Origin of the sequence: Streptomyces sp. NPDC006197 (genome assembly GCF_040613865.1) — a bacterium.
Lineage (GTDB): Bacteria > Actinomycetota > Actinomycetes > Streptomycetales > Streptomycetaceae > Streptomyces.
In genome coordinates, this window is the sequence record NZ_JBEXSZ010000037.1 from 1 (window position 1) to 55,058 (window position 55,058).

55 protein-coding genes (1 of these 55 running past the window's edge) are annotated in these 55,058 nt (G+C 73.4%); 24 read left to right on the forward strand and 31 right to left on the reverse strand.

The window, feature by feature from the left end; genetic code table 11:
* Window positions 1-254 precede the first annotated feature (254 nt).
* Both ABZ318_RS14465 and ABZ318_RS14470 read right to left on the reverse strand, forming a co-directional pair.
* On the reverse strand, window positions 255-713 hold the full coding sequence (locus tag ABZ318_RS14465; RefSeq protein WP_356902782.1) for a sigma factor-like helix-turn-helix DNA-binding protein: 459 nt from the start codon (window positions 711-713) through the stop codon (window positions 255-257).
* 31 nt (window positions 714-744) lie between these two features.
* Window positions 745-1,266, reverse strand: a complete 522-nt coding sequence (locus ABZ318_RS14470) for a MarR family transcriptional regulator (RefSeq protein ID WP_356902784.1) — start codon at window positions 1,264-1,266, stop codon at window positions 745-747.
* 149 nt (window positions 1,267-1,415) lie between these two features.
* Between ABZ318_RS14470 and ilvA the strand changes: the two genes are divergently transcribed.
* The 3 genes from ilvA (at window position 1,416) to ABZ318_RS14485 (ending at window position 4,683) form a co-directional block, all read left to right on the forward strand.
* The gene (ilvA, locus tag ABZ318_RS14475) at window positions 1,416-2,645 is read left to right on the forward strand and encodes a threonine ammonia-lyase (protein ID WP_356902786.1); all 1,230 of its coding nucleotides are present in this window, start codon (window positions 1,416-1,418) and stop codon (window positions 2,643-2,645) included.
* A gap of 158 nt (window positions 2,646-2,803) precedes the next feature.
* On the forward strand, window positions 2,804-3,832 hold the full coding sequence (locus ABZ318_RS14480; RefSeq protein ID WP_356902787.1) for an ATP-binding cassette domain-containing protein: 1,029 nt from the start codon (window positions 2,804-2,806) through the stop codon (window positions 3,830-3,832).
* On the forward strand, window positions 3,829-4,683 hold the full coding sequence (locus ABZ318_RS14485) for an ABC transporter permease (RefSeq protein WP_356902788.1): 855 nt from the start codon (window positions 3,829-3,831) through the stop codon (window positions 4,681-4,683). The genes ABZ318_RS14480 and ABZ318_RS14485 overlap by 4 nt, the downstream gene beginning before the upstream one ends.
* Window positions 4,684-4,761: 78 nt before the next feature.
* On the opposite strand, the gene greA is transcribed toward ABZ318_RS14485, so the two are convergent.
* Both greA and ABZ318_RS14495 read right to left on the reverse strand, forming a co-directional pair.
* Entirely contained in the window at window positions 4,762-5,259 is a 498-nt protein-coding gene (gene greA, locus ABZ318_RS14490) for a transcription elongation factor GreA (protein ID WP_356902789.1), read from the reverse strand.
* Window positions 5,260-5,449: 190 nt separating this feature from the next.
* A complete protein-coding gene (locus ABZ318_RS14495) occupies window positions 5,450-5,851 on the reverse strand; it encodes a DUF4307 domain-containing protein (protein WP_356902790.1) in 402 nt (133 codons plus the stop codon).
* A gap of 99 nt (window positions 5,852-5,950) precedes the next feature.
* On the opposite strand from ABZ318_RS14495, the gene mca reads away from it, so the two are divergent.
* A complete protein-coding gene (mca, locus tag ABZ318_RS14500) occupies window positions 5,951-6,832 on the forward strand; it encodes a mycothiol conjugate amidase Mca (RefSeq protein ID WP_041130962.1) in 882 nt (293 codons plus the stop codon).
* Window positions 6,825-7,058 (forward strand): hypothetical protein, encoded by a 234-nt coding sequence (locus ABZ318_RS14505; RefSeq protein WP_356902791.1) that lies wholly within the window; start codon window positions 6,825-6,827, stop codon window positions 7,056-7,058. Before mca ends, ABZ318_RS14505 begins: the two co-directional genes overlap by 8 nt.
* Before the next feature lie 137 nt (window positions 7,059-7,195).
* Here ABZ318_RS14505 and ABZ318_RS14510 read toward each other — a convergent pair whose 3' ends face one another.
* Entirely contained in the window at window positions 7,196-10,618 is a 3,423-nt protein-coding gene (locus tag ABZ318_RS14510) for a tetratricopeptide repeat protein (protein ID WP_356902792.1), read from the reverse strand.
* Between the two features lie 110 nt (window positions 10,619-10,728).
* Here ABZ318_RS14510 and ABZ318_RS14515 point away from each other — a divergent pair, with 110 nt between their 5' ends.
* Window positions 10,729-12,750 (forward strand): thioredoxin domain-containing protein, encoded by a 2,022-nt coding sequence (locus ABZ318_RS14515; RefSeq protein ID WP_356902793.1) that lies wholly within the window; start codon window positions 10,729-10,731, stop codon window positions 12,748-12,750.
* A 111-nt stretch (window positions 12,751-12,861) separates the two neighbouring features.
* On the opposite strand, the gene ABZ318_RS14520 is transcribed toward ABZ318_RS14515, so the two are convergent.
* Together ABZ318_RS14520 and ABZ318_RS14525 are read right to left on the reverse strand one after the other, a co-directional pair.
* Window positions 12,862-13,269 (reverse strand): rodlin, encoded by a 408-nt coding sequence (locus tag ABZ318_RS14520; RefSeq protein WP_356902794.1) that lies wholly within the window; start codon window positions 13,267-13,269, stop codon window positions 12,862-12,864.
* Window positions 13,270-13,364: 95 nt separating this feature from the next.
* Window positions 13,365-14,405 (reverse strand): LCP family protein, encoded by a 1,041-nt coding sequence (locus tag ABZ318_RS14525; protein ID WP_356902795.1) that lies wholly within the window; start codon window positions 14,403-14,405, stop codon window positions 13,365-13,367.
* 117 nt (window positions 14,406-14,522) lie between these two features.
* On the opposite strand from ABZ318_RS14525, the gene ABZ318_RS14530 reads away from it, so the two are divergent.
* Window positions 14,523-14,729, forward strand: coding sequence for a hypothetical protein (locus tag ABZ318_RS14530; protein ID WP_356902796.1), 207 nt, complete (start codon window positions 14,523-14,525; stop codon window positions 14,727-14,729).
* Between the two features lie 72 nt (window positions 14,730-14,801).
* Here ABZ318_RS14530 and ABZ318_RS14535 read toward each other — a convergent pair whose 3' ends face one another.
* Entirely contained in the window at window positions 14,802-15,212 is a 411-nt protein-coding gene (locus ABZ318_RS14535) for a rodlin (protein ID WP_356902797.1), read from the reverse strand.
* Between the two features lie 219 nt (window positions 15,213-15,431).
* Between ABZ318_RS14535 and ABZ318_RS14540 the strand changes: the two genes are divergently transcribed.
* Together ABZ318_RS14540 and ABZ318_RS14545 are read left to right on the forward strand one after the other, a co-directional pair.
* Window positions 15,432-15,845 carry a rodlin gene (locus ABZ318_RS14540; RefSeq protein WP_356902798.1) on the forward strand — a complete coding sequence of 138 codons (414 nt, stop codon included), beginning with the start codon at window positions 15,432-15,434 and terminating at the stop codon, window positions 15,843-15,845.
* A gap of 175 nt (window positions 15,846-16,020) precedes the next feature.
* Entirely contained in the window at window positions 16,021-16,254 is a 234-nt protein-coding gene (locus tag ABZ318_RS14545) for a chaplin (RefSeq protein ID WP_356902799.1), read from the forward strand.
* 66 nt (window positions 16,255-16,320) lie between these two features.
* On the opposite strand, the gene ABZ318_RS14550 is transcribed toward ABZ318_RS14545, so the two are convergent.
* Both ABZ318_RS14550 and ABZ318_RS14555 read right to left on the reverse strand, forming a co-directional pair.
* On the reverse strand, window positions 16,321-17,571 hold the full coding sequence (locus tag ABZ318_RS14550; RefSeq protein WP_356902835.1) for an FAD-dependent oxidoreductase: 1,251 nt from the start codon (window positions 17,569-17,571) through the stop codon (window positions 16,321-16,323).
* Between the two features lie 26 nt (window positions 17,572-17,597).
* Window positions 17,598-18,908, reverse strand: a complete 1,311-nt coding sequence (locus tag ABZ318_RS14555; protein WP_356902800.1) for an ATP-grasp domain-containing protein — start codon at window positions 18,906-18,908, stop codon at window positions 17,598-17,600.
* A 156-nt stretch (window positions 18,909-19,064) separates the two neighbouring features.
* Here ABZ318_RS14555 and ABZ318_RS14560 point away from each other — a divergent pair, with 156 nt between their 5' ends.
* Entirely contained in the window at window positions 19,065-20,561 is a 1,497-nt protein-coding gene (locus ABZ318_RS14560; protein WP_356902801.1) for a glycosyl hydrolase, read from the forward strand.
* A 27-nt stretch (window positions 20,562-20,588) separates the two neighbouring features.
* Here ABZ318_RS14560 and ABZ318_RS14565 read toward each other — a convergent pair whose 3' ends face one another.
* From ABZ318_RS14565 to ABZ318_RS14605, 9 genes are all read right to left on the reverse strand, one after another.
* Complete coding sequence (locus tag ABZ318_RS14565) at window positions 20,589-21,734, reverse strand: GNAT family N-acetyltransferase (protein WP_356902802.1); 1,146 nt, start codon at window positions 21,732-21,734, stop codon at window positions 20,589-20,591.
* Window positions 21,731-22,408: a lipopolysaccharide biosynthesis protein gene (locus tag ABZ318_RS14570; protein ID WP_356902803.1), complete on the reverse strand. Its 678-nt coding sequence runs from the start codon at window positions 22,406-22,408 to the stop codon at window positions 21,731-21,733. The genes ABZ318_RS14565 and ABZ318_RS14570 overlap by 4 nt, the downstream gene beginning before the upstream one ends.
* Window positions 22,409-22,421: 13 nt before the next feature.
* Window positions 22,422-23,555 carry a glycosyltransferase gene (locus ABZ318_RS14575; protein WP_356902804.1) on the reverse strand — a complete coding sequence of 378 codons (1,134 nt, stop codon included), beginning with the start codon at window positions 23,553-23,555 and terminating at the stop codon, window positions 22,422-22,424.
* Window positions 23,552-24,352 carry a polysaccharide deacetylase family protein gene (locus tag ABZ318_RS14580; protein ID WP_356902805.1) on the reverse strand — a complete coding sequence of 267 codons (801 nt, stop codon included), beginning with the start codon at window positions 24,350-24,352 and terminating at the stop codon, window positions 23,552-23,554. Before ABZ318_RS14580 ends, ABZ318_RS14575 begins: the two co-directional genes overlap by 4 nt.
* Entirely contained in the window at window positions 24,252-26,144 is a 1,893-nt protein-coding gene (locus tag ABZ318_RS14585; RefSeq protein ID WP_356902836.1) for a lipid II flippase MurJ, read from the reverse strand. Before ABZ318_RS14585 ends, ABZ318_RS14580 begins: the two co-directional genes overlap by 101 nt.
* Window positions 26,145-26,355: 211 nt before the next feature.
* Entirely contained in the window at window positions 26,356-27,666 is a 1,311-nt protein-coding gene (locus ABZ318_RS14590) for an O-antigen ligase family protein (protein ID WP_356902806.1), read from the reverse strand.
* Window positions 27,667-27,668: 2 nt separating this feature from the next.
* A complete protein-coding gene (locus ABZ318_RS14595; protein ID WP_356902807.1) occupies window positions 27,669-29,120 on the reverse strand; it encodes a sugar transferase in 1,452 nt (483 codons plus the stop codon).
* Window positions 29,117-30,253: a glycosyltransferase family 4 protein gene (locus tag ABZ318_RS14600; RefSeq protein ID WP_356902808.1), complete on the reverse strand. Its 1,137-nt coding sequence runs from the start codon at window positions 30,251-30,253 to the stop codon at window positions 29,117-29,119. Before ABZ318_RS14600 ends, ABZ318_RS14595 begins: the two co-directional genes overlap by 4 nt.
* Window position 30,254: 1 nt before the next feature.
* Window positions 30,255-31,313 (reverse strand): DUF3344 domain-containing protein, encoded by a 1,059-nt coding sequence (locus ABZ318_RS14605; RefSeq protein ID WP_356902809.1) that lies wholly within the window; start codon window positions 31,311-31,313, stop codon window positions 30,255-30,257.
* Between the two features lie 382 nt (window positions 31,314-31,695).
* Between ABZ318_RS14605 and ABZ318_RS14610 the strand changes: the two genes are divergently transcribed.
* The 6 genes from ABZ318_RS14610 to ABZ318_RS14635 all read left to right on the forward strand — a co-directional run bounded on the left by ABZ318_RS14610 (window position 31,696) and on the right by ABZ318_RS14635 (window position 35,676).
* Window positions 31,696-31,935 (forward strand): chaplin, encoded by a 240-nt coding sequence (locus ABZ318_RS14610; RefSeq protein ID WP_356902810.1) that lies wholly within the window; start codon window positions 31,696-31,698, stop codon window positions 31,933-31,935.
* Window positions 31,936-32,211: 276 nt separating this feature from the next.
* Window positions 32,212-32,673, forward strand: a complete 462-nt coding sequence (locus tag ABZ318_RS14615) for a hypothetical protein (protein WP_356902811.1) — start codon at window positions 32,212-32,214, stop codon at window positions 32,671-32,673.
* A 223-nt stretch (window positions 32,674-32,896) separates the two neighbouring features.
* The gene (locus tag ABZ318_RS14620) at window positions 32,897-33,160 is read left to right on the forward strand and encodes a hypothetical protein (RefSeq protein WP_356902812.1); all 264 of its coding nucleotides are present in this window, start codon (window positions 32,897-32,899) and stop codon (window positions 33,158-33,160) included.
* A gap of 234 nt (window positions 33,161-33,394) precedes the next feature.
* A complete protein-coding gene (locus ABZ318_RS14625; RefSeq protein ID WP_356902813.1) occupies window positions 33,395-34,456 on the forward strand; it encodes a hypothetical protein in 1,062 nt (353 codons plus the stop codon).
* A gap of 123 nt (window positions 34,457-34,579) precedes the next feature.
* Window positions 34,580-35,092 (forward strand): hypothetical protein, encoded by a 513-nt coding sequence (locus ABZ318_RS14630; RefSeq protein WP_356902814.1) that lies wholly within the window; start codon window positions 34,580-34,582, stop codon window positions 35,090-35,092.
* A gap of 299 nt (window positions 35,093-35,391) precedes the next feature.
* Entirely contained in the window at window positions 35,392-35,676 is a 285-nt protein-coding gene (locus ABZ318_RS14635; protein WP_356902815.1) for a chaplin, read from the forward strand.
* A 64-nt stretch (window positions 35,677-35,740) separates the two neighbouring features.
* Here ABZ318_RS14635 and ABZ318_RS14640 read toward each other — a convergent pair whose 3' ends face one another.
* Both ABZ318_RS14640 and ABZ318_RS14645 read right to left on the reverse strand, forming a co-directional pair.
* Entirely contained in the window at window positions 35,741-36,607 is an 867-nt protein-coding gene (locus ABZ318_RS14640; protein ID WP_356902816.1) for a tyrosinase family protein, read from the reverse strand.
* The gene (locus ABZ318_RS14645) at window positions 36,591-36,992 is read right to left on the reverse strand and encodes a tyrosinase family oxidase copper chaperone (RefSeq protein ID WP_356902817.1); all 402 of its coding nucleotides are present in this window, start codon (window positions 36,990-36,992) and stop codon (window positions 36,591-36,593) included. Before ABZ318_RS14645 ends, ABZ318_RS14640 begins: the two co-directional genes overlap by 17 nt.
* A 150-nt stretch (window positions 36,993-37,142) precedes the next feature.
* Here ABZ318_RS14645 and ABZ318_RS14650 point away from each other — a divergent pair, with 150 nt between their 5' ends.
* Genes ABZ318_RS14650 through ABZ318_RS14660 form a run of 3 tightly spaced genes read left to right on the forward strand, consistent with a single transcriptional unit; the run spans window position 37,143 to window position 39,342 of the window.
* The gene (locus ABZ318_RS14650; protein WP_356902818.1) at window positions 37,143-37,646 is read left to right on the forward strand and encodes a DUF5949 family protein; all 504 of its coding nucleotides are present in this window, start codon (window positions 37,143-37,145) and stop codon (window positions 37,644-37,646) included.
* A 17-nt stretch (window positions 37,647-37,663) separates the two neighbouring features.
* On the forward strand, window positions 37,664-38,311 hold the full coding sequence (locus ABZ318_RS14655; protein ID WP_356902819.1) for a vitamin K epoxide reductase family protein: 648 nt from the start codon (window positions 37,664-37,666) through the stop codon (window positions 38,309-38,311).
* A gap of 11 nt (window positions 38,312-38,322) precedes the next feature.
* On the forward strand, window positions 38,323-39,342 hold the full coding sequence (locus tag ABZ318_RS14660) for a hypothetical protein (protein WP_356902820.1): 1,020 nt from the start codon (window positions 38,323-38,325) through the stop codon (window positions 39,340-39,342).
* On the opposite strand, the gene ABZ318_RS14665 is transcribed toward ABZ318_RS14660, so the two are convergent.
* Window positions 39,325-39,918, reverse strand: coding sequence for a TetR family transcriptional regulator (locus ABZ318_RS14665; RefSeq protein WP_356902821.1), 594 nt, complete (start codon window positions 39,916-39,918; stop codon window positions 39,325-39,327). The two genes, ABZ318_RS14660 and ABZ318_RS14665, sit on opposite strands and share 18 nt — an antisense overlap.
* 44 nt (window positions 39,919-39,962) lie before the next feature.
* Entirely contained in the window at window positions 39,963-40,649 is a 687-nt protein-coding gene (locus ABZ318_RS14670) for a hemolysin III family protein (RefSeq protein ID WP_356902822.1), read from the reverse strand.
* Between the two features lie 197 nt (window positions 40,650-40,846).
* Between ABZ318_RS14670 and ABZ318_RS14675 the strand changes: the two genes are divergently transcribed.
* A complete protein-coding gene (locus tag ABZ318_RS14675) occupies window positions 40,847-42,670 on the forward strand; it encodes a phosphoenolpyruvate carboxykinase (GTP) (RefSeq protein ID WP_356902823.1) in 1,824 nt (607 codons plus the stop codon).
* A 285-nt stretch (window positions 42,671-42,955) separates the two neighbouring features.
* Here the strand turns inward: ABZ318_RS14675 and ABZ318_RS14680 are convergent, their stop codons facing one another.
* From ABZ318_RS14680 to ABZ318_RS14695, 4 genes are read right to left on the reverse strand one after another with little or no spacing between them, the layout of a single operon-like run.
* Entirely contained in the window at window positions 42,956-43,546 is a 591-nt protein-coding gene (locus ABZ318_RS14680; protein ID WP_356902824.1) for a hypothetical protein, read from the reverse strand.
* Window positions 43,533-45,290, reverse strand: a complete 1,758-nt coding sequence (locus tag ABZ318_RS14685; protein WP_356902825.1) for a VWA domain-containing protein — start codon at window positions 45,288-45,290, stop codon at window positions 43,533-43,535. The genes ABZ318_RS14680 and ABZ318_RS14685 overlap by 14 nt, the downstream gene beginning before the upstream one ends.
* Window positions 45,287-46,504 (reverse strand): toxic anion resistance protein, encoded by a 1,218-nt coding sequence (locus ABZ318_RS14690; RefSeq protein ID WP_356902826.1) that lies wholly within the window; start codon window positions 46,502-46,504, stop codon window positions 45,287-45,289. Before ABZ318_RS14690 ends, ABZ318_RS14685 begins: the two co-directional genes overlap by 4 nt.
* Window positions 46,501-47,637, reverse strand: a complete 1,137-nt coding sequence (locus tag ABZ318_RS14695; protein WP_356902827.1) for a hypothetical protein — start codon at window positions 47,635-47,637, stop codon at window positions 46,501-46,503. Before ABZ318_RS14695 ends, ABZ318_RS14690 begins: the two co-directional genes overlap by 4 nt.
* Before the next feature lie 116 nt (window positions 47,638-47,753).
* Here ABZ318_RS14695 and ABZ318_RS14700 point away from each other — a divergent pair, with 116 nt between their 5' ends.
* A complete protein-coding gene (locus tag ABZ318_RS14700; RefSeq protein ID WP_356902828.1) occupies window positions 47,754-47,882 on the forward strand; it encodes a hypothetical protein in 129 nt (42 codons plus the stop codon).
* A 79-nt stretch (window positions 47,883-47,961) separates the two neighbouring features.
* Here ABZ318_RS14700 and ABZ318_RS14705 read toward each other — a convergent pair whose 3' ends face one another.
* Both ABZ318_RS14705 and ABZ318_RS14710 read right to left on the reverse strand, forming a co-directional pair.
* Complete coding sequence (locus ABZ318_RS14705; protein WP_093874319.1) at window positions 47,962-48,354, reverse strand: hypothetical protein; 393 nt, start codon at window positions 48,352-48,354, stop codon at window positions 47,962-47,964.
* 80 nt (window positions 48,355-48,434) lie between these two features.
* The gene (locus ABZ318_RS14710; RefSeq protein WP_356902829.1) at window positions 48,435-49,646 is read right to left on the reverse strand and encodes a pyridoxal phosphate-dependent aminotransferase; all 1,212 of its coding nucleotides are present in this window, start codon (window positions 49,644-49,646) and stop codon (window positions 48,435-48,437) included.
* A gap of 127 nt (window positions 49,647-49,773) precedes the next feature.
* Here ABZ318_RS14710 and ABZ318_RS14715 point away from each other — a divergent pair, with 127 nt between their 5' ends.
* A complete protein-coding gene (locus ABZ318_RS14715; protein WP_356902830.1) occupies window positions 49,774-50,304 on the forward strand; it encodes a hypothetical protein in 531 nt (176 codons plus the stop codon).
* A 182-nt stretch (window positions 50,305-50,486) separates the two neighbouring features.
* Window positions 50,487-51,902 carry a polyprenol phosphomannose-dependent alpha 1,6 mannosyltransferase MptB gene (gene mptB / locus ABZ318_RS14720; protein WP_356902831.1) on the forward strand — a complete coding sequence of 472 codons (1,416 nt, stop codon included), beginning with the start codon at window positions 50,487-50,489 and terminating at the stop codon, window positions 51,900-51,902.
* Between the two features lie 101 nt (window positions 51,903-52,003).
* On the opposite strand, the gene ABZ318_RS14725 is transcribed toward mptB, so the two are convergent.
* Both ABZ318_RS14725 and ABZ318_RS14730 read right to left on the reverse strand, forming a co-directional pair.
* On the reverse strand, window positions 52,004-53,581 hold the full coding sequence (locus ABZ318_RS14725) for a D-aminoacylase (protein ID WP_356902832.1): 1,578 nt from the start codon (window positions 53,579-53,581) through the stop codon (window positions 52,004-52,006).
* A gap of 18 nt (window positions 53,582-53,599) precedes the next feature.
* Window positions 53,600-54,865: an alanine racemase gene (locus tag ABZ318_RS14730; RefSeq protein WP_356902833.1), complete on the reverse strand. Its 1,266-nt coding sequence runs from the start codon at window positions 54,863-54,865 to the stop codon at window positions 53,600-53,602.
* Between the two features lie 127 nt (window positions 54,866-54,992).
* Between ABZ318_RS14730 and ABZ318_RS14735 the strand changes: the two genes are divergently transcribed.
* Window positions 54,993-55,058, forward strand: part of the annotated coding region (locus tag ABZ318_RS14735) for a sugar kinase (RefSeq protein WP_356902834.1) (this coding region is incomplete at its 3' end). Its footprint extends 1,138 nt past the window's final position; 66 of its 1,204 annotated nt are in view.

Below are 55,058 nucleotides of genomic sequence, written 5' to 3' on the forward strand. Positions count from 1 at the left end.
AGCACGGCCGAGACCCCGAGGACCGTCCCCGTCCGCCCGGCCGACGTGTTCTCGGTGAGCACCGTGCGCTCACCGAGGAACGCCGACGTCGTCCGACCCCGAGGTGCCGACCGCCGCCGAGGAGGCCGCGGGTGCCGAGCAGCCGCCGCACCGCCGCCTCCCTGTCCTCGTACCGGCTCATGCGCAGCCCCCCGACCGGCTCCCGGCGGCATCCTCCCGCCGGCTCCCCGCACCGGCCCCGTACCGGTTCCGGCTCATGCCGCTGCCCGGGCCGCGGCTCCGAGCGCGGCGACCGAGCGGGCGCACACCGCGCGGACGCGGGCCTCGGAGAGGCCGAGCAGGGCCGCGACCTGCTCCTCCGCGACCCCCTCGTACAGCCGCAGGACGACGACGAGCCGCTCCTGCGGGGAGAGCGCGGCGAGCACCCCGCCCTGCCCGCCGTGACGGCGCCAGGCGGTGCGGGCGAAGCGGGCGGCGAGCTCGCGGCGCGCGAGGTCGTACGGGTCCTCGTCGCGCAGCCGGTCCCACATCGCGTACGTGTGCGCGAGGGCGGCGGTCAGCAGGGCCTGGGCGTACGGGTTGTGGGCGCGGGTCTCGGCGGTGAGCAGCGTCGCGGCGTGCAGCAGCCGCCCCGCGGCCCCGGCCACGAACGCCTCGAACTCCCTTGTGCGGTGGGCGTGTTCGGCGCCCCGTCCGCGCTGCTGCTCTCGCACCTCCTCATCTGAGGACAGTGCGGGTGCGGGGTCAAGAGGTCTGCGTGGACCCGGTCCCGGCCGGTGCGTGGCCCGTGTGCGCCGACTGCCGTTCGGACAGGGCGGTGTTGAAGCGGGTGAGCAGGGTGCAGAAAGACTCCCGCTCGTCCGGGGTCCAGCCCTCCGTGACCTCGACCATCAGCTGCCGGCGCGAGGAGCGGACCTCCTCCAGGCGCGCGAGGCCGCGCGGCGAGAGCTGGAGGACGACCGCCCGCCCGTCCTCCGGGTGCGAGGTCCGCTTCACCAGGCCGGTGTCGACGAGCGGGGCGACCTGGCGGGTCACGGTGGACGAGTCGATCCCCATGCCCGCGGCGAGCGCCTTCACGCCCATCGGGCCTTCCTGGTCGAGGCGGTTGAGGAGGAGGTAGGCGGCGCGGTCCATGGAGTTGCGGAGCTGGCCGGTGCCGCCGAGGCGGGTCTGCTCGGCGCGGCGGGCGAAGACGGCCACCTGGTGCTGGAGGGCATCGAGGAGACCGGGGTCGAGCGCAGTCGTCATGTCCTGGGAATGGGGCATGGCTGTGGGTCTCTCTCGTGCGGGGGTGGTCGGTCGGTGGGGGACAGAGTACGCGGCCCCGCCGGGGTCCGTACCGGCGCTGCGCAAACCCGTTCGGCGGCCCGTCCGCCGGGCGGCCACGGGGGTCGTGAGCTGCGAGACTTGCTGTCATGAGCTTCCGTACGCCAGACCCCTTGCACCGGCTGATGCTCGACGACGTGCGGGGGGCGCAGAAGATGCTGGCCGGGGTGGCCAGGATGACGGCGATGGAGGGCAGCCGTCATCTGTCCTCGCTGGTGGGAGCCCCGGTCCACCTCAAGTGCGAGAACCTGCAGCGGACCGGTTCCTTCAAACTGCGCGGGGCGTACGTACGGATCGCCGGGCTGCGGCCCGAGGAGCGGGCGGCCGGAGTGGTCGCGGCCTCCGCCGGCAACCACGCGCAGGGCGTCGCGCTCGCCTCGAAACTGCTCGGGGTGCACGCCACCGTCTTCATGCCGGTCGGCGCCCCGCTGCCGAAGGTCGCGGCGACCCGGGAGTACGGCGCCGAGGTCCGGATGCACGGCCACGTCGTCGACGAGACGCTCGCGGCGGCGGAGGAGTACGCCCGCGAGACCGGCGCGGTCTTCATCCACCCCTTCGACCACCCCGACGTCATCGTCGGGCAGGGCACGGTCGGCCTGGAGATCCTGGAGCAGTGCCCCGAGGTGAGGACGGTCCTCGTCGGCATCGGCGGCGGCGGGCTCGCGGCCGGCATCGGCCTCGCGGTGAAGTCGGTGCGCCCGGACGTGAAGGTGATCGGCGTCCAGGCGGAGGGCGCGGCCGCCTACCCGCCCTCGCTGGCCGCCGGGCACCCGGTGGTGATCGAGACGCCGGTGACGATGGCCGACGGGATCAAGGTCGGACGCCCGGGCGACGTGCCGTTCGCCCTGATCCAGGAGTACGTCGACGAGGTCCGCACGGTCTCCGAGGACGCGCTCTCCTCGGCGCTGCTGCTCTGCCTGGAGCGGGCGAAGCTGGTGGTCGAACCGGCCGGCGCGAGCCCGGTGGCGGCCCTCCTCGCCGACCCGACGTCCTTCCGGGGGCCGGTCGTCGCGGTCCTCTCCGGCGGGAACGTCGACCCCCTGCTGCTCCAGCGGATCCTGCGGCACGGCATGGCCGCCGGCGGGCGCTATCTGAGCCTGCGGCTGCGCGTCACCGACCGGCCGGGGGCGCTCGCGACCCTCCTCGCGGTCCTGACGGTGGTCGACGCGAACGTCCTGGACGTGAGTCACGTACGGACCGATCCGCGCCTCGGACTGACGGAGGCGGAGGTCGAGCTGCACCTGGAGACGAAGGGCCCGGAGCACTGCCGGGAGGTGGCGGAGGCGCTGCGGGAGGCCGGCTACACGGTGCTCGGCTGACGCCCGCGCGCACGCCTCCCGGGTGCGCCCGGGACGGACGCGGAACGGACGCGAGGCGCGTCCGACCGTGTGCCCGAGGTCGGGGATTCACCGGGCGAGGCCCTTCCCGAAATCCTAGGATCGGTAGGAAACGCCCGAATCTCCCTGGGAGAATCCACATGCCAGGCGCGATATACGCCGAGGGTCTGGTGAAGACCTTCGGGGACGTACGAGCTCTGGACGGGGTGGACCTCGACGTGCCGGAGGGCACGGTCCTCGGTCTGCTCGGCCCGAACGGGGCGGGGAAGACGACCGCCGTGCGGGTCCTGACGACCCTGATCAAACCGGACAGCGGAAGAGCCGTCGTCGCCGGGATCGACGTCCTCGAGCACCCCGACGCGGTCCGCCGCTCGATCGGTCTCTCCGGCCAGTTCGCGGCCGTCGACGAGTACCTCACCGGCCGCGAGAACCTCCGGATGGTCGGACGGCTCTACCAGATGAAGGCGAAGACGGCGAAGGCGCGGGCCGACGAGCTGCTCGACCGGTTCCACCTCTCCGACGCCGCGGACCGGCAGGCCAGGACGTACTCCGGCGGCATGCGCCGCCGCCTCGACCTCGCGGCGGCCCTCGTCGTCTCCCCGCCGGTCATGTTCATGGACGAGCCGACCACCGGCCTCGACCCGCGCAACCGGCAGGAGCTCTGGGAGGTCATCAAGGAGCTCGTCGCCGGCGGTACGACCCTGCTCCTCACCACCCAGTACCTGGAGGAGGCCGACCACCTCGCCCACGACATCTGCGTCGTCGACCACGGCCGGGTCATCGCCCGCGGCACCTCCGACCAGCTCAAGGCCCGGACGGGCGGCGAGCGCGTCGAGGTCGTCGTGCACGAGCCGGAGATGATCGCCGACGCCCGGGACGTCCTCGCCCGCTACGGCGTCGCGGGGATCGGCCACGGCGAGGTGTCCGTCGAGGAGCACACCCGCAAGCTCACCGTCCCCGTCACCGGCGGCGCCAAGCTGCTCGCCGAGGTCATCCGCGACCTGGACGGCGTCGGCGCCGAGATCGACGACATCGGGCTGCGCCGCCCGACCCTCGACGACGTCTTCATCTCCCTCACCGGCCACGCCGCCGACCGGGGAGAGGAGGAGGGCGAGCGGCGCGAGCCGGCGGCCGGCGGCCGGAAGAGCCGGAAGGAGACCGTGAAGTGACCACCGTCCTGGGATCGGCCGACGGGCTGACCGCCCCGCGCCCGCGCGGGGGGATCGCCCAGTCCGTCAACGACTCGCTCGTGATCGCGCGCCGCAACCTGATCAGGATGTCCCGGATCCCCGAGATGATCATCTTCGGGCTCATCCAGCCGATCATGTTCGTGGTGCTCTTCAGCTACGTCTTCGGCGGCTCGATGCAGATCGGCGCCTCGACCTCCCCGACCGTCTACCGCGAGTTCCTGATGGCCGGCATCTTCGCCCAGACCGTCACCTTCGCCACGGCCGGAGCGGGCGCGGGCATCGCCGACGACATGCACAAGGGCCTGATCGACCGCTTCCGCTCCCTGCCGATGGCCCGCGGCGCGGTCCTCACCGGCCGCACGCTCGCCGACCTGGTCCAGACGACGCTCACCCTCGTCGTCCTCGCGATCGTCGCCCTGCTGGTCGGCTGGCGCATCCACGAGGGCGTCCCCAAGGCGCTGGGCGCCTTCGCCCTCCTGCTCCTCCTCGGCTACGCCTTCTCCTGGATCGGTGCGCTGATCGGCCTCTCCGTCCGCACCCCGGAAGCGGCGACCTCGGGCGGCCTGATCTGGCTCTTCCCGGTCACCTTCATCTCGAACGCGTTCGTGGACTCCGGCAAGCTGCCCTCCTGGCTGCAGCCCGTCGCCGAGTGGAACCCGTTCAGCGCGACCGTCCAGGCCTGCCGCGAACTCTTCGGCAACCCCGGCGTCTCGCCCTCCGACGCGTGGCCGATGCAGCACCCGGTGTGGGCGTCGCTGCTCTGGTCGATCCTGATCATCGCGGTCTTCCGGACCCTGTCGGTCCGCAAGTACCGCTCGGCGACGGCCTGACCCCTCGGGGCCTCCGGCCCCGGGCACGACGAAGGGCCGGCCCCCACGGGGGCCGGCCCTTCGCTCAAGGAGTGCGGATCAGCCGGTGTACGGCTTCGCGCTGAGGATCCTCACCGTGGCCTTCTTGCCGTTCGGCAGCTCGTACTCCGCGTCCTCGCCGACCTTCTTGCCGTTGACGCCGACGCCGAGCGGCGACTGCGGCGAGTACGTCTCGATGTCGTCGCTCGCGTACTCGCGGGAGGCGAGCAGGAAGTCCAGCGTGTCGTCCTCGTCGCCGTCGAAGGCGATCGTGACGACCATGCCGGGCGCGACGACGCCCTCTTCGGCCGGAGCCTCGCCGACCTTGGCGTGCTCCAGGAGCTGGGTGAGCTGGCGGACCCGGAGCTCCTGCTTGCCCTGCTCCTCCTTGGCCGCGTGGTACCCGCCGTTCTCGCGCAGGTCGCCCTCTTCGCGCGCCGCTGCGATCTTGGCGGCGATCTCGGTACGCGCGGGACCAGTCAGGTACTCAAGCTCGTCCTTGAGCTTGGTGTACGCCTCCTGGGTGAGCCAGGTGACGTTGTCGCTGGTCTGGGTCACGGGTGCTCCTCGTAGGTACTGGGAATACAAAGCATCGCCCTACACGGAAAAGCGGTGCTGTCCCGGGTGGGCGAAACCACGAGCCTAACAATGAGTGGCGAAAAGCGGGAGGACATAAACCACCAAGATGGCGTCTCCCCAGGTCACCGAGGTGACTCGCCGGGACTCGACACCCCGTCCCTACCCACCGCTACCGGGCCGTACACCCGAGGAGCTCGGCGCTCGTCGCGCGGGCGGTCGTGCGGAGCGAGAAGACGCGGTCGACCCGGCCGGCGGCGTCGTCGATCCGGACGTCCTTGCGGGCCACCTCGGTCCCGTCCTCGGAGCGCGAGCGCAGCGTGCAGACGCCCTTGACGCCCTCGTCCTTGCGGATCTCCAGGTGCACCTGGACCTCGTCGGCGCTCACCACGTCGAACTTGATCATCTCGGCGCTGATCTTGTTGTCGACGACGTAGTGCCAGCCGAACCAGCCCATCATGCCGAGGAAGAGGACCCCGAGCACCGCACCGGTGATCCTGAGCTTGCGGTCGGCCCGCTCGTCCGCGGAGCGCCCGTAGCGCCCCTCGGGCAGCTGCTCTCGCACCGCGCTCATGGGTGATCCTCTCGAAGCCGGGGGTGGCGGAATTTTCACTCCCCCGATTCCGTCACTATAAGAGACCACCCTCCGCGTCGAATCACTGAGGATCGAGTCTTGACTGAGCAGCTGCGACTGATGGCCGTTCACGCCCACCCCGACGACGAGTCGAGCAAGGGTGCGGCCACGATGGCCAAGTACGTGTCCGAGGGGGTGGACGTCCTGGTGGTGACGTGCACGGGCGGCGAGCGCGGCTCGGTCCTGAACCCCAAGCTCCAGGGCGACCCCTACATCGAGGCGAACATCCACGAGGTGCGCCGCAAGGAGATGGACGAGGCCCGCGAGATCCTCGGCGTCTCCCAGGAATGGCTCGGATTCGTCGACTCGGGCCTCCCCGAGGGCGACCCGCTGCCCCCGCTGCCCGAGGGCTGCTTCGCCCTGGAGGACGTCGACACGGCGGCCGGGGCGCTGGTCCGCAAGATCCGCTCCTTCCGTCCCCAGGTCGTCACGACCTACGACGAGAACGGCGGGTACCCGCACCCCGACCACATCATGACCCACAAGATCACGATGGTGGCCTTCGACGGCGCGGCCGACGCCGAGAAGTACCCGGAGGCCGAGTTCGGCCCGGTCTGGCAGCCCCTGAAGCTCTACTACAACCAGGGCTTCAACCGCCCCCGCACCGAGGCCCTGCACGAGGCCCTCCTGGCGCGCGGCCTGGAGTCGCCGTACGGGGACTGGCTGAAGCGCTGGGACGAGTTCGGGGGCAAGGCGCGCAACCTCACCACGCACGTCCCCTGCGCGGACTTCTTCGAGACCCGCGACAAGGCCCTGATCGCCCACCGCACCCAGATCGACCCCGACGGCGGGTGGTTCCGGGTGCCGATGGAGATCCAGAAGGAGGTCTGGCCGACGGAGGAGTACGAGCTCAGCAAGGCGCTGGTCCCGACCTCCCTCCCCGAGGAAGATCTCTTCGCGGGCATCCGCGACAATGCCTGACATGAGCGCACACCTGGCACTGACCCAGCTTGTCCCCTTCGCCGCCAAGGAGCTGGACAAGAACAAGGTGACCCCCGGCGTCCTCGGCTTCGTCGTCTTCGCGGTCCTGGCCCTCGCGGTCTGGCTGCTGATGAAGTCGATGAACCGCCACATGGGCAAGATCTCCTTCGAGGAGACCCCGGACCCGACGACCCCGGAGACCCCGGCGTCACCCGCGGCCAAGTAGCCACCCGACGGCCCGTGCCCCCCGGTACGGGCCGTCGCGCCTGTCGGCCCCCGTCGTGGGCATGCGTTCCGCCGGGGCGAGGGGCCCCCTTGCCCCGCGGGACGATCGCCCACACGGCGGGGGCACCGCCACGGCCCTCACGCCCCCGGCGGCACGCCCAGGACCTCGCGGGCGGAGCGGGTCGGGACCAGGCCCAGGTCCCAGGCCTGCCAGGGGGTCGACGGGGCGATGCCCCGGTCCAGGAGCAGGCCGTGGGCCTCGGCGCAGTCGTCGAGCCTCGGGTCGCGCGCCGGATGCCGGTCCGCGGCCAGCGCCGCGAGCTCCTCGCGCGCCGACGCCACCCCCGGCTCCGGACTGCCCGGGACCGCGTGCGGCAGCAGCCCGCAGCGCAGCAGACGGGCCCAGTCCGAGCCCCGCCGGTCGCCGTACCCCTCGAAGAGCGACCGCGCCTCCTCGCACAGCGCGAGCGCCTGCGGGACCCGCCCGTTCCCCGCGTCGACGATCGCGAGCTCCAGACAGGCCCACGCCTCGCCGTGGGCGACCCCGATCCGGCGGAAGTCCGCCCGCGCGTCCACGAGCAGCTGCCGGGCGAACCCCGAATTCCGCAGGTTGCCCGCCCGCGCCGCCTGCTGGTCCCGGGTGGCCCGGCCCAGGTGGTGCCGGGCGGACGCGAGGCCGTACAGATCCCGCATCCGCGAGAACATCGACCGCGCCCGCCCCAGCTCCCGCACCGCCTCGTCCCGGTCGCCCCGCTCCTCCAGGGCCTGCCCCAGGTAGTACAGCGTCCACGCCTCGCCGCGCGCGTCCTCCTGCTCCCGGTGCCGGGCGAGCGCCCCGCGCAGCTCCTCCACCGCCGGCTCCGCCTCCCCGGCGGCGAGCCGCGCCCGGGCCAGCTGGGTCAGCGCCCAGGCCTCCCCGCGCCCGTCGTGGACGCGCCCGTACGTCTCCAGGGCGCGCCGCAGCTCGCCCTCCGCGCCGGCCGTGTCGCCCCGGACCAGCAGCACCTGCCCGCGCTGGAAGTGCGCCCACGCCTCGCCGTGCAGCGACTCGTGCTCCCGGTGCAGGGCGAGCGACCGTTCGAGCAGCGCCGTCGCCTCGGCCAGACCGCCCCGGTCGCGCTCCACGGCCGCCAGCGCGTGCAGCGTCCAGCCCCGGTCGGCGGCCAGGGACTCCGGCTCCTGGAGCGCGAGCGCCTCCCGCAGGCGCGCCGCGGCCTCCGCCAGCCGCCCCTGGTGGTGCAGGGTGATCCCCAGCGAGCAGAGCGCGAGCGCGGCTCCGGCGTCCTGGTGGGCCTCCTGGTAGAGGGAGACGACCGAGGTCAGCGTCTTGTGGGCCTTGTCGAGCTCGCCGAGCTGCCGGGCCGCGATGCCGGTCCGCCACCGCACCGAGCGCGTGAGGAGCCCCTGCCCGACGGACTCGGCCAGCTCGTTGATCTCGCCCAGCCGGTAGAGGTCGCCGCGCAGCAGGCAGTAGTCGCAGAGCGCGCTGAGCAGACCGAGGACGGTCTGCTGGTCGACGCCCTCCGCGTGCCGCAGGGCCGCCGTGAGGAAACTGGACTCCTCGTCGAGCCAGCCGAGCGCCGCCTCCAGGGAGCCGAAGCCGTGCCCGTCGAAGCGGTCGGCCCGGGTCGACATCTTGCCGTCGACCATCCGGATCACCGCGTCGGCGAGCTCCGCGTGGTTCCGGACGAGCCGCTCCTGCGCCGCCGCGACCTCGGCCGCGTCCTCCTCGTCCAGGAGCCGGCCGGTGGCGAAGGCGCGCACCACGTCGTGCAGCCGGTAGCGCTCCCCGCGCACGTGGTCGAGCAGCCCGGCCGCGGAGAGCTCCCGCAGCCTCCGGGCCGCCTCCGGCCCGCTCCCGCCGAGCAGGGCGGCGGCCGCCGCCGCGCCGAGGGACGCCCGCCCGGCCAGCGCGAGCCGCCGGAGCAGCTGCCGGGCGTCCTCGTCGAAGTCGAGGAAGTACCGTACGGAAAGGGCGCGTCCGACGGGGTCGTCGCCCCAGCCGGGCCGGGCGAGGACGTGCGCCAGGTCGTCCATGGAGCGGCCCCCCAGCAGGGAGCCCGCGACCCGCAGCGCCAGCGGCAGCCCGCCGCACAGCTCCCGTATCCGCTCGAAGGCCTCGGCGTCGTACGGGCCGGGGTCGGGCGCGCCGGCCGTCGCGCGCAGCAGCTCCTCGGCGCCCGCCGCGTCGAGCGCGGCCACCGGCAGCGCGTGCACCTCGGCGGGTACGTCCTCGCCGAGGTCCAGCGGCTCCCGGCAGGTCACGAGGATCAGGCTGTCGGACCGCTCCGGCAGCAGGGCCCGCACCTGTCCGGGGTCGGCGGCGTCGTCGAGGACGAGCACGACGGGCACTCCGCTCAACTGCCGCTGGTACAACTCGGAGAGCTGCCGCACCTGTTGCTCCGCCGAGGCGCCCTCGCGGAAGAGCAGCCGGTCGCGCGGGGCGCCGAGCCGGTTCAGCAGGTGCAGCAGGGCCTCCCGGGTGGTCGCGGGCCGCTCGCCGGTCGCACCGCCCCGCAGGTCCACCACGCAGGCCCCGCGGAACTGGTCGCGCAGCGCGTGGGCGGCCCGCACGGCGAGCGCGGTGCGGCCGGAGCCGGGCTCGCCGTGCAGCAGCACGACGGTCGGCCGGGTGACCGGCGCGGCCCGCCCGGCCCGCACCCACCGGGTGATGCGGGCCAGCTCCTCGCGCCGGCCGGCGAACACCCCGCCGGGGTCGGGCAGATGCCCGAAGGACCGCTCCAGCACGACCCGGGCCCGAGCCGCCGCACTCCGATCGACCCGCCGCCCCCCACCCGCACCGACCCCCGCCTTGGACACCCCACCTCCGCCCGCACCCGCCGCGCCTCCGACCGCGCCCGCCTCGAATGCCCCGGTCCCGCCCGACGGGCCCCCGAGTCCCGAACCCTCGGCCTTCCCCAGGCCGGCCACGCCCCCGCCCGCACCGGCCTCGAACCGCCCACCCCCGGCCTCCGAAGCCCCCGGCTCACTCACCCCCGACCCGCCCGCACTCGAACGCTCCGCCGAAGGCGCCTCCCGCTCCAGGAACGGCCGTATCCCCTGGGTCTCAAGGGCCGTCAGCCAGGCGAGCCGTGACTGCTCGACCACGTCGGGCCGCCCCGGCTCACCGGCCCCGCCGCCGCGCCCCGCCGTCCCGCCGCGCCCCGCCGTCGCGCGGAGGACGGTCGCCGCCGCACCGGCCACGGCGACCGCCGCGCCCGCGCCGAGTGCCGTCCCCGCCGTCGTGCCGAGCGCCAGGTCCGCGCCGAAGGCGGCGGCCGCGGCGATGCCCGTGACCAGGGCGGGACCCCCGGTCACCGGACCGGTGAAACGATCCGCCGACCGCGTCGCCCGCCCGGCCGCCTCCGCCTCCTCCACCGCCCTCAGATAGACCGCGTAGGCGCCACCGGCGCCCTCCGCGGCCCCCACCATCGCGTCCAACTCCGCCCGGCCCCGCGCGAGGAGCACCTCCGCGTCGGCCCGGCCCCCGGAGGCCCGTACCTCCTCCGCGACGGCCCGTTCCAGCAGCCGCTCGGCCTCGGCCCGGTGACTCTCCCGCATCTGCGTTCCCCCTCCGCACGTGCCCGACGAATCCGGCCCAGTGTCCTGCGTCGCGCGCGTCGGCGCGAGGGAGCGGGGAAAGGAGGAGACCGCTGCGGCAGGATGGGTACATGCCGAACCGACTGGCCCATGAGACCTCCCCGTACCTCCTGCAGCACGCCGACAACCCGGTCGACTGGTGGCCGTGGTCGGCCGAGGCCTTCGAGGAGGCCCGGCGCCGCGACGTCCCCGTGCTGCTCAGCGTCGGGTATTCCAGCTGTCACTGGTGCCACGTCATGGCGCACGAATCCTTCGAGGACGACACCACCGCCGCCCTGGTCAACGACAACTTCGTCGCCGTGAAGGTCGACCGCGAGGAGCGTCCCGACGTCGACGCCGTCTACATGGAGGCCGTGCAGGCCGCGACCGGCCAGGGCGGCTGGCCGATGACCGTCTTCCTCACCCCGGACGCCGCCCCCTTCTACTTCGGTACGTACTTCCCGCCCGAGCCCCGCCACGGCATGCCGTCCTTCCCGGAGGTCCTCGAAGGCGTCCGGGCCGCCTGGGCCGACCGGCGCGGCGAGGTCGACGAGGTCGCGGACCGCATCGTGAAGGACCTCGCGGGCCGCTCCCTCGCCTACGGCGGCGACGGCGTCCCCGGCGAGGAGGAGCTGGCGGGGGCCCTGCTCGCCCTCACCCGTGAGTACGACGCGACCCGCGGCGGCTTCGGCGGCGCCCCCAAGTTCCCGCCGTCGATGGTCCTGGAGTTCCTGCTCCGCCACCACGCCCGTACGGGCTCCGAGGGCGCCCTCCAGATGGCCGCCGACACCTGCGAGGCGATGGCCCGCGGCGGCATCTACGACCAGCTCGGCGGCGGCTTCGCCCGCTACGCCGTGGACCGGGCCTGGGTCGTCCCGCACTTCGAGAAGATGCTCTACGACAACGCCCTGCTCTGCCGGGTGTACGCGCACCTGTGGAAGGCCACCGGAAGCGACCTGGCCCGCCGGGTCGCCCTGGAGACCGCCGACTTCATGGTCCGTGAGCTCCGCACCCCCGAGGGGGGCTTCGCCTCCGCGCTCGACGCCGACAGCGACGACGGCACCGGCAGGCACGTCGAGGGCGCCTTCTACGTGTGGACCCCGGCGCAGCTCACCGAGGTCCTCGGCGCCGAGGACGCCGCCCTCGCCACCGCCCACTACGGCGTCACCGAGGACGGCACCTTCGAGCACGGCAGCTCCGTCCTCCAGCTCCCGCAGGAGGCGGGTCCGGCCGACGCCGACCGGATCGCCTCGATCGCGGCCCGGCTCCTCGCCGCCCGCGAGGAGCGGGCGCGCCCCGGCCGTGACGACAAGGTCGTCGCGGCCTGGAACGGCCTCGCGATCGCCGCCCTGGCCGAGACCGGCGCCCTCTTCGACCGCCCCGACCTGGTCGAGCGCGCCACCGAGGCCGCCGACCTCCTCGTCCGCGTCCACATGGACGAGACCGCCCGGCTCACCCGGACGTCCAAGGACGGCCGGGCCGGGACGAACGCGGGGGTCCTGGAGGACTACGCCGACGTCGCCGAGGGGTTCCTCGCCCTCGCCGCCGTCACCGGCGAGGGCACCTGGCTGGAGTTCGCCGGCTTCCTCCTGGACATCGTCCTCGACCGCTTCACCGCCGAGGGCGGCGCGCTGTACGACACGGCCCACGACGCCGAGGCCCTCATCCGGCGCCCCCAGGACCCCACCGACAACGCCGCCCCGTCGGGCTGGACCGCCGCCGCCGGAGCGCTCCTCTCGTACGCCGCGCACACCGGCTCCGAGGCCCACCGCGCCGGCGCCGTGGGCGCCCTCGGCGTGGTCAAGGCCCTCGGCCCGCGCGCGCCCCGGTTCATCGGCTGGGGCCTGGCCGTCGCCGAGGCCCTCCTCGACGGGCCCCGTGAGATCGCCGTCGTCGGCGACCCCGCCGACCCGGCCTTCCGGGAGCTGCGGCGTACCGCGCTCCTGGCCACCACGCCCGGCGCGGTCCTCGCCACCGGAGCCCCGGGCGGCGAGGAGTTCCCGCTCCTGGCGGACCGGCCCCTGGTGGGCGGGGCGGCCGCCGCGTACGTCTGCCGTCACTTCACCTGCGACGCCCCGGTCACCGACCCGGCCGAGCTGCGCACGAAGCTCTGACCCGACGACCCGACGACCCGACGACCCGACGGCCCCGGCCCGGAACGGGGACGGCCCCGCGACCCCTCCGAGGAGGGGCGGCGGGGCCGCGCCGTGTCCTGGCGTCGGGGCTCAGTCGTTGCCGGCGCCGTTGCCGGAGAGCACGGGGATGTCGCTGAGGATGTGCGACAGCGGCTCGTCACCCTTGGCCTGGGTGGAGTTCTCGGTGCACTGCTGGTTCTGCGGGGAGGACAGGACGTTGATGTCCTGGACCGAGATCGGGATGGCGCCGAGGATCGAACCGGCGTTGACCTTGGCCGGCAGGCCGACGCAGGGCTTGTTCAGGGAGCCCTGGACGAGCGCGAACTGCGGGCTCATGTTGCCGTAGGTGTAGGAGTTGCCGAACTCCTGGTGGGCGCCGTTTCCGCTGAGCGAGGTGGTGCCACCGTCGTCGGAGGTCGCGAGCGCCTGCCCGGCACCCGCCGCCGTCGCGCCGAGGACCGACGCGGCCACTGCGGCCGTCGCCAAGAGCTTCTTCATTGTTCAGGCCTTTCGGGTACTGGCCCCGCTGAGTGCCGAGCCGCGCTGATCAACTGGTCAGCGGCCCGGAGGTTCCGGGAAGTCCACCGGACGGGCTACGGGCAGATGAGCGAAGACCCCTTGGCGGGCCGGTACGCGGCTGCCGGGATCTCGCTCGGCGCGACGGCGTCGGCGGCCGGCAGCGGCCGGTCCTCGGCCAGGCGCCCGAAGACCTCCGGGGCCCCTTCCTCGTCCCATCCGACCGTGGACCCGACGCCCTCGATGTCCGGGTTGAAGCCCCGTACGGGTACGGTCGCGAACTCCATGCGCCCCGGGGGCAGGTCCCGCAGGTGCGCGGCGAGCGTCAGCAGCTCCGCCCCGGAGATGCCCCGCTCGGCCGCCGCCGTCCCGCGCAGGGTCGCCGCGAAGGCCTTCAGCCGTTCCGGGTCGTCGAGGATGCCGTCGCGGAGCCGCTCCAGGGTGTTCACCACGAACTGCTGCTGCTTCCGGATGCGGCCGAAGTCCATCTGCCCGTCGGCCTTGCGGGACCGGACGTACTGGAGGGCCTCCCCGCCCGCGACCCGCTTGGTCCCGGGCTGGAGGTCGATGCCGGTGGACGGGTCCTTGAGCGGCTGCGCCGTACAGACCGGGACGCCGCCGTCGACGCGGTCCACGGTGTCCATGAAGCGCCGGAAGTCGATCTCCAGGTAGCGGTGGACGGACAGTCCGGTCATCGACTCGACGGTCTCCACGGCGAACGCGGAGCCGCCCTCCGCCCAGGCGCCGTTGATCTTCGCCTGGTGGGCGGCGTGCGTCTTCCCGGTGCGCCGGTCGCGGTGCCCCGCGGGGAAGGAGGCGAGGGAGTCGCGCGGCAGGCTCACGACCTCGACCCGGTCGTTCGCCGCCGAGACGTGCACGAGCATCATCACGTCCGTGCAGTCGCACTCCTTTCCGCCGAGGTGGAAGCGCTCCTTCTCCTCCGCGGTGACGCCCTTGCGGCTGTCGATGCCGACGACGAGCAGGTTCAGCCCCTTCTCGGGGGCCGGGAGGCCGGTGGGGGCGAGGGCGAGGGCGCCGGGAGCGAGGGCGGAGAGGGTGGCGAGAGCCGCCGCGGCGAGCAACGGACGCCGGGACAGCCGTGGACGCGGGAATTTCATGTCCGTACCGTATTTCGACCCGCTCGCACACAGGTACGCGACGCGACATGAACAGGACGAATCACTCTCCTGCGGCGCCTGTGTAATGATGCGGGAATCGCAGCGGAAGGAGCGAAAATGGCGCCGGGCCCCGGAAAATGGGAACGGATGGCCTTCATTCCGAAGAGCCGATATGTGAGTGACCCGCCTCCGGCGGACAGTAATCCGTTCCCCGTCTATTCCGAGCTGGTCACGCAGTGGGTGCAGGCGGGACGGGCGGTGCCGGGGATGCCCGACCGGGAGTGGGAGCGCCTGATGGCGGCGCCGGTCTGGCCGAACTGGTGAACCGGTGGACGAAAGGGGCCGCCCCGGAGGGCGGCCCCTGACATGTGAACGCCGTCGCGCTCAGGCGGAACGTCAGTCGTTGCCGACGCCGTTGCCCGACAGGACCGGGATGTCGTCCAGGATGTGCGACAGAGCCTCGTCACCCTTGGCCTGGGTGGAGTTCTCGGTGCACTGCTGGTTCTGCGGGGAGGACAGGACGTTGATGTCCTGGACGGTGATCGGGATGAGCCCGATGATCGAACCGGCGTTGACCTTGGCCGGCAGGCCGACGCAGGGCTTGTTCAGGGAGCCCTGGACCAGTGCGAACTGCGGGCTCATGTTGCCATGGGTGGCGGAGTTGCCGAACTCCTGGTGGGCGCCGTTGCCGGACAGCGACGTGGTGCCGCCGTCGTCGGCGGTGGCGAGGGCGGGGGAGGCCACGGCGGCGGTGACGCCGACGATGGAGACGGCTGCGGCCGCGGTGGCCATAACCTTCTTGATCACGGGAGTTCCCTTCTAGAACCGGCTCCGTGCAGGGAGCGACCTGATCAACAGGGCGTCGGACGCAGGGGTTCCGTTGTGTCACCCTCATGGCGGAGCGCGCGTGACAGCGCGAAACGGGCACCCAGTCGAACGAGTGAAGCGCCGGAACCAAAGCCCGCGACCGCAGTTGATCCCGTCGCATCAATCAGGTCGATTGGTGGGAACAGGAACGGAATCACCGTGATCAAGAAGATTATGGCGGCTGCGGCTGTGACGGCCTCTGTTGTCGGCGCTTCTGCTGCGGCGGCCTCCCCGGCGCTCGCCACCGCCGACGACGGCGGCACGACCTCGCTCAGCGGCAACGGCGCGCACCAGTCGTTCGGCAACTCGAAGACCACCGGCAACAAGAGCCCCCAGTTCTCGGCCGTCCAGGGCTCCCTGAACAAGCTCTGCCTCGGTGTCCCGGCCAAGGTCAACGCCGGTTCGATCGTCGGCATCCTCGTCCCGGTCACCGTCCAGGACATCGACGTCCTGTCCTCCCCGCAGAACCAGCAGTGCGTGGAGAACTCCACCCAGGCCAAGGGTGACGAGCCGCTGTCGCACCTCATCGAGGACATCCCGGTCATCTCCGGGAACGGCGCCTACAACGGCTGATCCGTTTCGCGCACCACGGGGCCGGAGGGAGCGAACGGGTTCCATCCGGCCCTGCCCATGCGGGCAATGGGGTGAAAGAGAAGGTGTCGGTGTTATTTCTGTTTCCTTTGTGCGGCATGTTCGTTGTGTCGTGTGCAGCGGAAATTCATTCCGCCGAGGAAAGGATCCAGACGAAATGAACTGCAAGAAGGTCGCGGCCGTCGTCGCCGGAATCGTCATGGCCATGGGTGTGGCGTCGCCCGCCTTCGCCGACGTGGAAGCGACCGGTGTCGCCGCCGGTTCGCCGGGCTTCCTCTCCGGGAACGTCGTCCAGATCCCGATCCACGCCCCGATCAACGTCTGCGGCAACAGCGTGAACATCATCGGTCTGCTGAACCCGGCCGCCGGCAACACCTGCATCAACGCCTGAGTCCCGGCGCCCGCGGGCACGGAGGGCCGACCCCGGAGAGCGTCCGCTCCCGGGGCCGGCCCTCCGTCATGCCGAGACCGGCGCCCTCCCGCCCGTACGCGGCCGGCCCGGGGCCCCGGCGCCCGCCCGCAGCCGCTGCCGGACCCCCTTCACGAGCCGTCCCGCCGTGTACTCGGCGCCGAAGACGAACCGCATCGACGGCCCGTACGAAGGCGCCGTGAGCAGACCGGCGAGGAAGAGGCCCGGCCAGGAGGACTCGAAGAGGCCGCCGACCTCCGGGGCGCCGCCCGCGCCGACCCTGCGCAGCGCCCCGCGCAGCGCGGGGGAGAGGACCCCGGCCCGGTCGAGGCTCGGGGTGAAGCCGGTGGCCGCGATCACGTGGTCCGTCTCCAGGACGGTCGTCCCGTCCGGGCCCGCCACGTCGAGCCGGAGCCGCTCGTCCCCGGTCGCCGTCGCCGAGGCGATGCGGTGCCCGAGGCGGACGTCGCCGACCGCCGCGAACCGCTCGCGGAGCCACCAGGCGCCCGCCGGGCCGAGCGCCCGGTGGAAGATCCGCTCCCGGGTGGCGGCGGGCAGCCGCCGGAAGATCCCGGGGGTGTCCGCGTACAGCCTGTTCCGCCAGCCGCAGCCGAGTCCCGTGTGCGGGGCGCGCAGCGAGGGCCACAGGCCGCGGTCGAGGGCCGGCGGCAGGGTGTTCCAGTTCAGCCGGTCGGCCCGGGCGACGATCCGCACGGCGGCGGCGCCCCGCTCGGTGAGGAGCGCGGCGGTCTCCAGGGCCGCCTGGCCGGCCCCGACGACGGTGACGTCCCGGCCGGCGAAGCCGTCGAGCTCGCCGTGGTGGCTGGAGTGGGTGACGTACCGCCGGGGCAGTCCCCGCAGGGGCTCGGGGAGCTCGATGAACGGCAGGACTCCGACGGCGAGCGCCACCGTCCGGGTGCGCAGCGACTCGCCGTCCTCGGTGCGCAGCTCGAAGCCCCCGGCGGCGGGCGCGACCGACCGGATGAGCCGATCGTCGAGGACGGGCACGGCCTGCCGGGCGAACCAGTCGCCGTACGCGGCGAAGAAGTCCACCGGGAGGGGCACCCCGTGCTCGGCGCGGACGCCCCTGGCCGCCGCGTAGGCGTCGAGGCCGTACGTCCCCTCCGGGTCGGAGAGGTGGGAGGCCCAGGGCTCCGACTTCAGGAACATCCCGGAGGGCATGGCGTGCCAGGACTCCATCGAGCGGCCGAAGGTCCTCAGGCGCAGTCCGTGGACGGCGGCGTGGGCGGCCACGGACAGGCCGTAGGGCCCGGCCCCGACCACCACCAGGTCGTACATCGACTTCGGCATCGTGCCTTCCGCGTTCATCGTGGGGCGAGCTGGTCGACGGAGGTGCGGGCCGGGGGCGCCGCGGCGGTGACGTCCGGGGGCGTACGGCGGGACGCGAGCGCCCGGCGGAGCGCGACGAGGGCCTTGCGCAGCAGGTGCGCCAGCCAGGCGCCGCCCATCGCGAGCGCGGGCGCCGGATCGTCGGCCGCGAACCAGGCGCACTCGGTCCGGCCCCGGGCCGGGCCGGGCTCGGGGGCGTACCGGCGGCGCGGGGAGGCGAGCAGCGAGAGCGCCGCGTAGTTCTCGACCAGGAACCGGCGGCCGTACACGGGGGAGTGCGGCGGTACGGGGCGGCCGGTGAGGTCCAGGTGCAGCGCCCGGACCACGTCCAGGCCGTCCGGGTCGGTGAAGAGCCGGAACTGGGCGCCGGGCCGGGGGTTGAAGTCGAGCAGGTGGTACGCCCCGGTCGCCCTGTTCACCCGGAAGTCCAGGTCGCACACGCCCCGGTACCCCAGCGCGTCGAGGAGGTCGCGGGCCGTCCGTTCGACGGTCGGGTTCACCGTCCAGCGGCCGGAGGCCGTGAGCCCGGCCCCGTCCGGCCAGGAGCGCTCCTTGCGCCCGGTCGCCCCGGGCGAGCAGCGGCCCGTGGAGTCCACGTACCCGTGGAAGAACCAGTCGAGGTCCCGGCCCGCCGGCAGCAGCTCCTGGAGCAGCAGCCGGCTGCCGGCCTCCGGGGTGCGGGCGTACAGCTCCCGCACCTCGGCCGGGGAGCGCACGATCGAGGTGCTCCGCAGCCCGCCGCCGGCCGGGAGCAGCCACGGGCGGCTCCATTTGGCGACGACCGGGAGGCCGAGCGACCACGCCATGGCGGCGGCCTCGTCGGCGTCGTCGGGGAGCTCGGTACGGGGGTGGGGCAGGCCCAGGCCCGCGCAGGTCTCGGCGAGCTCCGCCTTGTCCGCGACCCTCAGCAGCTGCTCCTCGGTCTGCTCGGGCAGCAGGAGGCGCGGGGCGAGCGCGGAGCGGCGGCGGGCCAGGGCGAGGGCGCTGACGTCGTCCAGCGGCACGGCGAGGACGGGATGTGACGGGTCATCGGTGATCTCGTCCGCGACGCGGGTCAGGAGCTCGGCGAGCTCGACGGCGGAGTCGGTCCCGGGGCGGACGCGGACCGAGCGGAGATGGCGGGAGCGGGCGACCGGACTGGTGCTCGATTCGATGACGGCGTGGACCGGAATTCCCGCCCGTCCCAGCGAACGCGCGGCGCCGAGGGTGCCGTGATGGAAGGGATTCCGGTCGAGCCGTACGAGGACGGCGGGGACGCTGGTGTCGAAACGCTGACGGCGCGGCACGGCATGCCCTTCATCTCGGGTGCCCCAACTGGGCGATGAAATCCTCTAATGGACTACTGATCAAGGGAAGCCGAGCTCACGGTCGGCCCATTAGGAATACTTTCGGAACATCGGATTGACGGATCATCAAATGGCGTACGACGTGAAGGAGTGGCCATGGCATCTGCATACCGGAGAAGATCGAGAACGTGGCTGGGGGTGTTCACCGCCGGTCTCCTCGCTTCGGGCTCAGTCGTGCTCTCCTCCCCCGCCCACGCCACCGAATCCGTGACGACGGACCCCGGGCCGATCGCCGCCGGCGCCATGGGCGCCTTCCTCGACTCGGGCAGGCTCGGCGTCACCCGCATCAGGCAGCTCGAACGCTGGCTCGGCGGCCACGAGCTCCGCGTCGGTCACACCTACCTCCCGGGCGACCTCTGGTCGAACATCGAGGGGACCCCCGGCTTCCTGGAGGCCTGGGCCGACTGGCGCAACGAGCGCGTCAACCGCATGTTCGTCCTCAACGTGCCCATGCTGGAGCGCAACGAGGCCCGCCTCTCCGACCGCGAGGTCCGCCGCCAGCTCCAGCTCGGCGCCGCCGGGTACTACGACCACCACTTCACGACCCTCGCCGAACGCCTCGTCGAACAGGGCGCCAGGGACACCGTCGTCGTCCTCGGCTGGGAGATGAACGGCACCACCTACAGCCACCGGTGCGCCCCCGACCCCACGGCGTGGAAGAAGTACTGGAACCGCATCGTCACCGCGATGCGTTCCGTACCGGGCCAGAAGTTCCGTTTCGACTTCAATCCGAGCCGCGGCCTCGACGCGATTCCGTGGACCGAGTGCTACCCGGGCGACGACGTCGTCGACATCATCGGCATGGATTCGTACGACCAGCCGTCCGGAAGCAGTTTCGACCGGCACGTCAGCGAACCGTACGGGCTCCAGAAGCAGGTCGATTTCGCCGCCGAGCACGGGAAGCGGATCTCCTATCCCGAATGGGGGCTCTTCCGGAACGGCGACAACCCGGAATACATCCGGCGCATGCTGGAATGGATGAAGCAGCACAAGCCGCTGTACCACACGATCACCGACTACTGCCCGCACGGCGTCTGGCAGTGCGACAACAACCCGCAGTCGTCGCTGGTGTTCCGCCAGATGCTGTACGGCTCGGAACCGCACTTCCCGACGGACCCGACGATCCCGGAGCCGGAGCCGAAGCCGGAACCCAAGCCGGAACCGAAGCCCGAGCCGAAGCCGGAGCCGAAGCCTGAGCCGAAGCCGGAACCCAAGCCCGAGCCCAAGCCCGAGCCCAAGCCGGAACCGAAGCCTGAGCCGAAGCCCGAGCCCAAGCCTGAGCCGAAGCCGGAACCCAAGCCCGAGCCCAAGCCCGAGCCCAAGCCGGAACCCAAGCCTGAGCCGAAGCCCGAACCCAAGCCTGAACCGAAGCCCGAACCCAACCCCGACTGCTGGGCCGTGGACCTCGGTTCGTGGGTGGAAAGCTGGCTCGGTGGGGCCGTCTGTGTCCCGAAGGACGAGTGGAAGGACGAAGTCGACCTCGACTGGAAGGAAACCCTGAAGGACGAAGTCGACCTCGACTGGAAGGACGCCCTGAAGGACGAGGTCGACCTCGACTGGAAGGACGCCCTGACAGGGGTCTGGCCCTTCTGACGTCCCTCACGGTGGCGGTGGCGGAGCTCATCCGCCGCCACCGCCACCGCGGCCGAGCACCCGCCCCACCCAGGCCCGTTCCCGCGCCTGCCGGGCCGCCCAGCGGCGGGCGTCGGCCGCGCCCGCGCGCAGCCACAGGAGCGGGGCCGTACCGCGCCCGGCGAGGAGCAGACGCCGGTTGCGCACCGGTTCGGGACGCCAGTGCTGCTTGTACGACTCGCTGCCCCGCAGCATGCTGAGCGTGGCCCGCCCGCCCGCGCTGGTCTCGCGCGCCCCGTGCCGGAGCAGCATCGTCGCCACGTCGACCTTGCGGGCGCGCAGCGCCGGGTCGGCGCCGTACAGGTAGCCGCCCGCGAGCCGCGGGGACATCAGGGTCAGGTCGGCGGCGACCACGTCCCCGGCGAGCCGGAACTCGGTGACCATCGCGTCGCCGCGCTCGACCATGGGCCGGACGGCACGGGTGAGGTGCTGGGCGAACCGCTCGCTGGTGTGCTCGGCGGTCACACCCCGGCCCTGCCACTGGAGCTGGTGGAGCTTCAGGAGCCGGTCGAGGGCGGCGGGCACCTCCTCGCCGGTCACCACGCGCGCGTCGATGCCGAGCGCGTCCAGCTTCCGCAGCTTGGCGCGGACCCGCTGGGCCTTCCCGGACGGGATCCGTTCGAGGAGCCCCTCCATGGGGACGGCGGGCAGCTCCAGACAGAGCGAGTCGGGCAGCCGGCGGCGCGGGCCGCGCCAGTGGGCGAAGACGCGTTCGCTGGCCGCCCCCGGCCGGACCTCCCGCAGGTCGACGACCGCGCCCCGGGCGGCCCGCGCGACGGCCCCGGCGAGGGCGGACGCCGCCTCCGGGCAGGCGTCGTCGAGGAGGACGTCCGTGAAGTCGGTGATGCTGCCGCCGAGCTGGGTGAGGACGGGCAGCGGCCCGCGGGCCCGCATCAGGGGCGCGGCGGCGACGAGTTCGCCGCCCTCCCGTCGTACGAGCACCACCCGCAGCGCACCGGGCCGGCCGTACGAGAGCCACCAGGAGTGCAGCCAGGAGTGGGACTGGAAGGGGGTGGCGGAGGAGCAGCGCCCGTACAGCGCCGTCCACTCGGCCGAAAGCCGCCCGAACTCCTCCTCGTCACGGCAGACCTCGCTCCGCAGGGCTCGCCGGTCGCCCGTGGTTCTCGCGCTCACACCGCCTCCGCCTGGTGCGTGGCGACCGTCGGGGCGGGCACGGCGGCGGACGCGGCCGGTGCGCTCGCCTGCCGGGAGTGCCGGGCCTCGCCGCGCGCGGCGGGACGCTTCGGGCGGACCAGGAGGACCAGGCCGCCGAGGAGGCCGCCCGCGCAGCCGCCGACGAGCGCGGAGAGCGGCGCGGAGGGCGACACGGGCGAGACGGGCTTGGTCGCGCGGGAGAACTGGACGACCTTCACGCCCGTGCTGCCCGCCACGTGCGAGCTGTCGAGGACGAGCGCGCGGGCCACCCCGTCGGCCATCGAGACCGCCTGGGCGGGCTTCGCCGACCGCGCGGTGATCGAGATCATCGGCGCGTCCGGGGAGGTCTCGGCCTGCACGTTCTTCCGCAGGGTGTCGGCGGTGACCCCCGCCCACACCTGGGCGTCGCCGGTCACCGCGATGTCGGTGGCGACCCGCCCGTACGCCTGGGCGAAGCCGACCACCGCCCCCGGGTCGGCCTTCTCGGCCGGTACGACGATGACGTAGCTGGTGGCCGCGTACTCCGGCGCCTTCACGGCTCCGTAGCCGCCGCCGAGGACCGCCCCGGCGAGGACGGCGGCGGGCAGCACCGCCCAGCGGCCGGGGGACCGCAGGCCGGCGGGGAGGAAGGCACGGGGTGGGGTGGTGTTCATCGGACGGGTTCTCTCACTTCGCGGGGGAGGGGGTGCCGTGGACGGCCTGGTCGTAGAGGGACATCAACTGCCGTGCGCTGTGCGCGATGTCGTAGCGGCGGGCGGCCGCCGGCAGCGGGAGCCGGGCGAGCCGGGCGCCTTGGATGCCGCGCAGCGCGGAGATCAGCTCGGGCACGGACTCGCCGATCCGGCGCGCGCCCGGCGCCTCGTCCGGGGGCAGGTCGTCGATCGCCGGGCAGGCCGCGTACAGCACGGGAAGGCCCGCGGCGAGCGCCTCGACGATCGCGAGCCCGAAGGCCTCGTCGGGGGAGGTGGACACGAACACGTCCATGGCGGAGAGGAGTTCGGGCAGGGAGGGCCCGAGCGGGGCGGCGCCCGGCGGGTCCTCGCAGGCCCCGAAGAGGAGGACCCGGCCGGCGGCCCCGCACTCCCGGGCGATCCGCAGCAGCTCCTCGCGGTGCTCGCCCTCGCCGACGAGGAGCAGCCGGGCCTCCGGCACCGAGGCCACCGCCCGGACCAACCGGTCGAACCGCTTCCCGGGCGTGAGCCGCCCGACGCCGCCGACGACGTACGCGTCCCGGGGGATGCCGAGCACGCCCCGGACGAGGCGCCGGGCGCGCGCGTCGAAGGCGAACCGGTCGGTCTCGATGCCGTTCGGCACCACCCGGATGCGGTCCGGCGGCACGCCCCAGTCCGCGAGCCGGCGGGCGACGCTGGGCGAGACGGCGACCGTGGAGGTGCCGAGCCGCTCGGACGCCAGATAGAGCGCGCGGGTGCCCGCGGAGAGCGGCCGGCCCTCGATCTGGGTCTCGCCGAGCGAGTGCTCGGTGGCGATGACCCGGCGCACCCCGGCGAGCCGGGCAGCCGCCCTGCCGTACACGCACGCCCGGTAGAGGTGTGTGTGGACGAGGTCGTAGCGGCCCTGCCGGACGATCCGGGCCAGCCGGGGCAGCGCCCCGAGGTCCCGGTTCCCGGCCATGCCGAGGTGGGTGACGGGCGTGCCGTCGGCCTCGATGCCCGCGGCGACCGCGCCCGGATTGGTGAGCGTGACCACCCCGCCGTCCACCGGGAGGTGCCGGAGCAGCAGCCGGAGCTGCTGCTCGGCGCCGCCGATGCCGAGCCCGGTGATGACGTGCAGGACCTTCACGGCGCACCGACCGGGGCCGGGCCGTACGGGGCGGTGAGCAGGTCGGCGGGGTGGCGGCGGCGCAGCGGGTGCAGGACGCGCTTGGCGGCGAGCCGCCAGGGGGTGTCGTTCTCGCCGATGTGGACGCGGGGCAGGGCGTACGTGCCGGTGTGCGGGCCCGGGTCGATCGCGCAGCCGTAGCGGTAGCCGGCCTTGCGCACGGCGTGGATCGCGCGCGGGTCGACCCGCCCGTACGGATAGCAGAAGCCCTCCACCGGCCGGCCGGTCATCTCCTCCAGGAGCTCACGGCTGTGCCGGGTCTCGGCCGCGAGCGTCATGTCGTCGGCCTCGGTCAGCGGGACGTGCCGCAGGCCGTGCGAGCCGATCTCCATGCCGGCGTCGGCGATCCGCCGGATCCCGTCCTCGTCGAGCAGCGGTTTGCGCGGCCCGTCCGAGTCCCAGCCGTTCTCGCCGCCGAGGCGGCCCGGCAGGACGTACACCGTCGCCGTGAACCCGTGCCGGCGCAGCAGCGGCAGCGCCGAGTCGAGGAAGTCCGCGTACCCGTCGTCGAAGGTCAGGCCCACGAGCCCCTTGGCGCGCCCCTCGGCGGTGGCGGCGAGCAGCTCCCGCACCGAGACCCCGCGCAGTCCCCGGTCGCCGAGCCAGTGCAGCTGCCGGGCGAAGCGCACGGGGGAGACGGTCACCCGGTACGGATCGTCAGCGGCGTCCGTGATCGAGTGGTACATCGCGACCCACAGGGGCGGCTTCCACAGGGGCGGCTTCGGCAGCGGACGGCGCGGCGCGGTGGCGGCGGGCATGGGGGGTCCTCCGGAAGGCGGAGCGGGGCAGGGGCGGGATCTCGGGCGCCTTGGCGGCGCAGGCGATGAAGAGCAGGAAGACGCCGGCGACGACCAGGCCGGCGACGGCGACGGCGAGGACGGCGGAGTCGATCGCGAGCTGGCAGAGCCAGCCGGCGCCGGTGGCCCACGCGCTCGCGGTGGCGAGCCGGAGCAGTCCCTCCCCGAGCCGGTCGACGCGGACCGGGACGGCCTGGCGGTGCGCGCCCCGCAGCAGCAGGACGGCGCTGAGGGTGATGCCGAGGGCGTTGGCGGCGGCGATGCCGACCGCGCCCCAGTAGTGGGCGCCGGGGACGCCGGCGGCGGCGGTCGTGGCGAGCCCGGCGGCCATGGCGGCGGCCGGATACCAGAGCGGGCGGGCGGCGGAGAAGTAGCAGCGGACGAGGGCGCCGACCATGGTCTGGCCCAGCAGACCGAGCGCGTACACCCGCATGACGGCGGCGGTGGCGGTGGTGTCGGCGGCGGTGAACTCGCCCCGTTCGAAGAGCAGTTCCACGATCCGGGGGGCGGCGGCGATGACCGTCGAGGAGCCGACGAGCACGACGACCGCGGCGAGCAGCAGATCCCGCTCGACCCGGCGGCGGGCCGCCTCCGGGTCGCCGGCGGCGAGCGCGCGGGCGACCACCGGGAAGCTGACCGTGCACAGCATCAGGGAGAGGATCATCGGCATCTGCGCGACCTTCTGCGCGTAGTTCAGGTGCGAGATGGCGCCGGCGGGCAGCGGCGAGGCGAGGAACCGCTCGATCAGGGTCTGGGACTGGCGGCACAGCGAGAACGCGACGACGGGCGCGATCAGCCCGAGGACCAGGACGCGTCCCTCGCCGGCGGGGGCGGGCGGCCCCTCCGGCCGAGGGGTCCGCCCGGGGGCCCGCAGCGCGCGCAGGAGCGAGGGGGCCTGTACGAGGACCATCAGGACCCCGCCGACGGCGACCCCCGCGGCGGCGGACCGCACCCCCCACGGCTCGCGCAGCACCAGGATCGTGCCGATGATCCCCGTGTTGTACGCCACGTAGATCGCCGCCGGCGGCAGGAACCGGCCGTGCGCCCGCAGCGCCGCCGAGCAGTACCCCACCAGGGCGAAGGACAGCACGCAGGTCCCGGTGAGCCGCGTGCAGTCGACGGCGAGCCCCGGGTCGGGCAGCCCCGGCGCGAGCGCGGCCACGAGCAGCGGGGCCGCGACGATCAGGACGGCGGCGGCGAGGCCGAGGCCGAGGACGATCCGGGGGAGCGTCCCGCGCACCAGCTCGCGCACCGGGTCACCGGGCGGGCCGGCCGAACGGCGGGCCAGGGCGCGGGAGAAGGCGGGCACCAGGATCAGCGCCATCGCGTCCTCGATGAGCAGCGTCGAGGCGAACTCGGGCACTGTCCACGCCACCAGGAACGCGTCGGTCCCGGCCCCGGCCCCGAAGTACCCGGCCATGATCTGGTCCCGCACGAGCCCGAGGACCGCCCCGGCCGCGGTCAGCCCCGCCGTCACGGCCGCCGCCTTCGCCAGGAACCCGCCGCCCCCGGACGCGCCGGTGCGGGTCGCCCGCACGCGGGCGTGCGCCCGGCGCCGACCGTGAGGACCGGCCGGCACCCGCGCGGACACCGCGGTCCGTACGGCCCGCCCCGGGGCCGCCACCGGCGAGGGGGCCGCCCCGCCGGCCCGGCGCGTCACGCGCCGGGCCCCGCCGAGCAGCCCGGCGGAGGCGGCCGGGCCGGCGGCCGGGGTTCCCGGCGTGCCAGTGGCACGCGGCGCACCGGTGGTCATCGGGGCTCCCGGGTCCCCGGGAGCACTCGCCGCCCCCGGAGCGCCCGTCCCCGGCAGCACGACGGCCTCCGGGGCCCACGGGGAGTCCGTGGGGCCCGGAGGCGAGGCCTGCCAGGGGTCGGTCAGCGGGGTGCCGCAGGGCGGCCGGGGTGAGGGGCGCGGCCCGTCGGCCCACGGCGCGTCCGTGGGCTCCGGTTCCCCGGCCCACGGGTCACGCACGCCTCACCTCCGCCAGCGACCACCAGGCCGCCAGGCCGAACACGACCGACATCAGGACCGTCGAGGGGCCGCCGATGTCCGCGTAGAAGAAGTCGACGAGCTGCCAGACGAGCAGGCCCGTCGCGACGAGCGCGCAGTCCGCGCCGAGCCGCTGCCGCCGCAGCGCGCCGACGAGCAGCGCCACCCAGCTCCCGGCCAGGGCGAGGAGACCCACCAGGCCCTGCTCGCTCAGCACCAGGAGGTACATGTTGTGCGGGGAGAGCAGCGGCTGGCGCGCGAAGGCGGCGCCCGCGCCGGCCGTGTCGCTGCCGGAGGAGAGCGCGAGGGAGGCGTTCGAGTCGCGGTACCGGGGGAAGCCCTTGAGGCCGACGCCCGTGACCGGCTCCGCGCGCCACATCCGCCCCGCCGCCGCCCACATCGTGTACCGGTCCGTCACCGACTGGTCCGGCGCGGCCGTCACCTGCGTGATGCTGGTGACCCGCTCCTCCACCATCTCCGAACCGATCCCGAGGCCGCCGACCAGGACCACCCCGAGCGCGGCCGCCGCGAGCGCCACCCGCACCGCCCGCCGGACCCCGGCGAGCAGCAGCTGGATCGCGCAGGTGAGCACGGTCGCGATCCACGCGCCCCGGCTGAACGACAGCACCAGCGGGACGAAGAGGAGAGCCGCGCAGACCGTCGCGACCGTGCGGACGCGGCCGGGACCGCTGCCGAGCGCGATCCCGGTGACGACGACCAGCCCGTACGCCACGACCGTCGCCATGCCCATCACGTCGGTCGCCCCGAAGGTGCCGACGGCCCGGACGTCCTCGCCCTGGTACGAGGCGCCCGTGCCCGTCAGGTACTGGGCGACGCCGACCGCGCCCTGGAGCAGCGCGAACGCGACCAGGCCCCAGGCGATCACGGCGAAGTCCCGCCGGTCGCGGATCGTCAGGAGCACGGCCGCCGGGACGAGGACGAAGACCTGCAGGTAACGGGCGACGCCCGGCAGGCTCGCCGCCGGATCGTTCGAGGTGATCGCGGCCAGGCAGATCCCCAGCACCGGCAGGCCGAGGACGACGGCCGCCGCCCGGGTCAGCGGCCGGGCCCCGCCGCGCAGCACCCGCACCAGACAGATCAGGACGAGGAGCCCGGAGGCCGCGTCCGCGACCGTCCCCGTGCCTCCGGTGCCGCCCTGCGCGCCGCCGCCGCCCGGGACGAGCAGCAGCGCGATCACGGCGAGGACCGGGGACAGCGCCACGGCCCGGCGGAGCAGGTCCCGCACCTCGGCACCCGAGCCGGGCACCGTCACGGCCGTGGCCATCCTCAGCTCCCCGTGGGTCGGACGAGCCCGGCCGCCGTGCGCAGCAGGATGCAGACGTCCTGCCAGAGCGACCAGTGGTCGATGTAGTGGTTGTCGAAGCGGCAGCGGTCCTCGATCGAGGTGTCGCCGCGCAGCCCGTGCACCTGTGCCAGCCCCGTGAGCCCCACCGGCATCCGGTGGCGGGCCGCGTACCCCGCGTGGATCTTGCTGAACTGGGCGACGAAGTACGGGCGTTCGGGCCGCGGCCCGACCAGGCTCATGTCCCCGCGCAGCACGTTCCACAGCTGCGGCAGCTCGTCCAGGGAGGTCTTCCGCAGGAAGCTCCCGGCCGCGCTCATCCGCCGGTCGCCCGCCACGTTCCAGCGGGTCGCCGACTCGGTGTCGTCGGAGGGGCGCAGCGTACGGAACTTGAGCAGCGTGAAGCGGCGCCCGTGCTGGCCCACCCGCTCCTGCCGGAAGAGCACCCCGGGACCGTCCGAGAGCCGCACCGCCAGCGCGCACAGCAGCAGCACCGGCAGCGCGACCGCGAGCGCGGGGGCGGCCAGCACGATGTCGAGGGCCCGCTTCGCGGCCCGCCCGCGCCGCTCGCGCAGCGGGACGATCCGGTGCCAGGCGTATCCCCACATGTGCGCGCCCATCGGCCCGCCCTGGTGCCGGCCGCCGACCCGCCAGGTGGCGCAGCCGTACTGCTGGAAGAGCGTCACCAGGCCCGGGTCGTCGTCGAGGAACACGGCGTCGCGCACGGTGTTCTGGATGACCGCCCGGTGGATCTCCTCGGTCGTGGTGAGCACCGGGAGCCCGGCCTCCCCGGTCGCCCGGGAAGCACCGCCCTGCTCCGGCACGCCCACGATCCCGACCGGCCGCACCCCGTACTCGGGGTGCTGGGCGGCCGCCGCCGCGAACCGGCGCGCGGCCCCCGTCCCGCCGATGACGAGCGCCGACCGCGGATGCTCCCGCGCGATCCGGCGCCGCCGCCCGAGCAGCACGGCGCGGACCAGGCACACCAGGGCGACGTGCGTGCCGTAGGCGGCGCAGAGCCGCAGCGGCCCGATCGCCAGGGCGGGCGAGTACGCGGCGACCGCGGCCGCCGCCAGGCACCAGGCGAATCCGGCGCGGGAGCCCAGCGCGGGCAGTTCGTCGAGGGCCCGGGCGTGCGCGGCCGGCCGGTAGAGCCCCGCGTGTCCGTCGAGGACGAGGACGACCACCACGACCGGCAGCACGAGCCGGGCGTCGTGGTGCGCCGCGCCCAGCACCGACGCGGCGGCGAGGACGGCCAGGGCGTCGACCGCCACGAGCGCCGCCACGCCGGACCGCCGCCGCTCGCGCCGGTGGCGCGGCAGCGCGAGCAGGCCGGCCGTGCCACGGCGCGGCACGAGGGGGGCGCGGCCGAAGGCCTGGCCCGCCGTGGGCCAGGGGCCCGGCGAGGAGGGAACGCTGGTGCTTTCCGTGGTCACTGCGCAATCGGCTCTCTGTGCTCGGCCCCCCGCACTCCGGCCAGCGCGCGGTAGACGTCCGCGACGGCCGCGCCGGTGCGCCGGACATCGAATCTGCTGAGTACGTGCTCGTGGGCCTCGCGGCCCAGGCGGTGCCGCAGCTCCGGCCTGCCGAGGAGGCGGCCCAGAGCGGTGGCGAGCGCTGCCGGGTCCCCGGGCGGGACCAGGCACTGGGGTTCATGGGCGGGCGGCAGGCTCTCGCGCGCGCCGTCCACGTCGCTGACGACGACCGGCCGGCCGGCGGCCATGGCCTCCAGGGGCGCGAGGGCCATGCCCTCCCAGCGGGACGGCAGGACGACCACGTCGGCGGCCCGGTACCAGGGCACGGGGTCCTCGACGGCCCCCGTGAACCGCACCGACGGGCCGGCCGCGGCCCGCAGCGCCTCCGCGTCCGGGCCGTCGCCGACCAGGACGAGCCGGGCCGCGGGCACCTCCGCGAGGACGGCGGGCCAGGCGGCGAGCAGGACGTCCTGCCCCTTCTGCCGGCAGAGCCGGCCCACGCAGACGACCGTGGGCGCCGCGTTGCGGGGCGGCCCGTCGGTGGCGAACCGGGCCGTGTCCACGCCGTTGTGGACGACCGACCAGTCCGCCACGACCCCGGCCGCCTCCCCGGTGCGCCGCTCGGCCTCGCTCACGCAGAGGACGCGGTCCGTCCACCGGGCGCCGAACCGCTCCCAGCACCGGGCGACCGCGGCGGTCCTCCCCTCGACCGCCTCGAAGGACCAGGCGTGCGGCTGGTACACCGTCGGAACGCGTCCCCGTACGGCGAGTCGGGCGCACAGGCCGGCCTTGGCGCTGTGCGCGTGGACGAGCCCGGGCCGGACCGCGCGGACCAGCCGGGCCAGCTCCCGCGTCTCGCGCAGGACGGCGGGCCCGGGGTCGCGGCCGGCCCGCCAGTCGTGGGTCTCGGCGCCCTCGGCGCGGACGGAGGCGGAGAGCCAGGTGCCGGGCGGGCAGGCGACCGCGACCCGCAGGCCGGCGGCGCGCTGGGCGCGGGCCAGGTCGACGACGACACGGGCGACCCCGCCGTCGCCGGGCTGGACCGCGTGCAGGACGGTGACGGATCCGGGGTCCGTGTCGAGTGGTGACAGCACGTCAGCGCCGGACGTCCGCCTGGAGGAAGACCGCGCCGAGCCAGACGGTGTCCTTCCGGCTGCCGACCCGGACGTGGACCCGGTCGCCCCCGGAGCGCAGCGCTCCCCGCAGGTCGAACACGTCGGAGTCGTATCCGAGGGTGTTCGTACGATCCGGTCGGCGTACGGTACGACCGGTGCCGAATTCGGTGACGGTGGAGTTCAGCACGTCGTCCGCGGAATTGGCGGAATCGGAGAGACGGGTGCTCTTCGAACGGCTCGTTTCCACTGACAGGTAATCCCCGGAAGTCCCGCGGTCACCGTCATAGGCGATCAGCCCGAGACGCCCCGAGACACCCTTGGGAAAACGGTTTCCGTCGACCGGGACACGCAGCTCGCCGGCGCGCGGACCGACCGTTTCGAAACCGTCCCAGACACTGATCCTGCGCAGCGGTTCCGAGGCCTTCTCGTACGCGGCGACGAGCGTCCAGCCGCCCCAGCCGCCCACCTTGGAGCGGCCCATCGCCACATTGACCTGCGCGACGGTCCACTGCCCCGGATGCGACCGGCGGACCAGCTGCGTGACGTCGGCGGAGGCCTGGAAGGCGTCGGCGCCGTCGGCCGTGCGGTGGCCGATCACGGAGTCGGCGAGCAGCGCCTTGTACCGCCCCCCGGGCTCGGCGATCAGGACGCGGCCGTTGTCCTTCGGCGGCTTCTGCTCGCCCACCCGCAGGTTCCCGCCCCAGTAGAGCCGGGCCCAGGTGACCCGGGCGCCCGCCGGCACCGCGAGCTCGGCGCGGCTGGAGTTGTACGTGTTGGGGTCGTCGTCCACGTCGACGTACCTGATCGAGGCGCCGTCGTTGACCGACTCGGTGCCCTTCGCACCCTTCGCCGAGGTGTTGGCGGCGCGCACGATCCCACCGTGCTGTACGGCCTGGTGGCGGGCGGTGAACGGGACGCGGGCCGCCTCCCGTGGCCGGGGCGCGGCTGCGGAGGCGCCGGGCAGCGCGGCGGTCAGGGCCGCGCACGACAAGGCGCACAACACGCTGCGACGCACAGCAAGAACCGCTGAATTCCGCATACAGGTTCTCCGCTTTGATGAGAGAAGGGAGGGAAGACCCGAGCAGGCCGGTGGAGAGGAAGGTGTCGTCCGCACGAAATGGGTGAACGCGCGGCGGGCCCGGAAGCAACGTTCGGGAACGTTATAACCCCGATGCGGGGCGATAGTAAGCATTAGATGCCCGGAAACGCTAACTCCCGTATCCGGGCGCCCGGTTCCTCGTTGAGCGTGTTGCGCCATTCCACGCCCAGTCCCTCCAATGGCCCTCTTATGGCCCAAAGATCGGTTGAACGTCACCCGTTCGGGAGAGCAACCGATGAAAAGCCGGGGCGTTGTTGAAGGAGCCGGGCCGAACAGTCCGCGCAGTCCGAGTTGGATGAATTCGATCGAGGAGCACCTCCCCATGTCCCGTATCGCCAAGGCCGTTGCCCTGACCGCCACCGCCGCCGCCACCGTCGCCGGTGCCGCCGGTGTCGCCGCCGCCGACTCCGGCGCCGAGGCCGCGGCCGTGAAGTCCCCCGGTGTCATCTCGGGCAACGTCGTCCAGGTCCCGATCCACGTTCCGATCAACGTCTGCGGCAACACCGTCAGCGTCATCGGCGCGCTGAACCCGGCCTTCGGCAACGCCTGCGTGAACGCCTGATCTCGCACGCCTGATCGGTCCTTCCGAAGCCGGTGCGCCCCCCCCCGCCTGGGTGGGCGCACCGGCTTTTTCCTTGCCGGCGCTGGTCCGGTACTCGTTCGGACGCACTCTTGTGCGCCGTCCGATGCAACGGCGTACGCCTCTCCGGGGGCAGGGTCCGGAGGCGGATTCACCCGAACGGAGACGTGGCGCTGCGTAGTTCTGCGGTTGCGGAGGGCTATAACCGCAGGCACCGTGAGAGGGCAGTTGTCCGACGCATAAGGAAAAGGAACACATATGCGTCCCCTGGCCACGCGCCACCTCACCGCCCTGGCGATATCCGCCGCCCTCACCCTCGGCACGGCGGGACCCGCCTTCGCCGACGAACACCACCCGTCCCCCGCGGTCGACCGGGCCGTGCACGTGCCCCTCCCGGACACCCCCGCCGCCCCCGATCTCCCGGCCACGCTCCTGGCGCCCGAGCTCCCGACGGACGTCGTGTCCGACGCCCTCGCGAGCGTCGAGAAGGCGGTCGCCGCCCTGCTCGCCACCGTCACCTCCGGAGTCGGCGGTGTCGGCGGCGTCGTACCGCAGGTCACCTCCACGCTGACCTCGCTGGTCAACCTGGCCGTCGGCGCCGTGCTCGGCGGCGGACCGCTCACGCTCCCGGCGCTCCCGGCCACCGCACCCGAGCTGCCGGCCAAGCCGCCTGCCGCGGTGCCCGAGCTGCCGGCCAAGCCCCCGCTGCCCGTCCGGTAGCACCCGCACCCCCGTACCGGCCCGGCCTCCGCCGGGCCGGTACGGGCGTGTGCGATCGGCAAATAGCACCGGCCCGCATCGATCGGGTGCAGTACCGAGAAATCCTTCCTCCCGGAGTTTCCGGCGCGCTCACTCCTCGTTACAGAAGCAGAACGATGTACAGGATTCGGCCAAGAGCCCTGTACAGAACGTGACTTGAAAGCACAGAGGAAGGATTCACTCCATGAAGCCCACCAAGGTTGCCGCGGTCTTCGCCGGTTCGCTGATGGCCCTGGGCGCCGCCGCGCCCGCCATGGCCACGGAGGCGCTGACCCCCACCAGCCTGAACGGCGGCCTCGAAGCGATCGCCGCCAACGGGCTCAAGAGCGACATGCTGAGCAGCACCACGGACGGCTCCCCGGTCCAGACCGTGACGAAGGCCGCGGACCAGCTGAACACCGCCACCAAGGGCGCCTCGCTGCTCGGCGGCCTTCCCCTCGGCGGCTGACGTCACCTCAGTGACACCTGCCCCACGGGCACTTACGGCGGGCCTCCGGGCCGCTGTTCCCCACGGTCGGCTGATCGAATGATTTTCTGATCAGCTGCCGTGTGGCCCCGGCTGTGCGCCGGGCGCCGACCCATACCCTCTGGCCGATCCCACGTGAACGTCGGTGCGGATCAGGCCGGTCGGAGCGAGGGGGGATCCTCGCCGGTCTCTCCCTTTCTCCAGAGGAAGAGCGGTATGCGGTCCATCATCAGCAGGAAAGTACTCACCGCGGCGGCAGCGACCGGCATCCTGTCGCTGAGCGGGGGCTTCGCCCTGGCCGCGAACTCCCACCCCGGTACGGGCGACAGGCCCGGCTCCGGCACGCCCGGCCATGTCCGGGCCACCCTGCCGGCGGACGTCTGCGGCACCATGGAGCTCGGCGGGATCGTCGGGGCAGCCGTCGGAGACCTCTGCGCCCACGCGGAGGAACCCGACGGCTACGGCGAGGAGCCGGGCGGCTACGGCGAGGGGCCCGGCGGCTACGGCGAGGGGCCGGGCCCGACGGGGCACCCGACCGGGCACCCGACGGGTCACCCCACCGGGCACCCGACGGGTCACCCCACGGGGCACCCCACGGGTCACCCCACCGGGCATCCGACCGGCCACCCGACGGGTCACCCGACCGGCCACCCCACGGGTCACCCGACCGGCCACCCCACCGGGCATCCGACGGGCCACCCCACCGGGCACCCGACGGGCCACCCCACCGGGCACCCGACGGGACACCCGACCGATCACCCCACGGGTCACCCGACCGGGCACCCGACCGGCCACCCCACGGGTCACCCCACGGGGCATCCGACGGGTCATCCCACGGGTCACCCGACCGGCCACCCCACGGGTCACCCCACCGGGCACCCGACGGGTCACCCCACGGGTCACCCCACGGGTCACCCCACCGGGCATCCGACCGGCCACCCGACGGGTCACCCGACCGGCCACCCCACGGGTCACCCGACCGGCCACCCCACCGGGCATCCGACGGGCCACCCCACCGGGCACCCGACGGGCCACCCCACCGGGCACCCGACGGGACACCCGACCGATCACCCCACGGGTCACCCGACCGACCACCCCACCGACCACCCCACGTGTGAGCAGCCCGCGCCCGGGGAAGGGCCGCATCACGGTTGTGGGGAGCTGCCCGGGACCGGTATGGACCCCGCGCTCATGGGTGCGGCCGCGATCAGCGCCGCACTGGTCATCGGCGGTGGCGTCGTCTACCTCCGCGGTGGACGGCTCGCCCGCCGGCACTGACCCCGTCCCCGTACGCCGGCACCGCGTCAACCCGGGCCCTCGCCTTCACCGGTGAGGGCCCTGCGCGTTGCTGCACATGGGTTAGTCCCGCGACGTTTCGGCCAAGGGGCTCGTTCTCCTCACATGACTCTGCGTTCTCACGCCGGCATGGGACTTCTCATGACCGCGTTCGCCTCCGCCGCCCTGGCCTCTCCCGCCGCCGCCGTCGAGGCCCCGGTGATCGTTCCGCTCCAGGGCCTGGAGCCGGTCCTGCCGATGGACGCGCCGACCGTGGCGACCGGCGTTCCCGTCCCGATGCCCGGCGCGCCCACCGGTTTCCAGAAGGGCATCGGCTCGCTGCCGGACGTCGCCCTGCCCAGCGTCCCGCTGACCGGCACCCTGCCGGAGACCGTCGTCGCCGCCCCGCTGCCCGAGCTCCTCAAGGGCAGCGAGCCCGGCCGCGCCCTGTTCAGCAGTCCGCACTCGGAGATGAAGGCGGCCACCCCGGGCGCCGTCGTCGGCAACCCGGTGGAGGCCCCGCGCGGCAACGGGCTCGCCGGACTGCCGGGCCTGGCGAAGCCCCAGATCGGGCTCCTCACCCCGGTGCTCAGCGGAGCCCTCGACCCGCAGCTGGGGCTGGCGCCGGACGCGGGCTGAGACGTTCGCGTCCCCGTTCATTCGTACGACCGTTGACCGGGCGGGTGAAGACACGATTCTTCCCCGCCACCCCAAGGGCTGTCGGTCGTTGCAAGAGAAGGCTTGTCGCATGGCCGCGGCCCGCGGGCCGAAGGCGTTCCGTCGTATCCGGCGGCGGACGGCATTCGGGTCGCGGGCCATCTCTTCGGTTTTCCTTCTTCCCGTTCGGCTCAATGGCCGTGACCCGCAGCGGTGATCGGCGTTGAACGGAAGTGACGGCCGTGATTCCTGCGGTCGCTTTCCAGCCCAAGGAGTTCTTGATGTCTCGCATCGCGAAGGCTGCCGCTGTTCTCGCCGGCACGGGTGCCGTTGCCCTCAGCGGAGCCGGCCTGGCCGTCGCCAACGCCGACGCCGGGGCCGTCGCCGCCCACTCGCCCGGTGTCGCCTCCGGCAACGCCGTCCAGGTCCCGGTCCACGTCCCGATCAACCTCTGCGGCAACACCGTCAACGTCATCGGTCTGCTGAACCCGGCGTTCGGCAACACCTGCATCAACGTCGACGGCAACGGCGGCCACGACAACGGTGACGGCGGCTACGGCGGCTGATCCCCTCCGCTTCACACGGACGTCCCCCCGGCCGCGGCGGCCGGGGGGACGTCCGTGTGCGGGCTCACGCGTACCGGTAGATCCGGCTGTGGTCGAACATCGACACCGGGGTCACGCCCCAGGGCGCCATCGGCTCGTGCCGGGCGACGACCTTGCGGTACTGCGCGTCGCCCAGGGGCGGCGGCTCCGCCGGCAGATAGGCGGCGCCGGGGTTCCGCTGCTGCCAGCGCGACCAGACCAGGTCGACGAAGGAGTGGTGCAGCCAGAAGACCGGGTCGTTCACGGAGCCGCCGCCGAGCATCAGGCCGCCCACCCAGCGGTGCACCCGGTTGTGGATCCGGAACCGGTCGTTGCCCCGGCCGGGCGCCCAGCCCTCCAGGGCGTTGCGGAAGCCGGTGGCGCTCGTCGAGTTCCAGGGCGCGGCGTCGTACACCCGCTCGCGCATCACCTCGTCGAGCTGGGCGGCGGTGGGGAGCGTGACCGGGTCGCGGGGGCGGCCGAAGTCCCTGGTCAGATAGCGGGTGTCGGTCATCGACTGGGTGATCGTCCACCGCCCGGCGGAGTGCGCGAACGGGCCCGTCATCACCTGGAGGTCGGCCCGGCGCCCGTTGCCGCCCATGAAGTCCTCGCGCCAGATCGAGGAGGCCGGGGAGTTGTCCCGGGTCCAGTCCCAGTACGGGACGGAGACCGTCGGGTCGATCCGGCGCAGGGCCGTCTCGAACTCCAGCAGGAACTTGCGGTGCCAGGGCAGGAAGCTCGGCGTCATGTGGGCGGTCCGGAGCCGGCCCTCCCCGTCGGCCGTGTAGTAGTCGATGTGGGTGCGGACGAAGCGGTCGTACGCACCGGTGCGCTTGAGCTCCAGGACGGCGGCGACGAACTTGCGGCGCTCGGCGCCGGTCAGGTCGCGCTGGTTCTTACGCGTGTACACCACGCGGGCTCCCTCCCGTCGGGTCGGTGGGGACGCCGTGGACGCCCGCGAGGGGGGAGAGCCGGGCGGTGCCCAGTTCGTCCACGGCCGCGCGGGTGGCCGCCAGGGGCGTCGGGCAGGACTCGTAGTGGTCGATCGGGGTGACGTAGCCGCCGTCGGCGCAGCGCATCAGGTGCAGGGGCCGGCCGTCGACGAGGGCCGTCGGCTCGCCGCCGGGGCCGGAGAAGCCCAGGAGGCGACGGCCCCGGTACATCTCGTCGAAGGCGTGCGGATCGCGCGTGCCCTCCGATTCCGGTCGGCTCGCGATACGGCCGAGCGCACCGCCCGTGAGGGCGGTGACGGCAAGGGCGAACAGGGACCGCAGTGCGACGCGGCGCGGGACGATCATCAGTGATCTCCTGGTGGTCGGCTTATGCCCTCAGGGCACAACGATGAAAACCCGGGTTCGTTGCGGCGGAAATGCCAGCGGTGTGAATGTCGGCCGTTCGGGTGAAAGTGGCGCGGGGAAAGGGTGGTTGGAGCATTAGCATCCGGTTTCATGACCACTTCCCACGTCGTTTCCTCGGCGCGCAGCGCCTCTCCGCTGGGAACTCTCACGGTGATTCCGTGGGCCAGCGAGCCCTCCGCCGACTCGGCGGGCACGCCGTTCCTGATGGCGTATTCGCTCGGTGACGGCCGGGACGGCCCGGAGGGCGGTCAGCAGGCGATGCGCGCGGCCCTGGAGTCGATGAACCTCTCGGTCGGCGACCGGCTCTTCGATCTGGAGAAGGACGCCGGGATCAACGCCACGCTGCTCGTCGAGGGCGGTTCCGCCGTACTCACCCTGCCCTTCCTGAAGGTCCAGTGCCCGGTGCCGGAGGAGTGGGAGGCGGCCGCCCACGCCCAGGGCAAGGTCTACTTCCTCTGCTCCGTGCGTCCCTGGTCCGAGGGCGTGCCCGGACAGCCCGTCGACGAGGAGCGGCTGCGGGCCTTCGTCTCGGACGAGGAGATGCTCGCCGACTGCGCCCACGTCCTGGTGCCGGTCCGCCGCATCCAGGGCTGAGCGGGAGGAGCCGCGTCATGACGACGGTGGACGTACGGGACGGGGTGCCGGGCCAGCGGCGGGACGAGACCGCGCGGGAGACCGGCGGACCGGTCGGCGCGAGCCGGGCCCTGGCCTGGCTGCTGGTCGTCACCGGGGCCGCGGGCGTGCTCGCCGGCTGGGTGATCACGATCGACAAGTTCCTGCTCCTGGAGGACCCCGGCTTCCAGCCCGGGTGCAGCCTGAACCCGGTCGTGTCCTGCGGCAACATCATGAAGAGCGAGCAGGCGGCGGTGTTCGGCTTCCCGAACCCGATGCTCGGGCTCGTCACGTACGCCGTCGTCGTCGCCGTCGGTGCCGGGCTGCTCGCCGGGGCCCGCTACCGGGGCTGGTTCTGGCTCGGCCTCAACGCCGGGATGCTCTTCGGGGTCGGCTTCTGCACCTGGCTGATGTACCAGTCGCTGTACGAGATCAACGCGCTCTGCCTGTGGTGCTGCCTCGCCTGGGCCGCCACCCTCACCATGTTCTGGTACGTCACCGCGCACAACGTCCGGGAGCGCCTGCTGCCCGCCCCGGCGGGGCTGCGGACCTTCCTCGGCGAGTTCGCCTTCGCCCTGCCGGCCTTGCACATCGGGATCATCGGGATGCTGATCGCGACCCGCTGGTGGGACTTCTGGACGAGTTGAGACGAGCTGACGTGAGCCGCCTCCCCACCTGGTTCACCTGGCCGCGGGCCGCACTGACCGTGCTGCTCGCGGCCGTTGTCGTGCTCCTCCTGCTGCCCGACCGGTTCGTGCCGGGCGGCCGGCACACCGGGACGGGGACCGTGCCCGGGCAACAGCCGCTGCCGGGCGTCCCGTCGGGGTTCTTCACGGGCTCCGACGAGGCCGGGGTGCGGCGGATCGCGCAGGTGCAGGCCTGGCTCGGCGGCGACTCCCTGACCGTCGGCCACACCTATCTGCCGGGCGACCGCTGGTCCAACATCGAGGGGCACCCGGCGCTCTTCGGGCCCTGGGCGCGCTGGAAGGCCGAGCGGCCGGGGCGCCTCTTCGTGCTGAACGTGCCGATGCTCGACCGTAACGAGGCCGGGCTTTCGGACGCCGAGGTGCGGACCGGGCTGCGGCAGGGCGCGGACGGGGCGTACGACGGGCACTTCCGTACCCTGGGGGAGCGGCTCGTGGAGCACGGGCTCGGCGACGCGGTCCTGGTGCTCGGCTGGGAGATGAACGGCACCACGTACGGCCATCGTTGCGGGCCTGACCCGACGGCCTGGAAGGCGTACTGGCGGAGGGTGGCAGGGGTGTTGCGGGGGGTGCCGGGGCAGCGGTTCCGCTTCGACTTCACGCCGAGCCGGGGGCTCGACGCGATCCCCTGGCCGCACTGCTACCCGGGCGACGACGTGGTGGACATCATCGGGATGGACGCCTACGACCAGCCCGCCGGGCTCTCCTTCGAGGAGCAGGTGGACGAGGAGTACGGGCTCGGGCACCACGTGCGCTTCGCGGCGGCGCACGGCAAGCCCGTCTCGTACCCGGAGTGGGGGCTCTTCAGGAACGGGGACAACCCGGCGTACGTACGGGGGATGCTGGACTGGTTCGCGGCGCACCGGCCCGTGTACCAGACCGTCACCGACTACTGCCCGCACGGGGTGTGGGAGTGCGCCGACAATCCGGAGTCGGCGCGGATCGTGCGGGCCGCGCTAGGAGACCGGCCGTGAGGGCGTCAGGCCGCTCCTGAGGGTGCCGACCGTCCGGTCGAGGAGGGCGACGAGGTCGTCGGTGCTGCCGTGCTCGGCCCAGTACAGGGTCGCCTCGCGCAGGGCGCCGAGGGCCGCCGCCGTGAAGACCCGTACCTCCAGGTCGTCCGCGTCCCGGCCGGTGCGGTCGGCGATCGCGCCGGCGAGGCGGCGGCCGGTGACCGCGGTGGTCTCGGTGAACCGGGCGCGGACGGCGGGGATCTCCGCCATGAGCCGGGCGCGCAGCCGGGTCTCCTCGGGCTCCTCGGCGAGGGCGGTGCGGACGGCTTCGAGGACGACCGCCCGGAGCGAGGCGAGGGGTTCCTCGCCGGCGGGGCGGGCGCGCAGCCGGGCCTCGAGCTCCTCGTCGTTCTCGGCGGTGAGGAGGATGTCCTCCCGGACCGGGAAGTAGCGCACGACGGTGGAGGGGGAGACCTCGGCGGCCTCGGCGATGCGCTCGGTGGTGGCGGCGTCCCAGCCCTGCTCCGAGGCAAGCCGGTAGGCGGCCTCCCGGATCGCCGCGCGGGTCTTCGCCTTCTTGCGTTCGCGCAGGCTCATGGCCCTCATTGTCCCAGGCCGGGCGGACCGGTCGGACGGGCCGGTCAGGCGTGCTGGTACGCCACCAGCGAGATGCCGACGTAGTGGACGATGAAGGCCGCCAGGGTCAGCGAGTGGAAGACCTCGTGGAAGCCGAACCAGCGCGGCGAGGGGTTCGGGCGCTTGATGCCGTAGATGACACCGCCCGCGCTGTAGAGCAGTCCGCCGACGATGACGAGGACGAGGACGGCGATGCCGCCCGCGCGCATGAAGTCGGGCAGGAAGAAGACGGCGGCCCAGCCCATCGCGATGTAGCAGGGCGTGTACAGCCAGCGAGGGGCACCGACCCAGAAGACGCGGAAGGCGATGCCGGCGGCGGCCGCCGCCCAGACCGCCCACATGAGCGGCTTCGCCGTGGAGTCGGGGAGCAGCAGCAGGGTGAGCGGGGTGTAGGTGCCCGCGATGATCAGGAAGATGTTGGCGTGGTCGAGGCGCCGGAGCACGGCCTCGCCGCGCGGGCCCCAGTCGCCGCGGTGGTACAGCGCGCTGATGCCGAAGAGCAGGCAGGCGGTGAGGGCGTAGATCCCGCAGGCGATGCGGGCGCGGGGCGAGTCGGAGAGGGCGACGAGGGCGAGGCCCGCGACGATCACGGCGGGGAACATGCCCGCGTGCAGCCATCCTCTGAGCCGGGGCTTCGGCGGGAGCGGCAGGGCGCGCTCGATCGGGGGCACTTCCGACGTGGCTGAAGTCATGAGACCGAATCCTAGCTACGCACCCGTAGGTATCGGATATGAGTGGCGATGCTCACGTGTGCACCCCCCTGGACATATGGGCGTATCCATCGGATGATCAAATGAGTGCGGTCGGCACCGGATGAGCAGCTACGAAGCATCCGGGTCGCGGCCCCCACGGGGCATACATATAAAAAACCCCTCTTCAAGGAGCAATCGTGGCGCGCGACAACGCGGCTCCCACCGACGTCCCCACCCAGCACCAGGAGCTCGTCTCCTGGGTGAACGAGATAGCCGAGATCACCCAGCCGGACAACATCGTCTGGTGCGACGGATCCGAGGCGGAGTACGAGCGCCTGTGCGAGGAGCTCGTCGCCAAGGGGACCTTCAAGAAGCTCGACCCGGTCAAGCGCCCGAACTCGTACTACGCCGCCTCCGACCCGTCCGACGTCGCGCGCGTCGAGGACCGGACCTTCATCTGCTCCGAGAAGGAGGAGGACGCGGGCCCGACCAACCACTGGAAGGCCCCGGCGGAGATGAAGGACATCTTCGCGGGTGAGAAGGGCATCTTCCGCGGCTCCATGCGCGGCCGCACCATGTACGTCGTGCCCTTCTGCATGGGCCCGGTCGGCTCCCCGCTCTCCGCCATCGGCGTCGAGATCACCGACTCCGCGTACGTCGCCGTCTCCATGCGCACCATGACCCGCATGGGACAGGCCGTCCTCGACGAGCTCGGCACCGACGGCTTCTTCGTGAAGGCCGTCCACACCCTCGGCGCCCCCCTGGAGGAGGGCCAGGAGGACGTGCCGTGGCCCTGCAACACCACCAAGTACATCTCGCACTTCCCCGAGACCCGCGAGATCTGGTCGTACGGCTCGGGCTACGGCGGCAACGCCCTGCTCGGCAAGAAGTGCTACGCGCTCCGTATCGCCTCCGTCATGGCGCGTGACGAGGGCTGGCTCGCCGAGCACATGCTCATCCTCAAGCTGACCCCGCCGCAGGGCGAGGCCAAGTACGTCGCCGCCGCCTTCCCGTCGGCCTGCGGCAAGACCAACCTCGCGATGCTGGAGCCCACGATCTCCGGCTGGACGGTCGAGACCATCGGCGACGACATCGCCTGGATGCGCTTCGGCGAGGACGGCCGCCTCTACGCGATCAACCCCGAGGCCGGCTTCTTCGGCGTCGCGCCCGGCACCGGCGAGCACACCAACGCCAACGCCATGAAGACCCTGTGGGGCAACTCCGTCTTCACGAACGTCGCGCTCACCGACGACGGCGACGTGTGGTGGGAGGGCATGACCGAGACGGCGCCCGCGCACCTCACGGACTGGAAGGGCAACGACTGGACGCCGGAGTCGGAGACCCCGGCCGCCCACCCGAACGCCCGCTTCACCGTCCCGGCCGGCCAGTGCCCGACGATCGCCCCCGAGTGGGAGGACCCCAAGGGCGTCCCGATCTCGGCGATCCTCTTCGGCGGCCGCCGCGCCTCCGCCGTCCCGCTGGTCACCGAGTCCTTCGACTGGAACCACGGCGTCTTCCTCGGCGCGAACGTCGCCTCCGAGAAGACCGCCGCCGCCGAGGGCAAGGTCGGCGAGCTGCGCCGCGACCCCTTCGCCATGCTGCCGTTCTGCGGCTACAACATGGGCGACTACATGGCGCACTGGATCAAGGTGGGCAAGGACGCCGACGCGTCGAAGCTGCCGAAGATCTACTACGTGAACTGGTTCCGCAAGAACGACGCGGGCAAGTTCGTCTGGCCCGGCTTCGGCGAGAACAGCCGCGTCCTGAAGTGGATCGTCGAGCGCCTCGACGGCAAGGCCGAGGGCGTCGAGACCCCGATCGGCATCCTGCCGACCGCCGAGTCCCTCGACACCGAGGGCCTGGACCTGCCGGCCGAGGACCTGGAGTTCCTCCTCAAGGTCGACCGTGACGTGTGGCGCGAAGAGGCCGCCCTCGTCCCCGACCACCTGAACACCTTCGGCGACCACACGCCGAAGGAGCTGTGGGACGAGTACCGCGCCCTCGTGGAGCGCCTCGGCTAGTCCCTCCGAAACTCGTGGTGGGCTGCCCCGAAACACCGCCCTGACCAGTGGGGTCACGACGGTCCATCACGACGCAACCGGCCCCCGGAGCCCCCTCAGGCTCCGGGGGCCGGCGCATGTCCGCGTACCGGGCCCCGGGGGATCGGCCGGGAGGCCTCGACGGTCGCGACGGCGCGGTCGCCGGTCGCCGGGAACTCGGACGTGGGCAGCCTGATCCGGTCGAACGCGCAGCCGTGCGGCGGGACGTGAGGCGCTCGGAGAACGTCATGCGCGGAACATGACTGATCACTGGCCGCGCTCCTCCAGGTACCGGGTGTGGATCTCCTGGCGGATCGCCTCCGCCTGCCGGAGCGCGGTGGCGATGCCGGACATCTCCTCGCGCAGCACCGACAGCTGGCGTTCGAGATGACGCTCGGGCGGCTCCGCGCCCGGCGCGACCCGCGACCACCACCGCGTCCGTACGAAGGTGTCGACGGCCTCCGGGACGTCCTGCCGCACCGCGCGGGCGAGGACGTGCAGGTGCTCCGGGTCGCTCACCCACCCCGGTTCGAGCAGCGCCTCGACCAGGGTGTCCAGCTCGGTGAGGCGGCCGTGCGCGGCGGGCGGCAGCTCCACCTCGGCCAGGTAGGCGCGCAGGGTCGCGAAGTCGGCGCGCAGGGCGTCGAGTTGCTCGTCCGCGTCCGGGAAGTGCGGGGTGTCGGGGCGCTCGGGCGGGGCGATCAGGGCCCCCGCCGCGTACAGCCCCGCGATCACCAGCGGCCAGAGTCCGCCCGCCGCGCCGGTGAGGGTGATCCCGACACCGGCCAGACCGCAGGCGCTGCCGGCGAGGTTCTTGCGGGACTCGACGTACCCGAGCAGGCGGCTACTGGTACCCACGGATCTCCTCGAAGGCGCCGTCGAGCGAACCCCGGGTCGCGTCGAAGAGCTTCCCGCCGGTCAGGCCCGCGATGTGGTCGAGCTCGCCGCGGTCGGAGTCCCCGAAGAGGATCGGGAAGACCGGCGTGCGCCGCTGCTCGGCCGGCAGGGAGCCGTAGAAGGCGTCGAAGGCCGACGCCGGGTCGCCGTCGGTGTTCTCCCCGTCCGTCATCAGGACGACCGAGGTGAAGCTGTCGGACGGCGCCCTGCCCAGGAAGCGGTACGCCTCCTGGAGGCTGGAGTAGACGGCCGTGCCGCCGGAGGCCGAGAGCCGCCGGGAGTCGGCGCGGATCGCGTCGAGCGCCGCCTTCGGCGAGGCCGGGTCGACCGTGTGCGTACGGACCTCGCTCTGCTTCACCGAGGAGCCGAAGGGCATCAGGGTCACCTCCTCCCGGTCCCGGAAGTCACCGGTCAGCTCGGCGAGCGCGGACTTCAGCCGGTCGAGCCGCTCCCCGTCCATGGAGCCCGAGGTGTCGAGCACGTAGACCGTGCGGGAGGGACGGCGCAGGGTGTTGTCGTACGCGTCGAGCAGACCGTCGGCGACCGCCCGGCTGCCCGGGAAGGGCAGCTCGCGGCGCTGGTCCCGGGCGAGCGCCGAGGCCGGGCGGACCCCGGCGACCACCGGGCGGCGCAGGGTCGTCCCGGTGATCCGTCCCTGGGCGTCCGGGGTGCGCAGGTACGTGGTGAGCCGGTCCGCCGCCTCCTTCGCCTCGGGGCGGGCGGAGGTGAGCAGGGTGAACGGGTAGTCGGCGGTCACGACACCGTCAGACGGCCGGATCACGGTCAGCTTCTCGGGCGCGGACAGCAGCACGGACTCGTAGTTCACCAGCGCGTCGACGTCGGTGCGGCGGGCGTAGGCCGTGGCCAGCCAGCCGGAGGAGCCCGAGGTCAGCTTCTGGCCCGTGAAGAACTCCTTCAGGCGCGGGGTGGCCCGGGCGACGTCCTGCTCGGTCAGCGCGGACTGGGCGCCGGAGAGCCCGGAGGCGACCGAGACGAGCGCGGAGAAACCGGAGTTGGAGCGCTTCGGGTCCGTCATGCCGTACGTCAGCTTCCCGTCGGCGACGGCCCGGTGCAGCTGCGACCAGGTCACCTTCGCCGGGTTCCAGCCGAGCCGGGCGACGGTGGCGGCCCGCACCCCGAGCGCCACCGGCGAGGTCATGATAGGGGTCTCGTCGGTGATCCTCTTCGCCGTGTCCGGGCGCAGCCGCAGGTAATCGTTGGAGGAGAGCCACACCGCGTCGTAGCCCTTGTCCGCCTCGCCGGACGCGATGCGCTCGACGGCGTCCAGGGTGCCGACGTAGGTGGGGCGGACGGTGACGCCGGTCGCCTTGGCGGCCTCGTCGAGGATCGGGCCCATGTCGGCCAGTTCGGAGGAGGCGAGGACCCGGAGGGTGCCGGCCTTGTACTCCGTGCCGTGCTCGTCGGGGCGGTCGCCGCCGTTCCCGCCGTTCCCACCGTTCCCGCCGGAGCAGGCGGTGGCGAGGAGCGCGAGCGCGAGGACGGCGGCCGTGCCACGGGCCGTGGGGGCAGGGGTCGTGTCGCGGCCCGTGGGTGCGGCGGTCGTGTCGCGGGAGCCGCTCCGGCCGCCCGCGAGGCGGGCGACGGTGCCGGCGGCCGTGCGGCGCAGCCGGGCGGTGACGCGACGGGCCGTCCCGGGAGCGGCGGGGCTGAGGGGGGTGCCGTGGTGGGTGGTGCCGCGGTTCATCCGAGACCGCCTTCGAGGGCGCCGGTGCGGCGGCTGCGGTCCAGGTGGGCGCTCGCCTCCCGGAGTTCGGCCGTGAGCGACTCGACCGTCGCCGCCATCGACTCCGTCGCCCGCACCTTGTACGTGTCGATGGCGTCGAGCGTCCGGTAGATCTGCTGGAAGGCCGTGCGGAGCGTCTCGGCACCCACCGCCGGGTCCGCCGCGATCCGCTGGATCTCACCGGCCTGGCCGGCCAGCATCTCGGCGTTGCCCCGGATCAGGTCCTCGGTCGTCGAACGCAGCACGTTCACCTGCTCGGTGACCTTCCGCTGGTTCTCCAGTGCCGAGGCGAGCATGACCGCGATCCGCAGCGCCGACAGGGTCGTCGTCGCCGCCCGGTCCACGCCCTTGATCAGCTCGTCGTTGTTCCGGCGGACCACGTCCATCGCCAGGTATCCCTGGGCGCAGACGGCCAGTTGGGTCAGGAGGTCCTGGTGCTTCTGCCGGACCGGGAAGAGGACGTCGGCGCGCAGCGCGTCCGCCTGGGCCGGGTCCGCGGTGAGGGCGATGCGCTCCTCCACGGCCGCGTCGAGCGCACCGGTGAGCACCGCGTACTCCTGGAGCTTGCCCATGGTCTCCCACAGCCGGGCCCGCTCGGTCTGCAACGCGGCGTTGTCGCGGCGCAGTTCGTCCTGGCCGCCGCGCAGCGAAGCGACGATCCGGTTCAGCGTGGCCTGAGAGGAGGCGTACCTGGCGACGTGATCGCGCAGCCTGTTGCCGCCCGGGAGCTTCGCGAGCAGCCCCTTGAGGCCCTTGCCGGGGGTGTCACGGGGGTCCAGGTCCTCGACCGTGCGCCGCAGCTCGACGAGGGAGGAGCCGACCCGGGTCTGCGCGTCGCCGCCGCCCGCGCCCTCGCCGAGGGAGCGGATCGTGCGGTCCAGCATCCGGTTCGACTGCTGCGCGGCGGAGCGTATCTCACCCGCGCCGAGCGCCGCGATCTCGCCGATCCGGCCGGCGAACTCGGGGGAGCGCGGGTCGAGCCCGGACAGCGAGCCGACGTACTCCTCGGCCCGGCGGGCCATCTCCGTACGGACCGACTCGTCCAGCGGCACCAGGCCGGAGGCCTGCTCGGCGCGGACGGCGGGCACGGGCTCGGGCGGGGTGAGGACGAGCGGAGCGTCGTGCTCGGGCGGTGTCAGGGCCATCGTTCTTCTCGGATCGTCGGGCGTGGTCATGCGGTGTCCCCCTGGTCGCGGGCCCGCAGCGCCATCTCGTGCAGCACCTCGCTGGTGGGCACGGGCGCCTGGCGGACTCCGGTCAGCGTCTGGTTGAGGTACTGGGTGTGGCCGTCGGTCGCGGCGGTGAACTCCCTCGCCGCGCCCTGCGGGCGGAAGCCGTGGCGGACCGCGAGCTTGCGCAGCTCGGGGTCGGTGGAGAGGAGTTCGCCGAGCTTTCGGCCGTTCTCGGTGAGCGGTACGAGGGTGTGGTCGCTGTTGACCGTGGTGTCCGGGTAGAGGACGACGAGGTCGCCCATGGGCCTCCCGGCGAGCAGCTGGGCGGCGACCTGCGACTCGTACACGAGGACGAGCGGGTTGCCGACGCCGCTGACGAAGTCCCGGAAGGGCGCGTCCGAGCCGGACTGCTGGGCGCCCTGCACCTGGACGAGCTTGCGCAGGAGCGGGGCCGTGCGGGTGACGGCCGCCTTGTCGCCCGCGACCCGCCCGCCGTCGGCGACGTAACTCGCGGCGGCGAGGTAGAGGGCACCGGAGTTGGAGGCGACCGGGTCGGTGGAGGTGATGAAGAGGGTGCCGCTCAGTTCGGCGTGCCCGGCGGAGCCCTTGAGCTGCTGCCAGGTCCGGTCGGCGCGGGCCGCCGCGAGGTAGGCGTCCATCTTCAGGGTGCCGCTCGTGCCGCGCGGGCCGAGGGTCGCCAGGCCGTTGTCGGCGAGGACCCGGGCGGCGGCGCTGTGCGCGACGACGACGAGGGGCGAGTAGAAGGGCCGCAGCGGGGCGCCCGCCGCCTTGTCCTTCGCCTGCTTCCGCGCCTTCGCGCGCAGTTCGTCGGCCGGTCCCTTGGAGGACGGGAAGGCGAAGTCGTAGCCGTCGAGGGGCAGTTCCTCCATGTCCCAGGACCCGGAGGTCTCGGCGCCCACGGTGAAGCCCTTGGCGGCCAGGGCCTTCACCACCTGCGGATCGGCGAAGAACTCGGCCTTCTCCGATCCGATGACTCCTCGCACGGTCTTCGTTGCCGTGCCCGTGTCCTTGTCGCCGCCCGTCACGAGGACGGCGGCCACGCCGCCGAGGAGCAGGACGGCCAGGACGATTCCCAGGATGCGTCTCACGCGGGCAGCGTGCTCGCGGAAACCCACATTCCAGGGGGAGTTGGGTGTACGGGGAGTGAAGGAGCGATCCCGGTACCGAACCGGAGCGGGGAGTACCGTGAGCCCCTGTATACCGCAGGCCCCCTGCCGGAGGGGGTGACGGGATGCCACGCTGGGTGGTCGTGTCGTTGGTGGCGACGGGCGCGAGGGCGTACGGAGGGGGCGTACCGCGGTGTGTCGTCTTCGACGCCGAGTTCGAGTCGACCGAACCGGTGGCGGCCGCCACCCGGTGAGACGTCCGTCGGTGTGGGTGGGGGCGCGCCGGTGGGTGGCGCCCGGGCCGCGTGGTTCGTGCCACGCGGCCCGGGGCCGTCAGGGGGCGGCGACCAGGGTGTCCCCGGCCAGCGCCGCGGTGTGCGCGTCCATGCGCTCGGCGGCGAGGATCGCGGCGGCCGTGTCGGCCCGGGAGGCGGCGACGACCAGTGCGCGGCCCGCGAGGGCGTGCGCCCTGCGGTGCAGGTCCTGAGCGGGGGAACCGCTCAGTCCGGCGTGCCGCGCGGGCGGTGCGCCGCGCAGCCGCGCCACCTGCCGGGCGATCAGCTCGCCGGCCTCCGTGTCGCCCAGCTCGTCGGTGACGGCGAGCAGGGCGGCGAGGTGTCCGGCGAGCTGGATGTCCAGCTCCTCCTCGCGGGAGCGGTGCGGGTACGCGTCCTGGGCGTCGTCGGCCATCCGGTGGACCGACTTGGTGCGGATCGGTTCGTACATGGGGATGGCCTCCTGAGGTGCTCTGCAGGCCATCCTAGCTTAGAACCAATCTAAAGTTGAGTGCTGTCCGGAGTGCGGGGTCAGGGCTGGCTGTACCCGTCCAGGAACCGGCCGATCCGGGTCACCGCGTCCGCCAGGTCCGCGGCCGCCGGCAGCGTGACGATCCGGAAGTGGTCGGGCTCGTGCCAGTTGAAGCCCGTCCCGTGCACGACCATGATCTTCTCGGCCCGCAGCAGGTCCAGGACCATCTGCCGGTCGTCCTTGATCTTGTAGACGTTCGGGTCGAGACGCGGGAAGAGGTACAGCGCGCCCTTCGGCTTCACGCACGTCACGCCCGGGATCTGCATCAGCAGCTCGTACGCCGTGTCCCGCTGCTCGAGGAGGCGCCCGCCCGGCAGCACCAGATCCTCGATCGACTGGCGGCCCTGGAGCGCGGCGGCCACCGCGTGCTGCGCCGGCATGTTCGCGCAGAGGCGCATGTTGGCGAGGATCGTGAGGCCCTCGATGTACGAGGACGCGTGGTGCTTCGGGCCGCAGACCGCGAGCCAGCCGGAGCGGAAACCGGCCACCCGGTAGTTCTTGCTCATCCCGTTGAAGGTCAGGACGAGGAGGTCGGGGGCGATCGCGGCGGTCGGGGTGTGCGTGGTGCCGTCGTAGAGGATCTTGTCGTAGATCTCGTCCGAGCAGACGACCAGGTTGTGCCGCCGGGCGATCTCCGTCAGCGAGCGGAGCATCTCGTCGTCGTAGACCGCGCCCGTCGGGTTGTTCGGGTTGATGATCACGATCGCCTTGGTGCGGTCGGTGATCTTCCGCTCGATGTCCGCGAGGTCAGGCATCCAGTCCGCCTGCTCGTCGCAGCGGTAGTGCACCGCCGTACCGCCCGCGAGCGAGACCGAGGCGGTCCACAGCGGATAGTCCGGGGCCGGGACGAGGACCTCGTCGCCGTCGTCGAGCAGCGCCTGCATCGACATCTGGATCAGCTCCGAGACGCCGTTCCCGAGGTAGATGTCCTCGACGGAGAGCGGGATGCCCTTGGTCTCGTAGTGGCTCATCACCGCGCGGCGGGCCGAGAGCAGCCCCTTCGCGTCGCCGTAGCCGTGCGCCTCGGAGAGGTTGCGGAGCACGTCCTCGAGGATCGCCGGCGGGCACTCGAAGCCGAAGGCGGCCGGATTGCCCGTGTTCAGCTTGAGGATGCGATGACCCGCAGCCTCAAGCCGCATCGCCTCTTCGAGCACCGGACCCCGGATTTCGTAACAGACGTTGGCGAGCTTCGTGGACTGGATCACCTGCATGACGAGAGCTTACGGCGGCCTCGGCCGCGACGCCGAGTGTTTTGGGACACGTCGGACAACCGGACCGGATGCGGCGGACTGTGACCCGGATCGCATCGGAGGTGTCGTGCTCCCTACAATCCGGGCCATGGACCACCACGACCCCGGAGCCGCCGGAGTGCCCGGAGCCGCCGGAATGCCCGGAACCGCCGGGCCTCGGCGCGACCGCCGCCGTCACGCCTCCGCGCGCCGGGGCCGCGGGCCGGTGTGGCTGCTCGCCGGGGGCGGCGCCACCGTCCTCGGGCTCGCCGCCGCACTGCTCGCCGGGGGTCTCGGCAAGAGCGGCGGCGCGCGGTCCCCCGTCGACGACGGGGCGGACGGGCCGCCCTCGATGATCCAGGCCGACCCGTCCGACGGGACGTCGGACACCTCGGGGGCGGCGGGAGCCGCGGCCTCCGGCGGCTCCTCCGGCGGCGGCGCCACGTCCGTGCCCGGCGTCCGTACGAGCGCGCCCGCGCCCTCCGCGAAGACGACGGCCGGCGCTGCTCCGTCCGAGACCGCGACCACCGCCCCGGACGCCTCGCCGACGGCCGGTTCGTCCGTCACCGACACCGCCTCGGCCGACGTGAGGACGGAGAAGCCCGGGAAGGGACGGGGCGGGAGCAAGCGCCCGAGGTAGGACGTGGGGCGGGGCGCGCGAGGCGGGGCCGAGCGGTGGGGTCCGGGCGGCGGCGGGGGGCCGGGGCCGGGCCGGGAGAGGCGCCGGGCGGCGGCGAGCTCCGGGCGACGGGGGTGCCGGTGGTGCGGCGGAGCCGTGGCCTCGGTTCGGGGCCTCGGGCGGTCGGGATAGGTTGGCACGTCATGTGGGTTTTCAGCGCCTCCGGATGCCGGTGGCTGGGTGCGGGCGGGGCGCTCGCCGTCGCCGTCGGCGGATACGCGGCCGGCACCCTTCCGGTCCTCGGCGGCGGGCCGCTGTGGCAGCCGCGCGGCTCCGCCCTCACCGTCGCCGGAGCCGTCCTCGCGTACCTCGGCCTGACCCTGCTCGTCGCCGCCTGGTGGCGCTACGGCGTCCTCCTCGCCCGGGGCCTGCGGGACGGGGTCCTCGCCACCCTCGCCTGCTGGACCGCGCCGCTGCTCCTCGCCCCGCCGCTGCACAGCGCCGACGTCTACAGCTACATCGCCCAGGGCGCGATGGTCCTGTCGGGCCACGACGTGTACGGGGCCGGGCCCTCCGTCCTAGCCCCCGGCGACCTCGGGGCCGACGCGGCCGCCAGCGTCGGCGGGAACTGGACCGACACCCCCGCGCCGTACGGACCCGCCTTCCTGCTCCTCGCCGCGGCCGTCGTGAAGGCGACCGGCGGGGCGGTCGTGCCCGCCGTCCTCGGCATGCGGCTGATCGCCCTCGGCGCGCTCGCGCTGATCGTGTGGGCGGTGCGGGGGTTCGGCGGCGGGGGTGCCCTCTGGCTCGCCGTGCTCAATCCGCTGTTCCTCATCCACGTCGTCGGCGGCATGCACAACGACGGGCTGATGATCGGCCTCATGCTCGGCGGCGTCCTGCTCGCCACGCGCGGGCGGTGGGTGCTCGGCTCCGTCCTCGTCGGCTTCGCGATGATGGTGAAGTCCCCGGCGGCGGTGGCCCTGCTCTTCATCGGGGTGATGGTGGCGCGCGGGGGCGGTGTACGGGCTCTGGTGAAGGGGCTCGTGCTGCCGGGAACCGTCGCGGGGGCGGTGGCGGCGGGGGCGTCGGTGCTGGCGGGGACCGGGTTCGGGTGGGTGCGGACGCAGAGCGTGGCCGGGGCCATTCACACGCCGCTGTCCGTGACGAGTGACCTGGGGCTGGGGCTCGGGGTGCTCCTCACCGGCGAGCCGGATCCGGTCAGGGGCGTTTTCCAGAAGCTGGGGCTTGCCCTTGCCCTCGCGGTCATCGCGGCGCTCGCCTGGCGTTCGTACCGGGGCCGGCTCGATCCCGTCCTCGGGCTGGGGCTGTCGCTGGCCGCGCTTGTCGTGCTCTCGCCGATGGTTCAGCCCTGGTACCTGCTGTGGGGGACGGTCGTCGTCGCGGCGGTCGCCTGGCGGGGGAGGGTGGGGCAGGTGTTGGCCGTGTTGTCTGCGGCGTTGGTGTACGAGACCCAGCCGTCGGGGCACACGCCGTGGTACGGGTTTGTGCTGGCGGGGGTGGTGCTCGTGGCGGGGCTTGTGTGGGTGCGGCGGTCGTCGTGGGGCTCCGGGGCGGGCGGCGCCTTGGAGGACGCCGCTCCCGTGGGTGCCGGGCGGTAGGGGCGGAGGCGCCCGCAAGGGCGCCGTTCCGTTGTGCCCACCCGTTCCGCCCTGCGGAACGATTGCCCACAACGGGGGGCGGAACGATTGCCCACACCTCCTCATGAGCGGCGGATCGACCTTCCCGCCAGGACGTCCGTTCGCTTGCCGTCCTCCATGACGAACCTGCCGTCGATCAGGACGTGCGGGATGCCCGTCGGGAGGGTGCGGGGGTTCTCGTACGTCGCGCCCGACGCGATCGTCGTCGGGTCGAAGAGGACCAGGTCCGCCACGTAGCCCTCCTTCACCAGGCCCCGGTCCGGGAGGCGGAGGCGGGCGGCCGGGCGGGAGGTGAGGTGGGCGACGCACTCCTCCAGGGAGAGGACGCCGAGCTCGCGCACGTACCGCCCCAGGTACTCGGGGAACGTGCCGTACGCGCGCGGATGCGGCTTGAGGCCGTGGAGGATGCCGTCCGAACCGCCCGTGTGCACCCGGTGGCGCATGATCGTCCGGACGTTCTCCTCGTGGCCCACGTGCTGGAGGATCGTCGTGCCCAGGCGGTCGTCGAGGAGGAGCCGGCGGGCGGCCTGCCAGTCGTCCACGCGGCTGCCCACCAGGCCCGCCAGGGCCGGGTCCGAGACGCCCGCGATCTCGATCGTGGCCCAGTCGACGGGCACCCCGTGACAGCCGTCCGAGCCGAGTTCCTCCAGGTGGTGCCGGATCCGCTCCGCCGTGGCGTCGTCACGGAGGCGCTCCAGGGTCGCGTCGGGACCGCCCTCGCCCGCCCAGCTGGGGAGCAGCGCGAGCAGGGTCGTGCTGCCGGGGGTGTACGGGTACGTGTCGAGGCTGATGTCGGCGCCCGCGTCGAGGGCCGCGTCGAGGAGGGCCAGGAGCTCCGGGGCGCGGCCCTCGTTCACGTCGAAGTTCATGGTGGCGTGGGCCAGGTGGAGGGCGCAGCCGGCCTCGCGGGCGAGCGTCACCATCTCCTCGTACGCGCGCAGCGCCCCCGCCCCGTACGAGCGGTGGTGCGGGCAGTAGTAGCCGCCGTACCGCGCCACGACCCGGCAGAGCTCGGTGAGCTCGGAGTCCGGCGCGTACATCCCGGGGGTGTAGGTGAGGCCGGAGGACATGCCGACCGCGCCCTGTTCCATGCCCTCGGCCACCAGCTGCCGCATGCGGTCGAGCTCGGTCGCCGTCGCCGGACGGTCCTCCCAGCCCATCGCGTACATCCGGACCGTGCCCTGCGGGATCAGGTACGCGGCGTTGACGGCGATCCCGGCGTCCAGCCGGTCCAGGTACTCGCCGACCGTGCGCCAGTCGAAGTCGACGTCGGAGCCGTCGCCGTTCCAGCCGGTGATCGCCCGCCGGACCTCCGCGAGCGTGCGGTCGTCGACGGGGGCGTACGACAGTCCGTCCTGGCCCAGGACCTCGAGGGTCACGCCCTGCGCGGCCTTCGCGCTGTGGTCCGGGTCGCGGAGCAGCGCGAGGTCGCTGTGGGCGTGCATGTCGATGAAACCGGGCGCCAGGGCGAGGCCCTCGGCGTCCAGGACGCGGCGGGCGGTCGGACGCTGGCAGCCGGCCGCCGCGGCCTCCTTGACGATCGAGACGATCCGGCCGTCCTCGATCCCGACGTCGGCCCGGTAGGAGTCGCCGCCGCTGCCGTCGACGACCTCCGCGTCGCGGAAGACGAGATCCATCACCCTGGCGCTCCCTCGCTCCTAGAAGAACGTGCGGATGTGGTCGACCACCGTGCCGTCCGCCTCGACGAGCGGGATCAGCTGCCACTTGTCGAAGATCGTGCAGGGGTGCGACAGGCCCATCCCCACCCAGTCGCCGACCTCCAGGTCCGCGCCCGGTTCGGTGCGGAGCCAGGCGTGCTGGTCGGAGAGGCCCGTCACGGTGATGCCCTCCGCGGGGCGGATCTCACCCGTGCGGGCGTCGCGGACCACCTGCGCCTCGGGAAGGTGCAGGTCGTGGGCGGCGTCCCGCTTGCCCGCGTTGGTGAAGGCCTGCTCGGCGGTGGGACGGGAGACGACCTGCGACCAGAGCCGGAACGCGGGCTGCAGCGCGCCCTCCTCGGGGATCCGGTTGAAGGGGGTGCGATCGCGGTACTGACCGTCGTCGTGCGAGACGTACGCGCCGGAGCGCAGCAGCTTCAGGACGGGGAGGGAGAGGTCGGGGATCTCCGCGAAGACCTCGGCGACCGTGTCGAACCACTCGCTGCCGCCCGCGGTCACCACGATCTCGCCGATGGCGGGGTCGAAGCGGCCGGCCTTGTCGAAGTCGGCCGCGAGCCCGACGAGCCGGTGCAGCCACGCGCGCACCGAGTCGGCGTCGGCGCCGGGCATCGTGCCCTCGTAGCCGGCGACGCCGACGAGCCGCAGGGTGGGGACGGCCGCCACCGCGTCGGCGACGGCCGCGCACTCCGTCTCCGTCCGTACGCCCGTACGCCCGGTCGAACCGGCGGCCAGCTCGACGACCACGTCCACGGGGCGGGCCGCGCCGGCCGCGCGCAGGGTCTCGTCCATCAGCTCGACGCCGCGCACGGAGTCGACGTAGCAGACGAAGCGGAAGTCCGGGTCGGCGTCGAGCTCGGCGGCGAGCCAGCGCAGGGCGACGGCGTCCACGAGCTCGTTGGCCAGGAAGATCCGGGCGATGCCGTGCGCGCGGTAGACGCGGGCCTGGTGGGGGACGGCGGCGGTGATGCCCCAGGCGCCGTGCTCCAGCTGCCGGTCGAAGAGCTGCGGGGCCATGGAGGTCTTGCCGTGCGGGGCGAAGGCGAGGCCGTGGCGCTCGGCGTAGGTCTCCAGGAGGCGCAGGTTGTGCTCGACGGACTCGGCGGAGAGGGCGAGGACGGGGGTGGTGAACCCGCCGGTGAAGAGGTTGCGCCGCTGGGCGGAGAGCTCGCCGACGGTCAGGCCCTCGGCGTCCGGGGGCAGGGCCTTGAAGCGGTGGTCGACGCGCTCGTTCGCCAGGTCGGGCATGAGGCCTCCTCGTTGTGGGCGTTGCGGAATGTGCAACGCTCATTGCGCATGGTGCTCACGGCTGTCTAACATCCGGGCCGAGGCCGGGTCAATGGACCCGTACGAGTCGAGTCACAGGGAGCCGACCATGGGCGGGGACGCGGTCGGGGAGGTCGTCCGTCCGGGGGTCGACGGCCCGGAGGTCGTCTGTCTC

Excerpts from the sequence above, each read along its gene's own strand:
- ABZ318_RS14585 (WP_356902836.1), bottom strand. The coding sequence starts at position 26,144 with ATGACCACCGGTGCGCCGCGTGCCACTGGCACGCCGGGAACCCCGGCC.
- ilvA (WP_356902786.1), top strand. The coding sequence starts at position 1,416 with ATGAGCTTCCGTACGCCAGACCCCTTGCACCGGCTGATGCTCGACGAC.
- ABZ318_RS14620 (WP_356902812.1), top strand. The coding sequence starts at position 32,897 with ATGAAGCCCACCAAGGTTGCCGCGGTCTTCGCCGGTTCGCTGATGGCC.
- ABZ318_RS14615 (WP_356902811.1), top strand. The coding sequence starts at position 32,212 with ATGCGTCCCCTGGCCACGCGCCACCTCACCGCCCTGGCGATATCCGCC.
- ABZ318_RS14690 (WP_356902826.1), bottom strand. The coding sequence starts at position 46,504 with ATGACCACGCCCGACGATCCGAGAAGAACGATGGCCCTGACACCGCCC.
- ABZ318_RS14655 (WP_356902819.1), top strand. The coding sequence starts at position 37,664 with ATGACGACGGTGGACGTACGGGACGGGGTGCCGGGCCAGCGGCGGGAC.
- ABZ318_RS14685 (WP_356902825.1), bottom strand. The coding sequence starts at position 45,290 with ATGAACCGCGGCACCACCCACCACGGCACCCCCCTCAGCCCCGCCGCT.
- ABZ318_RS14700 (WP_356902828.1), top strand. The coding sequence starts at position 47,754 with ATGCCACGCTGGGTGGTCGTGTCGTTGGTGGCGACGGGCGCGAGGGCG.
- ABZ318_RS14605 (WP_356902809.1), bottom strand. The coding sequence starts at position 31,313 with ATGCGGAATTCAGCGGTTCTTGCTGTGCGTCGCAGCGTGTTGTGCGCC.
- ABZ318_RS14625 (WP_356902813.1), top strand. The coding sequence starts at position 33,395 with ATGCGGTCCATCATCAGCAGGAAAGTACTCACCGCGGCGGCAGCGACC.
- ABZ318_RS14480 (WP_356902787.1), top strand. The coding sequence starts at position 2,804 with ATGCCAGGCGCGATATACGCCGAGGGTCTGGTGAAGACCTTCGGGGAC.
- ABZ318_RS14715 (WP_356902830.1), top strand. The coding sequence starts at position 49,774 with ATGGACCACCACGACCCCGGAGCCGCCGGAGTGCCCGGAGCCGCCGGA.
- ABZ318_RS14710 (WP_356902829.1), bottom strand. The coding sequence starts at position 49,646 with ATGCAGGTGATCCAGTCCACGAAGCTCGCCAACGTCTGTTACGAAATC.
- ABZ318_RS14730 (WP_356902833.1), bottom strand. The coding sequence starts at position 54,865 with ATGCCCGACCTGGCGAACGAGCGCGTCGACCACCGCTTCAAGGCCCTG.
- ABZ318_RS14515 (WP_356902793.1), top strand. The coding sequence starts at position 10,729 with ATGCCGAACCGACTGGCCCATGAGACCTCCCCGTACCTCCTGCAGCAC.
- ABZ318_RS14650 (WP_356902818.1), top strand. The coding sequence starts at position 37,143 with ATGACCACTTCCCACGTCGTTTCCTCGGCGCGCAGCGCCTCTCCGCTG.
- ABZ318_RS14545 (WP_356902799.1), top strand. The coding sequence starts at position 16,021 with ATGAACTGCAAGAAGGTCGCGGCCGTCGTCGCCGGAATCGTCATGGCC.
- ABZ318_RS14670 (WP_356902822.1), bottom strand. The coding sequence starts at position 40,649 with ATGACTTCAGCCACGTCGGAAGTGCCCCCGATCGAGCGCGCCCTGCCG.
- ABZ318_RS14610 (WP_356902810.1), top strand. The coding sequence starts at position 31,696 with ATGTCCCGTATCGCCAAGGCCGTTGCCCTGACCGCCACCGCCGCCGCC.
- ABZ318_RS14705 (WP_093874319.1), bottom strand. The coding sequence starts at position 48,354 with ATGTACGAACCGATCCGCACCAAGTCGGTCCACCGGATGGCCGACGAC.
- ABZ318_RS14645 (WP_356902817.1), bottom strand. The coding sequence starts at position 36,992 with ATGATCGTCCCGCGCCGCGTCGCACTGCGGTCCCTGTTCGCCCTTGCC.
- ABZ318_RS14525 (WP_356902795.1), bottom strand. The coding sequence starts at position 14,405 with ATGAAATTCCCGCGTCCACGGCTGTCCCGGCGTCCGTTGCTCGCCGCG.
- ABZ318_RS14635 (WP_356902815.1), top strand. The coding sequence starts at position 35,392 with ATGTCTCGCATCGCGAAGGCTGCCGCTGTTCTCGCCGGCACGGGTGCC.
- ABZ318_RS14505 (WP_356902791.1), top strand. The coding sequence starts at position 6,825 with ATGCCTGACATGAGCGCACACCTGGCACTGACCCAGCTTGTCCCCTTC.
- ABZ318_RS14520 (WP_356902794.1), bottom strand. The coding sequence starts at position 13,269 with ATGAAGAAGCTCTTGGCGACGGCCGCAGTGGCCGCGTCGGTCCTCGGC.
- ABZ318_RS14560 (WP_356902801.1), top strand. The coding sequence starts at position 19,065 with ATGGCATCTGCATACCGGAGAAGATCGAGAACGTGGCTGGGGGTGTTC.
- ABZ318_RS14570 (WP_356902803.1), bottom strand. The coding sequence starts at position 22,408 with ATGAACACCACCCCACCCCGTGCCTTCCTCCCCGCCGGCCTGCGGTCC.
- ABZ318_RS14665 (WP_356902821.1), bottom strand. The coding sequence starts at position 39,918 with ATGAGCCTGCGCGAACGCAAGAAGGCGAAGACCCGCGCGGCGATCCGG.
- mptB (WP_356902831.1), top strand. The coding sequence starts at position 50,487 with ATGTGGGTTTTCAGCGCCTCCGGATGCCGGTGGCTGGGTGCGGGCGGG.
- ABZ318_RS14590 (WP_356902806.1), bottom strand. The coding sequence starts at position 27,666 with ATGGCCACGGCCGTGACGGTGCCCGGCTCGGGTGCCGAGGTGCGGGAC.
- ABZ318_RS14470 (WP_356902784.1), bottom strand. The coding sequence starts at position 1,266 with ATGCCCCATTCCCAGGACATGACGACTGCGCTCGACCCCGGTCTCCTC.
- ABZ318_RS14530 (WP_356902796.1), top strand. The coding sequence starts at position 14,523 with ATGGCGCCGGGCCCCGGAAAATGGGAACGGATGGCCTTCATTCCGAAG.
- ABZ318_RS14580 (WP_356902805.1), bottom strand. The coding sequence starts at position 24,352 with ATGCCCGCCGCCACCGCGCCGCGCCGTCCGCTGCCGAAGCCGCCCCTG.
- ABZ318_RS14550 (WP_356902835.1), bottom strand. The coding sequence starts at position 17,571 with ATGTACGACCTGGTGGTGGTCGGGGCCGGGCCCTACGGCCTGTCCGTG.
- ABZ318_RS14495 (WP_356902790.1), bottom strand. The coding sequence starts at position 5,851 with ATGAGCGCGGTGCGAGAGCAGCTGCCCGAGGGGCGCTACGGGCGCTCC.
- ABZ318_RS14630 (WP_356902814.1), top strand. The coding sequence starts at position 34,580 with ATGACTCTGCGTTCTCACGCCGGCATGGGACTTCTCATGACCGCGTTC.
- ABZ318_RS14510 (WP_356902792.1), bottom strand. The coding sequence starts at position 10,618 with ATGCGGGAGAGTCACCGGGCCGAGGCCGAGCGGCTGCTGGAACGGGCC.